This window comes from Umezawaea endophytica (genome assembly GCF_025061645.1).
Taxonomy (GTDB): Bacteria; Actinomycetota; Actinomycetes; order Mycobacteriales; family Pseudonocardiaceae; genus Umezawaea; species Umezawaea endophytica.
On sequence record NZ_JANYMP010000014.1, the window covers coordinates 1 to 54,642 of the forward strand.

Annotated in this window: 62 protein-coding genes (1 of these 62 only partly in view); 25 read left to right on the top strand and 37 right to left on the bottom strand. The window is 72.7% G+C overall.

What is annotated here, in order from left to right:
• Positions 1-57: 57 nt before the first annotated feature.
• Together NZH93_RS26740 and NZH93_RS26745 are read right to left on the bottom strand one after the other, a co-directional pair.
• Entirely contained in the window at positions 58-783 is a 726-nt protein-coding gene (locus NZH93_RS26740) for a dienelactone hydrolase family protein (protein WP_259625966.1), read from the bottom strand.
• A 173-nt stretch (positions 784-956) separates the two neighbouring features.
• A complete protein-coding gene (locus tag NZH93_RS26745) occupies positions 957-1,901 on the bottom strand; it encodes an AraC family transcriptional regulator (RefSeq protein ID WP_259625967.1) in 945 nt (314 codons plus the stop codon).
• Positions 1,902-1,983: 82 nt separating this feature from the next.
• On the opposite strand from NZH93_RS26745, the gene NZH93_RS26750 reads away from it, so the two are divergent.
• The 3 genes from NZH93_RS26750 to NZH93_RS26760 all read left to right on the top strand — a co-directional run bounded on the left by NZH93_RS26750 (position 1,984) and on the right by NZH93_RS26760 (position 4,188).
• Positions 1,984-2,412, top strand: a complete 429-nt coding sequence (locus NZH93_RS26750) for a pyridoxamine 5'-phosphate oxidase family protein (RefSeq protein WP_259625968.1) — start codon at positions 1,984-1,986, stop codon at positions 2,410-2,412.
• Between the two features lie 91 nt (positions 2,413-2,503).
• The gene (locus NZH93_RS26755) at positions 2,504-3,217 is read left to right on the top strand and encodes an NAD-dependent epimerase/dehydratase family protein (RefSeq protein ID WP_259625969.1); all 714 of its coding nucleotides are present in this window, start codon (positions 2,504-2,506) and stop codon (positions 3,215-3,217) included.
• 65 nt (positions 3,218-3,282) lie between these two features.
• A complete protein-coding gene (locus NZH93_RS26760; RefSeq protein WP_259625970.1) occupies positions 3,283-4,188 on the top strand; it encodes a hypothetical protein in 906 nt (301 codons plus the stop codon).
• Positions 4,189-4,197: 9 nt separating this feature from the next.
• Here the strand turns inward: NZH93_RS26760 and NZH93_RS26765 are convergent, their stop codons facing one another.
• A complete protein-coding gene (locus tag NZH93_RS26765; protein WP_259625971.1) occupies positions 4,198-5,247 on the bottom strand; it encodes a hypothetical protein in 1,050 nt (349 codons plus the stop codon).
• Positions 5,248-5,615: 368 nt separating this feature from the next.
• Here NZH93_RS26765 and NZH93_RS26770 point away from each other — a divergent pair, with 368 nt between their 5' ends.
• The gene (locus NZH93_RS26770; protein ID WP_259625972.1) at positions 5,616-6,536 is read left to right on the top strand and encodes a sulfite exporter TauE/SafE family protein; all 921 of its coding nucleotides are present in this window, start codon (positions 5,616-5,618) and stop codon (positions 6,534-6,536) included.
• Between the two features lie 52 nt (positions 6,537-6,588).
• On the opposite strand, the gene NZH93_RS26775 is transcribed toward NZH93_RS26770, so the two are convergent.
• A complete protein-coding gene (locus NZH93_RS26775; RefSeq protein ID WP_259625973.1) occupies positions 6,589-7,512 on the bottom strand; it encodes an NADP-dependent oxidoreductase in 924 nt (307 codons plus the stop codon).
• 72 nt (positions 7,513-7,584) lie between these two features.
• Between NZH93_RS26775 and NZH93_RS26780 the strand changes: the two genes are divergently transcribed.
• Complete coding sequence (locus tag NZH93_RS26780) at positions 7,585-7,965, top strand: winged helix-turn-helix transcriptional regulator (RefSeq protein ID WP_259625974.1); 381 nt, start codon at positions 7,585-7,587, stop codon at positions 7,963-7,965.
• Between the two features lie 45 nt (positions 7,966-8,010).
• Here the strand turns inward: NZH93_RS26780 and mmsB are convergent, their stop codons facing one another.
• The 5 genes from mmsB to NZH93_RS26805 all read right to left on the bottom strand — a co-directional run bounded on the left by mmsB (position 8,011) and on the right by NZH93_RS26805 (position 12,908).
• Positions 8,011-8,928, bottom strand: a complete 918-nt coding sequence (gene mmsB / locus NZH93_RS26785) for a 3-hydroxyisobutyrate dehydrogenase (protein ID WP_259625975.1) — start codon at positions 8,926-8,928, stop codon at positions 8,011-8,013.
• Positions 8,918-9,313, bottom strand: a complete 396-nt coding sequence (locus NZH93_RS26790) for a cupin domain-containing protein (RefSeq protein WP_259625976.1) — start codon at positions 9,311-9,313, stop codon at positions 8,918-8,920. The genes mmsB and NZH93_RS26790 overlap by 11 nt, the downstream gene beginning before the upstream one ends.
• Before the next feature lie 27 nt (positions 9,314-9,340).
• Positions 9,341-10,702, bottom strand: a complete 1,362-nt coding sequence (locus tag NZH93_RS26795; RefSeq protein ID WP_259625977.1) for an FkbM family methyltransferase — start codon at positions 10,700-10,702, stop codon at positions 9,341-9,343.
• Positions 10,699-12,285 (bottom strand): HAD-IIIC family phosphatase, encoded by a 1,587-nt coding sequence (locus NZH93_RS26800; RefSeq protein WP_259625978.1) that lies wholly within the window; start codon positions 12,283-12,285, stop codon positions 10,699-10,701. Before NZH93_RS26800 ends, NZH93_RS26795 begins: the two co-directional genes overlap by 4 nt.
• Before the next feature lie 77 nt (positions 12,286-12,362).
• Positions 12,363-12,908: a carboxymuconolactone decarboxylase family protein gene (locus NZH93_RS26805; RefSeq protein WP_259625979.1), complete on the bottom strand. Its 546-nt coding sequence runs from the start codon at positions 12,906-12,908 to the stop codon at positions 12,363-12,365.
• 228 nt (positions 12,909-13,136) lie between these two features.
• Here NZH93_RS26805 and NZH93_RS26810 point away from each other — a divergent pair, with 228 nt between their 5' ends.
• A complete protein-coding gene (locus NZH93_RS26810) occupies positions 13,137-13,745 on the top strand; it encodes a MarR family winged helix-turn-helix transcriptional regulator (RefSeq protein ID WP_259625980.1) in 609 nt (202 codons plus the stop codon).
• A 7-nt stretch (positions 13,746-13,752) separates the two neighbouring features.
• Here NZH93_RS26810 and NZH93_RS26815 read toward each other — a convergent pair whose 3' ends face one another.
• Positions 13,753-15,219 (bottom strand): catalase, encoded by a 1,467-nt coding sequence (locus NZH93_RS26815; protein WP_259625981.1) that lies wholly within the window; start codon positions 15,217-15,219, stop codon positions 13,753-13,755.
• A 99-nt stretch (positions 15,220-15,318) separates the two neighbouring features.
• On the opposite strand from NZH93_RS26815, the gene NZH93_RS26820 reads away from it, so the two are divergent.
• Genes NZH93_RS26820 through NZH93_RS26840 form a run of 5 tightly spaced genes read left to right on the top strand, consistent with a single transcriptional unit; the run spans position 15,319 to position 19,127 of the window.
• Entirely contained in the window at positions 15,319-15,996 is a 678-nt protein-coding gene (locus tag NZH93_RS26820) for a type 1 glutamine amidotransferase (protein ID WP_259625982.1), read from the top strand.
• The gene (locus NZH93_RS26825; RefSeq protein ID WP_259625983.1) at positions 15,993-16,673 is read left to right on the top strand and encodes an MOSC domain-containing protein; all 681 of its coding nucleotides are present in this window, start codon (positions 15,993-15,995) and stop codon (positions 16,671-16,673) included. The genes NZH93_RS26820 and NZH93_RS26825 overlap by 4 nt, the downstream gene beginning before the upstream one ends.
• 25 nt (positions 16,674-16,698) lie before the next feature.
• A complete protein-coding gene (locus NZH93_RS26830; RefSeq protein WP_259625984.1) occupies positions 16,699-17,289 on the top strand; it encodes a protoglobin domain-containing protein in 591 nt (196 codons plus the stop codon).
• A 25-nt stretch (positions 17,290-17,314) separates the two neighbouring features.
• A complete protein-coding gene (locus NZH93_RS26835) occupies positions 17,315-17,842 on the top strand; it encodes a redoxin domain-containing protein (protein WP_259625985.1) in 528 nt (175 codons plus the stop codon).
• A 49-nt stretch (positions 17,843-17,891) separates the two neighbouring features.
• Positions 17,892-19,127, top strand: a complete 1,236-nt coding sequence (locus NZH93_RS26840; RefSeq protein ID WP_259625986.1) for an MFS transporter — start codon at positions 17,892-17,894, stop codon at positions 19,125-19,127.
• Here the strand turns inward: NZH93_RS26840 and NZH93_RS26845 are convergent.
• Together NZH93_RS26845 and NZH93_RS26850 are read right to left on the bottom strand one after the other, a co-directional pair.
• Positions 19,096-19,698, bottom strand: a complete 603-nt coding sequence (locus NZH93_RS26845) for a MarR family winged helix-turn-helix transcriptional regulator (RefSeq protein WP_259625987.1) — start codon at positions 19,696-19,698, stop codon at positions 19,096-19,098. The two genes, NZH93_RS26840 and NZH93_RS26845, sit on opposite strands and share 32 nt — an antisense overlap.
• Positions 19,699-19,754: 56 nt before the next feature.
• Positions 19,755-20,303 (bottom strand): TetR/AcrR family transcriptional regulator, encoded by a 549-nt coding sequence (locus NZH93_RS26850; RefSeq protein ID WP_259625988.1) that lies wholly within the window; start codon positions 20,301-20,303, stop codon positions 19,755-19,757.
• 124 nt (positions 20,304-20,427) lie between these two features.
• Between NZH93_RS26850 and NZH93_RS26855 the strand changes: the two genes are divergently transcribed.
• Positions 20,428-21,054, top strand: a complete 627-nt coding sequence (locus tag NZH93_RS26855) for an alpha/beta hydrolase (RefSeq protein ID WP_372506879.1) — start codon at positions 20,428-20,430, stop codon at positions 21,052-21,054.
• A gap of 75 nt (positions 21,055-21,129) precedes the next feature.
• Positions 21,130-21,972: a hypothetical protein gene (locus NZH93_RS26860; protein ID WP_259625990.1), complete on the top strand. Its 843-nt coding sequence runs from the start codon at positions 21,130-21,132 to the stop codon at positions 21,970-21,972.
• On the opposite strand, the gene NZH93_RS26865 is transcribed toward NZH93_RS26860, so the two are convergent.
• The 5 genes from NZH93_RS26865 to NZH93_RS26885 all read right to left on the bottom strand — a co-directional run bounded on the left by NZH93_RS26865 (position 21,973) and on the right by NZH93_RS26885 (position 26,766).
• Positions 21,973-23,652, bottom strand: a complete 1,680-nt coding sequence (locus NZH93_RS26865) for a DUF4832 domain-containing protein (protein ID WP_259625991.1) — start codon at positions 23,650-23,652, stop codon at positions 21,973-21,975. It lies immediately after the preceding gene.
• 62 nt (positions 23,653-23,714) lie between these two features.
• The gene (gene surE / locus NZH93_RS26870) at positions 23,715-24,455 is read right to left on the bottom strand and encodes a 5'/3'-nucleotidase SurE (protein WP_259625992.1); all 741 of its coding nucleotides are present in this window, start codon (positions 24,453-24,455) and stop codon (positions 23,715-23,717) included.
• Positions 24,452-25,378 (bottom strand): 1-phosphofructokinase family hexose kinase, encoded by a 927-nt coding sequence (locus tag NZH93_RS26875; protein WP_259625993.1) that lies wholly within the window; start codon positions 25,376-25,378, stop codon positions 24,452-24,454. Before NZH93_RS26875 ends, surE begins: the two co-directional genes overlap by 4 nt.
• Positions 25,379-25,406: 28 nt before the next feature.
• Positions 25,407-25,835 (bottom strand): SRPBCC family protein, encoded by a 429-nt coding sequence (locus NZH93_RS26880; protein WP_259625994.1) that lies wholly within the window; start codon positions 25,833-25,835, stop codon positions 25,407-25,409.
• Positions 25,836-25,929: 94 nt separating this feature from the next.
• Complete coding sequence (locus NZH93_RS26885) at positions 25,930-26,766, bottom strand: DeoR/GlpR family DNA-binding transcription regulator (RefSeq protein ID WP_259625995.1); 837 nt, start codon at positions 26,764-26,766, stop codon at positions 25,930-25,932.
• A gap of 271 nt (positions 26,767-27,037) precedes the next feature.
• Between NZH93_RS26885 and NZH93_RS26890 the strand changes: the two genes are divergently transcribed.
• From NZH93_RS26890 to NZH93_RS26900, 3 genes are read left to right on the top strand one after another with little or no spacing between them, the layout of a single operon-like run.
• Complete coding sequence (locus NZH93_RS26890; RefSeq protein ID WP_259625996.1) at positions 27,038-28,171, top strand: SIS domain-containing protein; 1,134 nt, start codon at positions 27,038-27,040, stop codon at positions 28,169-28,171.
• A gap of 5 nt (positions 28,172-28,176) precedes the next feature.
• Complete coding sequence (locus NZH93_RS26895; protein ID WP_259625997.1) at positions 28,177-29,127, top strand: N-acetylglucosamine kinase; 951 nt, start codon at positions 28,177-28,179, stop codon at positions 29,125-29,127.
• Positions 29,128-29,136: 9 nt separating this feature from the next.
• Positions 29,137-30,075, top strand: a complete 939-nt coding sequence (locus NZH93_RS26900; RefSeq protein WP_259625998.1) for a DMT family transporter — start codon at positions 29,137-29,139, stop codon at positions 30,073-30,075.
• Positions 30,076-30,084: 9 nt separating this feature from the next.
• Here the strand turns inward: NZH93_RS26900 and NZH93_RS26905 are convergent, their stop codons facing one another.
• The 5 genes from NZH93_RS26905 to NZH93_RS26925 form a co-directional block, all read right to left on the bottom strand.
• Entirely contained in the window at positions 30,085-30,621 is a 537-nt protein-coding gene (locus tag NZH93_RS26905; RefSeq protein WP_259625999.1) for a hypothetical protein, read from the bottom strand.
• Between the two features lie 248 nt (positions 30,622-30,869).
• The gene (rox, locus tag NZH93_RS26910) at positions 30,870-32,312 is read right to left on the bottom strand and encodes a rifampin monooxygenase (RefSeq protein ID WP_259626000.1); all 1,443 of its coding nucleotides are present in this window, start codon (positions 32,310-32,312) and stop codon (positions 30,870-30,872) included.
• Between the two features lie 154 nt (positions 32,313-32,466).
• Complete coding sequence (locus NZH93_RS26915) at positions 32,467-33,672, bottom strand: hypothetical protein (RefSeq protein ID WP_259626001.1); 1,206 nt, start codon at positions 33,670-33,672, stop codon at positions 32,467-32,469.
• The gene (locus tag NZH93_RS26920) at positions 33,672-34,592 is read right to left on the bottom strand and encodes a hypothetical protein (RefSeq protein WP_259626002.1); all 921 of its coding nucleotides are present in this window, start codon (positions 34,590-34,592) and stop codon (positions 33,672-33,674) included. Before NZH93_RS26920 ends, NZH93_RS26915 begins: the two co-directional genes overlap by 1 nt.
• A 28-nt stretch (positions 34,593-34,620) precedes the next feature.
• Complete coding sequence (locus NZH93_RS26925; RefSeq protein WP_259626003.1) at positions 34,621-34,962, bottom strand: nuclear transport factor 2 family protein; 342 nt, start codon at positions 34,960-34,962, stop codon at positions 34,621-34,623.
• A 169-nt stretch (positions 34,963-35,131) separates the two neighbouring features.
• Here NZH93_RS26925 and NZH93_RS26930 point away from each other — a divergent pair, with 169 nt between their 5' ends.
• Entirely contained in the window at positions 35,132-35,455 is a 324-nt protein-coding gene (locus tag NZH93_RS26930) for a hypothetical protein (protein ID WP_259626004.1), read from the top strand.
• Between the two features lie 85 nt (positions 35,456-35,540).
• On the opposite strand, the gene NZH93_RS26935 is transcribed toward NZH93_RS26930, so the two are convergent.
• The 3 genes from NZH93_RS26935 to NZH93_RS26945 all read right to left on the bottom strand — a co-directional run bounded on the left by NZH93_RS26935 (position 35,541) and on the right by NZH93_RS26945 (position 37,068).
• Positions 35,541-35,687, bottom strand: coding sequence for a hypothetical protein (locus NZH93_RS26935; RefSeq protein ID WP_259626005.1), 147 nt, complete (start codon positions 35,685-35,687; stop codon positions 35,541-35,543).
• A gap of 70 nt (positions 35,688-35,757) precedes the next feature.
• Positions 35,758-36,381, bottom strand: a complete 624-nt coding sequence (locus NZH93_RS26940) for a hypothetical protein (RefSeq protein WP_259626006.1) — start codon at positions 36,379-36,381, stop codon at positions 35,758-35,760.
• Positions 36,382-36,444: 63 nt separating this feature from the next.
• The gene (locus NZH93_RS26945; RefSeq protein WP_259626007.1) at positions 36,445-37,068 is read right to left on the bottom strand and encodes a class I SAM-dependent methyltransferase; all 624 of its coding nucleotides are present in this window, start codon (positions 37,066-37,068) and stop codon (positions 36,445-36,447) included.
• A 656-nt stretch (positions 37,069-37,724) separates the two neighbouring features.
• Here NZH93_RS26945 and NZH93_RS26950 point away from each other — a divergent pair.
• Complete coding sequence (locus tag NZH93_RS26950) at positions 37,725-38,600, top strand: aldo/keto reductase (RefSeq protein ID WP_259626008.1); 876 nt, start codon at positions 37,725-37,727, stop codon at positions 38,598-38,600.
• A gap of 104 nt (positions 38,601-38,704) precedes the next feature.
• Here NZH93_RS26950 and NZH93_RS26955 read toward each other — a convergent pair whose 3' ends face one another.
• Entirely contained in the window at positions 38,705-39,436 is a 732-nt protein-coding gene (locus NZH93_RS26955) for an SDR family NAD(P)-dependent oxidoreductase (protein ID WP_259626009.1), read from the bottom strand.
• Positions 39,437-39,562: 126 nt separating this feature from the next.
• Between NZH93_RS26955 and NZH93_RS26960 the strand changes: the two genes are divergently transcribed.
• Positions 39,563-40,471, top strand: coding sequence for a ferredoxin family protein (locus NZH93_RS26960; protein ID WP_259626010.1), 909 nt, complete (start codon positions 39,563-39,565; stop codon positions 40,469-40,471).
• Here NZH93_RS26960 and NZH93_RS26965 read toward each other — a convergent pair.
• Entirely contained in the window at positions 40,450-41,070 is a 621-nt protein-coding gene (locus tag NZH93_RS26965; RefSeq protein ID WP_259626011.1) for a TetR/AcrR family transcriptional regulator, read from the bottom strand. The genes NZH93_RS26960 and NZH93_RS26965 overlap by 22 nt on opposite strands.
• 239 nt (positions 41,071-41,309) lie before the next feature.
• Here NZH93_RS26965 and NZH93_RS26970 point away from each other — a divergent pair, with 239 nt between their 5' ends.
• Positions 41,310-41,828 carry a CGNR zinc finger domain-containing protein gene (locus tag NZH93_RS26970; RefSeq protein WP_259626012.1) on the top strand — a complete coding sequence of 173 codons (519 nt, stop codon included), beginning with the start codon at positions 41,310-41,312 and terminating at the stop codon, positions 41,826-41,828.
• Between the two features lie 3 nt (positions 41,829-41,831).
• Here the strand turns inward: NZH93_RS26970 and NZH93_RS26975 are convergent, their stop codons facing one another.
• Together NZH93_RS26975 and NZH93_RS26980 are read right to left on the bottom strand one after the other, a co-directional pair.
• Positions 41,832-42,449: a helix-turn-helix transcriptional regulator gene (locus NZH93_RS26975; protein ID WP_259626013.1), complete on the bottom strand. Its 618-nt coding sequence runs from the start codon at positions 42,447-42,449 to the stop codon at positions 41,832-41,834.
• 34 nt (positions 42,450-42,483) lie between these two features.
• On the bottom strand, positions 42,484-43,386 hold the full coding sequence (locus NZH93_RS26980; protein WP_259626014.1) for a pentapeptide repeat-containing protein: 903 nt from the start codon (positions 43,384-43,386) through the stop codon (positions 42,484-42,486).
• A 133-nt stretch (positions 43,387-43,519) separates the two neighbouring features.
• On the opposite strand from NZH93_RS26980, the gene NZH93_RS26985 reads away from it, so the two are divergent.
• From NZH93_RS26985 to NZH93_RS26995, 3 genes are all read left to right on the top strand, one after another.
• The gene (locus NZH93_RS26985; protein WP_259626015.1) at positions 43,520-43,891 is read left to right on the top strand and encodes a DUF1707 SHOCT-like domain-containing protein; all 372 of its coding nucleotides are present in this window, start codon (positions 43,520-43,522) and stop codon (positions 43,889-43,891) included.
• Between the two features lie 10 nt (positions 43,892-43,901).
• Entirely contained in the window at positions 43,902-45,305 is a 1,404-nt protein-coding gene (locus NZH93_RS26990; RefSeq protein ID WP_259626016.1) for an amidase, read from the top strand.
• Between the two features lie 150 nt (positions 45,306-45,455).
• Complete coding sequence (locus NZH93_RS26995; protein ID WP_259626017.1) at positions 45,456-46,094, top strand: DUF4232 domain-containing protein; 639 nt, start codon at positions 45,456-45,458, stop codon at positions 46,092-46,094.
• Positions 46,095-46,150: 56 nt separating this feature from the next.
• Here the strand turns inward: NZH93_RS26995 and NZH93_RS27000 are convergent, their stop codons facing one another.
• The 8 genes from NZH93_RS27000 to NZH93_RS27035 all read right to left on the bottom strand — a co-directional run bounded on the left by NZH93_RS27000 (position 46,151) and on the right by NZH93_RS27035 (position 52,597).
• Complete coding sequence (locus NZH93_RS27000; RefSeq protein WP_259626018.1) at positions 46,151-46,870, bottom strand: hypothetical protein; 720 nt, start codon at positions 46,868-46,870, stop codon at positions 46,151-46,153.
• Between the two features lie 104 nt (positions 46,871-46,974).
• Complete coding sequence (locus tag NZH93_RS27005) at positions 46,975-48,183, bottom strand: SPFH domain-containing protein (RefSeq protein WP_259626019.1); 1,209 nt, start codon at positions 48,181-48,183, stop codon at positions 46,975-46,977.
• A 15-nt stretch (positions 48,184-48,198) separates the two neighbouring features.
• Positions 48,199-48,624, bottom strand: coding sequence for an NfeD family protein (locus NZH93_RS27010; RefSeq protein ID WP_259626020.1), 426 nt, complete (start codon positions 48,622-48,624; stop codon positions 48,199-48,201).
• A gap of 101 nt (positions 48,625-48,725) precedes the next feature.
• On the bottom strand, positions 48,726-49,538 hold the full coding sequence (locus NZH93_RS27015) for a DUF3097 domain-containing protein (RefSeq protein ID WP_259626021.1): 813 nt from the start codon (positions 49,536-49,538) through the stop codon (positions 48,726-48,728).
• Between the two features lie 11 nt (positions 49,539-49,549).
• Positions 49,550-50,377, bottom strand: a complete 828-nt coding sequence (locus NZH93_RS27020; RefSeq protein ID WP_308214242.1) for an aminoglycoside phosphotransferase family protein — start codon at positions 50,375-50,377, stop codon at positions 49,550-49,552.
• Between the two features lie 90 nt (positions 50,378-50,467).
• Positions 50,468-50,944 carry a GNAT family N-acetyltransferase gene (locus NZH93_RS27025; protein WP_259626022.1) on the bottom strand — a complete coding sequence of 159 codons (477 nt, stop codon included), beginning with the start codon at positions 50,942-50,944 and terminating at the stop codon, positions 50,468-50,470.
• Positions 50,945-51,230: 286 nt separating this feature from the next.
• Positions 51,231-52,022, bottom strand: a complete 792-nt coding sequence (locus tag NZH93_RS27030) for an SCO1664 family protein (protein WP_372506853.1) — start codon at positions 52,020-52,022, stop codon at positions 51,231-51,233.
• Positions 52,023-52,030: 8 nt separating this feature from the next.
• Entirely contained in the window at positions 52,031-52,597 is a 567-nt protein-coding gene (locus NZH93_RS27035) for a DUF3090 domain-containing protein (RefSeq protein WP_259626024.1), read from the bottom strand.
• Positions 52,598-52,694: 97 nt separating this feature from the next.
• Between NZH93_RS27035 and NZH93_RS27040 the strand changes: the two genes are divergently transcribed.
• Positions 52,695-54,614: a dipeptidyl-peptidase 5 gene (locus NZH93_RS27040; protein ID WP_259626025.1), complete on the top strand. Its 1,920-nt coding sequence runs from the start codon at positions 52,695-52,697 to the stop codon at positions 54,612-54,614.
• Positions 54,611-54,642, top strand: the 5' end (the start) of a protein-coding gene (locus NZH93_RS27045) for a S66 peptidase family protein (RefSeq protein WP_259626026.1). Its footprint extends 871 nt past the window's final position; the window shows 32 of its 903 coding nt (coding positions 1-32); the start codon lies at positions 54,611-54,613; its stop codon lies beyond the right edge, outside the window. The genes NZH93_RS27040 and NZH93_RS27045 overlap by 4 nt, the downstream gene beginning before the upstream one ends.

Consider the following 54,642-nt stretch of genomic DNA (forward strand, 5'->3'; position numbering starts at 1 on the left):
CGAGCGCGCCGCCCGTCGAGGACCTCTCCCCGACGGGCGGCCCCTACCCGCCCGGCCTCACCTCAGGTGTCGCGCGAAGAACCGGTTCGCGTCGTCGCCCTCGAACGCCGGGACGCCGGTGTGCCCGCCCGTGTTGGCGTGCAGCGTCTTCTCCTTCGAGCCGAAGGCGTCGAACAGGTCCAGTGCCATCTGCCGGTCGTTGCCCTCGTCGTCCCACTGCAACAGGACCAGCAGCGGGATGGTGACCGCCCTGGCCTCCTCGATGATGCTGCGGGGCACGAAGCTGCCTGCGAACAGGCCAGCGGCCGCGATGCGCGGCTCGACCACCGCCAGCCGGACGCCGATGGAGATCACCCCTCCCGAGAACCCGACCGGGCCGCGGATCCCCGGCAGCGCCAGGAGCGCGTCCAGCGCGGTCCGCCACTCCGGGACCGCCTGGTCGACCAGCGGGAGGACGAGCCGGTCGACGATCTCGTCGCTGACCGGCTCGCCCGCCTCCAGCGCCCGGCGCAGGTCGGCGCGGGCCTGCTCGGCGACGGCGGACCGGGGCCGGTCACCGGCTCCCGGCAGTTCGATGGTGGCCGCGGCGTAGCCCGCCGCGGCGGCGTGCCGGGCGCGGGCCGCCAGGCGGGGGTACATCCTGTCCAGTCCGCCGGGGTGGCCCATCAGGATCAGCGGGGCGGGCGCGGAGGCGGGCGTCCACAGGACGCCGGGGATCTCGCCGAGGGTGAACCGGCGTTCGAGGACGCCGTCGTCGAAGCGCTGTTCGGAGGTGAAGCGCATGGTCGTGCCTTTCGGGAGTGCTCGTGTGCGGCGCTCCCGGACGACCTATCGCCCGACCATGACCCCTGAGGGGAGCACCCTTGTCGCAACGGCGTTCACGGGTACCACCTCCTCGATCTCTCGCACGGTCGCCGGAAAAGTAGCAGTGGTCATCCCGGTCCGCCACCGGGTTTTCACCCCGGCTCCGCCACGACCGCGGTGCGCCGGAACTCGCTCGGGTTGGCGCCCCGGACCCGTTTGAACGCCGCGCTGAACCCGAACGGGTCGGAGTAGCCCACGGTGCGGGCGATGTCCGCGACGGTCGCGGTCTCCCGTTCGACCAGCAGGTCCGCCGCGAGGGTCATGCGCCAGCGGGTGAGGTAGGTCAGGGGTGGTTCGCCGACCAGGTCGGCGAACCGCTTGGCCAGCGTCGACCGGGAGACCCCGCTGTGCTCGGCCAATGAGGCGACCGTCCAGGCCGCCGCCGGTTCGGCGTGCAGCAGGCGCAGCGCGTGCCCGACCACCGGGTCCCGCTGGGCGGCCCACCAGGCCGGGGGTTGGCCGCCGGGCCGGTCGAACCACTCGCGCAGCGTGCACACGAGCATCCAGTCCAGCAGCCGGTCGAGCACCACCTGCTGGCCCGGCGTGTCGGCGGCGACCTCGGCGGCGAGGTGGTCCAGCACCGGGTCCGCCAGGCCCCCGGCGTCCACGCGCAGCACGACGGGCAGCGCGTCGAGCAGTCGGCGGCTGATCTCGCCGCGCACGGGGTAGGCACCGACGATCAGGGTCGTGGCGTCGCGCCCGCGCGCGGCGTTGTCGTTCCAGCCGCGCCGGTACCGGGTGCCGCCCTCCTCGGGCGTCGCGCAGTGCTCGCCGCAGGCGACCGGCTCGGCCGCGGTGCCGACCTCGTCGACGAAGGTGAACGTCGCGGGTCCGCGCACGACGATCGCCTCGCGGGCGCGGAGCGGCTCGGGGCGACCGTGCTCCGGCACGATCCAGCCCGCGCCGGTCAGGACGGTGCACAGGGTCAGCGGCGCGCCGTCGACGAAGTGCAGCGCCCAGGGCGGGGACAGGGTCGAGCTGCTGAACAACGAGCCGTGGGCCCGTACCCCGCGGAGCAGGTCACTGAACGCGTCCACCCCTCGAGGTTAGACGATCGCACAGGAATTCCGGCTTCTCACCCATGGGCACGTCCGATCCGGCCGTGGTCCACTGGACGGCATGAGCACCGACGACGGTTCGCTGACCGCACTCGACCTGGAGTTCCTCGCGCGTCCCCTGATCGGCTTCCTGTCCATCGCCGGGGGCCCGGTCCCGCCGCAGCCCCGGCCGGTCTGGTTCGAGGCCACGGCCGAGGGGACGGTCCAGTTGTTCACCGCCCCGGACTCGCTCAAGGTCAAGCACCTGCGCCGCGACCCCCGCACGTCGATCGTCGTCGCCGCCCCGGTGGGTGAGCGCGAGCGCTGGGTGTCGGTCGCGGGCCGCACCACCGTGGAACCCGACGGGGCGCACGACCTGGCCGCCCGCCTGGCCGCGCGGTACTGGGACCTCGACGACCCGACCCGAGCCGACGACCTCGCCGCGATCCTGGCCGAGGACCAGGTCCGCCTCGTCATCCACCCGGACGCGGTGCGGCGCTTCGCGTACTGACCCGCGAGGTCGGTGCTCCGCCCGTGGACGGGCCGCCGGTCGATGGTCCAGGCTTGACCGCCAGTGGCGGTGGTCGAGGCAGGAGATCCGCATGCTCGTCGTGACCGGTGGTCTGGGCCGAGTGGCAACCGTGCTGAGCCCCGTCCTGCCCCCGGACACCCGCCTGGTGGACCTGAGACCGGGCGGGGAACGCCTGGACCTGTCCGACCCCGGTCAGGCCGCCGAGGCGGTGCGCGACGCCGACGCGGTCCTCCACCTCGCCGCGAACCCCAGTCCGGGGCAGGACTGGGACACCGCGTACCGCCGGAACGTGGTCGCCACCGAGATCTTGCTGCGCGCGTGCGGGGACCGGGTCCCGCGGGTCGTGCTGGCCAGTTCGGTGCACGCCATGGGGCTCTACCACCGCCCCGACCGGGAGTTGATCAGTCCTGAGTGGACTCCCCGGCCGTGCTGCGCCTACGGCAGGAGCAAGGTCGACGTCGAGGAGCTCGGCAGGCGGCACGCCGAGCGGCACGGCGTGTCCGTGGTCTGCCTCCGGCTCGGGTCGACCGGCTACCCGCTCCTGGAACAGCGGTACGCCGACATGCAGTTGTTCGACGACGACGCCCGGCAGCTCGTCCTGGCCGCGCTGACCGCCGACGTGCGGTTCGGCGTCTACTTCGGTGTCTCGGCCAACACCCCGGCCCGCTGGGACATCGCCAACGCCCGCACCGAACTCGGCTATCGGCCCGTCCACGACAGCGCGGTGCTCGACATCCCCGAGGACCAGCCGTACGAGTTCCCGGACTGCCACATGTTCGCGTAAACCGCACGCGTCCGGGGGGTCCGGCTCGGTAGGGTGATCATCCCCCTGGATCCACGGAGGCCGGAGTGCGCGACCGTCCCGACTCGGGAACCCGCCGCCCGTACCGGATGCGGCCCCGGCCGCCCGCCGCACCGCGCACCGCGCCCGCGTGGAAGCGCGCGCTGGGCAAGCCCGCCGTCTGGTTGGTGACGCTGCTGCTCGCGGCCACGGCGGCCTACTTCTCCGACTACCTCAAGACGTTCTTCGGCTCGCTGTTCCCGGTGGACAAGGCCGAGGAGGCGTCCGGACGTCCGCCGTTCGAGGTGCTCGACGTCCACTACCTGCACCTGAACGAAGCGTACTTCCTGAGCAGGCCGCCGTCGGAGCAGGACCTGGCGGGGTGGGACCGGCGGTCCGGCCCGCCGCCCGCCGAGTGGCTCGACCGGCAGGGCGCGGTCCCGCTGGGCGTCGCCAGGTGGGAGATCACCCTGGAGGGCAGGCGCACGGCGGAGGTCGTCGTGACGGACATGAAGCCGAAGCTGGTCGGCCCGTGCGAGCCCGCGCTGGAGGGGAGCCTGGTCGAGACGCCGAGCCAGGGCGGGGGCGACAAGTTCCGCTTCGGCGTCGCCGTCGACAAGCCGAACCCGGTCATGATGACCATCAGCGCGGGCACGGCCCCGTACCCGTACTTCGAGCAGAAGACCATCAAGCTGCCCAAGGGGGAGAAGAACGTCATCGTCGTCGAGGCCTCCACCTCCGGGCCCCACTGCCGGTGGACGATCGAGGTCGACTACCTCGCCGACGGCAAGCGCGGGCAGACGTCCGTCACCGCGCCGGGCGGCAAGCCGTTCGCGGTGACCGGGCGCCTCGACCCGGCGCGGTACTCGTCGGTGTTCCTCGCCGCGCTGCGCAAGTGCCCTGAGCCGTACCGCCGCGTGTCCGGGGCCGAGTACGCCGAGATCCAGGCGGGCACCAAGCCCGAGTGCGGGTGAGGACGCGGGTCACGCCGCCCTCCTCCTGAGCCCGATCACCGCGATCACGGCGGGCAGCCAGCCCCAGAGGACGCCGAACCTCGTCGCGTGCGGGACGGCGAAGCTGGAGAGCGGGAACGCCAGCGCGTCGACGACCCCGCCGACCGTGCTCGCGACCACCACGACACCCCAGACCGCGATCAGCACCGCGGCGGGTCCGGCGGTCGTCCGGACCCCGGCGAGCACCCAGCGCAGCAACACCCACAGGACCACCAGCGACAGGACCGCCACCAGCGATCCCGGCACCCACCGGTCGGCACCGACCACCTCGCCGAACCCGGCCTCGGGGTCGTCCTGCGGCCGGAGCTGCAACCGCGGGTGGAGCACGACGCCCGCGACCTCGTCGGCGAGCCGGACCTCCTGCTCGGACTTGCCCGAGTAGGAGGAGGCGCCGCCCAGCAGCGCCAGCGCCACGACCGGGAGCACGCAGGCCAGCGCCAGGTTGCCGGTCCGGCCAGGGCCGCCGCCGGTCTCCGGCGCGAGCGCGTCCGACCGCCGCCCGGTGGCGGTCCACGACAGCCGGAGCAGGCAGGCCCCGACCACCACGGTCGCGGCGCACAGGAACCCGAAGAACAGCGCGTCGTAGGTCCAGAAGATCCCCGACCGCGCCAGGTCCACCGCGAGGTCGCCCACCGCGTCCGACCGGACGAGCACGACCGCCAGCCCGACGAGGTCGGCCACCCCCGCGGCCAGCAGCACGGCTCCCGCCTGCACCACCACGACCCGCGGCCAGTCGACCGCGCGGGTGGCCAGGTACGTCGCGAAGACCAGCGCCACCAGGAGGACGAGGCGCGGCAACCACTCCCACCCGTGCGACTCCCGGAAGTAGGCCTCGCGCGCCGTCAGGTCGACGAAGTAGACGAGCAGGTGCAGCAGGACGAACGGCGGGTCGCCCCGCTGGTCGAACCGGGCGGCCGACGCGCCCGCCCAGATCGGCAGCGGCACCAGCGCCGCCACGTACAGGCACGCGTACGTCGACGCCGCGAGCAGCGCGGCCGACACCGCCCAGGTACGTCCCATCCCCACCCCAGTCCGCGAAAGCGCTCATTCTGGCCGACCGGAAAGCCTTGCGGGGGTGGATTTTCGAAGATCGACCGCGACACGGGTCACCCGACCAACGCCGTGCGGGAGGACCCGCCGCGGTCATGAACGGGACGCTTCGGGAACGTCCTGGTAGCGGTCGGTCAGCACCTCGATCAGGTGACCGTCCGGGCCGCGGAAGTACAGCCTGCGCCCGGTTCCGTCGCTACGGGCCCTAGCCCCTCGAGGGTCGACAGGCAAGCCTCGACGAGCCGAAAGCCTTGGGAATTCCGACATGTGGACCTGATTGGTTGATCTTGTCGCAATTCGGATGATGTTCACACCTATCCGACGGATTGGACGTGGACATGCGACAACTGATCCTCCTCGCGCTCGTGGGCCTGGGTGCCCAGTTGGTCGACGGCAGCCTCGGCATGGCGTACGGCGTCACGTCCACCTCCCTGCTGCTGGCGATCGGCACGAGCCCCGCGGCGGCGTCCGCGACCGTGCACCTGGCCGAGATCGGCACCACGCTCGCCTCGGGGTTCTCGCACTGGCGGTTCGGCAACGTGGACTGGAAGGTCGTCGCGAAGATCGGCATCCCCGGCGCGGTGGGCGCGTTCGCGGGCGCCACGTTCCTGTCCAGCCTGTCCACCGAGGTGGCGGCACCGGTGATGTCGCTGCTGCTGCTCGTGCTCGGTGTGTACGTGCTGGTCCGGTTCACCACGTTCGGCCTGCCGCGGCACAACCTCGGCAAGCCGCTGCGCAAGCGGTTCCTCGCACCGCTCGGCCTCGTCGCCGGGTTCGTGGACTCGACCGGTGGCGGTGGCTGGGGTCCGGTCGGCACCCCAGCCATCCTCGCCAGCGGCAGGCTCGAACCGCGCAAGACCATCGGGTCGATCGACACCAGCGAGTTCCTCGTCGCCGTCGCGGCCAGCGTCGGCTTCATCGTCGGGATCGGCTCGGAGGGCGTCGACTACTCGTGGGTGCTCGCGCTGCTCGCGGGCGGTCTCGTCGCGGCGCCCATCGCGGCCTGGCTGGTCCGACACATCCCGCCGCGCGTGCTCGGCTCCGCGGTCGGCGGCGTCATCATCCTCACCAACACCCGGACCCTGCTGCGCAGCGACTGGATCGACGCGAGCGACGCGGTGAAGTGGCCGATCTACGGAGCCGTCTACCTGATCTGGGCCGCCGCGTTGGCGTACTCGATCCGGCAGTACCGCGCCAACCGCGAGGAGGAGCGGAAGATCGTGGAGGACAGCGAGAAGAACCAGCGGGCGACCGCCTGAGCGGCCGACCTCACGTTCGGCGCCGAGGACCTGCGGGACCGAGCGGCCGGGCTCAGACGGTCAGGACGACCTTGCCCCGGAGGTGGCCGCCGTCGAGCACCCGGTGGGCGTCGGCGACGCGCTCGAACGGGAACGTCTCCTGCACGTGGACCCGGAGCCGGCCCTGCTCGACGAGGTCGACGAGCCGTCGCAGCGCGACCGGGTCCGGGTCGACGGCGATGCCGCTGAAGCGCAGGCCCGCCGCCTCGCACCTGGCGATGAGGTCCAGGTCCTCCTCCGCGACCGCCGTCACCAGGTGCCCTCCGGGGCGGAGCACCCCGATCGACCGCTCGACGGTGTCGCCGCCGATCGTGTCGAGCACGACGTCGACGTCGCGGACCACCTCGGTGAAGTCGACCGCCGTGTAGTCGATCACCTCGTCGGCGCCGAAACCCTCGACGAACTCCCGATCGCTCGCGGTCGTGATCACGTGCGCGCCGAGCGCCTTCGCGATCTGGATCGCGACGTGGCCGACCCCACCGCCGCCGCCGTGGACCAGGACGCGGTCGCCCGCGGTCACGCCTGCGAGGTCCACGAGGCCCTGCCACGCCGTCAGCCCGACGACCGGCAGCGCCGCGGCCTCGACGTGCGAGAGCGACGCGGGCTTGCGCGCCAGGTGCAGCGCCGGGGCGAGGACGAGTTCGGCGTAGCCGTTGGCGGGCTTCGGGAACAGCGGCATCCCGAACACCTCGTCACCGGGCCGGAACCGCCACGTTCCCGGCGCCTCGTCGACCACGCCGCTGATGTCCCAGCCGAGGGTGAACGGCGGCTCGCCGAGCAGCGGGAACTCGCCCGAGCGCAGTCGCGCCTCCACCGGGTTCAACCCGATCGCCTCGACTCGGACGAGGACCTCGGTCGGCATCGGCCGGGGCGTCGGCGCGTCCACGACGGTGAGCACGTCGGGACCGCCGAACTCCTGCTGGGTGATGATTCGCATGACACTCCTGGCTCTCGGTGGGAGAACACCAGGCTAGGAATCCGACGGGAACCTCCGGGTACCTTTGGCGCCATGAGCGGTTTCGCCCCCGGCGAGTGCTTCCTGGCCGACTGCCCCGGACGGCTGACGGTCGAGCTGATCGCCGACAAGTGGACGGCGGTCGTGCTCTACGGCCTCAGCCGGGGCCCGGTGCGGCACGGCGACCTGGTCGACCTGATCGGCGGCATCTCCCGCAAGGTGCTCACCCAGACGCTCCGACGGCTCGAATCGCACGGACTCGTCCGCCGCCACGCCTATGCCGAGGTGCCGCCCCGCGTCGAGTACGAGCTCACCCCGCTCGGGGCGACGCTGATCGATCCGATCCACGTGCTGACCGAGTGGGCGAGGGAGAACGGCGACGCGGTCCTCGACGCGCTCGACGCCGATCCCGAGTCGGTCGCCCGACACCGCTGAACACGTCGGTGTCCACCCCGTTCGGCACCGACCGACCTCCGCCGGTCAGGTCCCGTCCGATCGGCGCGGCAGCACCTCGATGACCGCGGAGAAGTCCTTGCGTCCCAGGTCCGCCGGGCCCAGGCGGGCGTACAGCTCGCGCGCGGCGGCGGCCAGCGGCAGGGTCAGCCCGACCCCGTCGGCCGCGCTCAGCGCGAGGTCGAGGTCCTTGCGCATGAGGTCGCCCGTGAACCCCGGTCGGAAGTCGTGGTCGGCCGGGCTGTCCGCCAGCACACCCGGTACCGGTGGTCGGGTCCGCAGCGACCAGCTATCGCCGGAACCGGACGTGCTCACGTCGTACAGCAGCCGCGGATCCACGCCGAGTGCCCGTGTGAGCCGGAAACCCTCCGCCGTGGCCACCATCGAGATCCCCGCCATGACCTGGTTGGCCAGTTTGACCGTGGCGCCCATGCCCGACGCCCCGCAGTGGACGATCTTCGTGCCGAGCACGTCCAGCAGCGGGCGGGCGCGGTCCAGCACGTCGGCGTCGCCGCCGACCATGATGGTGAGGGAGCCGTCGGCGGCTCCGGCGCTGGAACCGCTGACCGGGGCGTCGAGCATCGCCACTCCCCTGCGTTCCGCTTCGCGTGCGACGTCCCGGCTCGTCGCCGGGTCGATCGTGCTCAGGTCGACGAGGACGCTCCCGCGTGGTGCGCCGAGCAGCGCGCCGACCGGGCCGGTGGTGGCTTCCCGGACGTGACGGCTGTTCGGCAACGCGGTGACCACGAAGTCGGCCTGCCGGGCCGCGTCGAGCGGTGAGTCCGCGCCGTGCGCCCCGGCGTCCAGCAGCGGGCGCACGGCGGCGGGCGCGATGTCGAACACCGCGAGGTCCCAGCCCGCCGCGAGCAGCCTGCTGGCCATCGGTCGCCCCATGGTGCCCAGACCGATGAACGCCGCGCGCCGACGGCCGGTGTCAGCGGCCATCGTCGTCGACCTGCCCGTCCAACCAGACGATCTTCCCGTAGGTGACCGCGAGGTGGGTCATGCCCGGCCCCTCCGGGGTCGCGCCGTGCCAGTGCTCCTCGTCCGGCGGGCAGGACACCGCGTCGCCCGCGCGGACGAGGACCGGGGCCTCGCCACGCGCTTGGACGTACCCCTCCCCCTCGGTCACGAACAGCAGTTGCCCGCCGGTGTGCAGGTGCCAGCCGTTGCGCGCGCCCGGTTCGAAGCGCACGAGCAGCACGCCCGCGTCGTCCGGCGAGGAGCCCGCGGGCAGCTCCCGCAGGGCGGTCGTGCCGGTGAAGTGCGCGTGGTACCGGTCCGGCAGCGGCGGGATCTCCCGCAGGTCGTCCGAGCTGATGAATTCCACTGTGGACTCTCCTGGTTCTGTTCGGTTCTAAGGGGTTCGGGTGCAGAGCGCCGCCAGCGCCGCGGCGGTCGGCGACCGGAGGAAGTCCTCCAGCCCGAGCACGTAGCCGTGCTCGTGGCGCAGGTACGAGAGCAGGCGCACGGCCAGCAGCGAGGTGCCGCCGTGCTCGAAGAAGTCCGCGGCGCCCACGGGCGGGGCTCCCAGGGTGCGGTGCCACGCGTCCACGACCCCCGGCACCGACTCCGGCGCGACCCGCTCGGCGGGTCCGACCGGCGCTTCGGGTGGAGGTCCTGGACGGACCTCGAGGTCGACGTCCCCGGCACCGGGGAAGCGGTCCAGCGCTTGGCGGAGTCGTTGCCGCGCGGTCAGCGGGGGGATCGGCGCCGGTGCTCGTGGTCCACGTCGGACGGTCGTCCGGGGCGTCGCCGGTCGGGTGGCGTGGAGGTTGGCGAAACCCGTGCCCTCCAACGCTTCGACGTGGGTCACGTCGCAGGTGAACCCGGCGTCCTCCAGCAGTGCCACGAGAACCCGCCGGTCGCCGGTGCTGTGCACCTCCACGACGACGTTGTCGATCCGCGCCCAGTCCTCGGGGCGCAGGTGGAGCAGGATGTCCAGTTCGGCCCCCTCCGCGTCCAGCTTGACCAGGTCGACCCGGTCGACGTCGAGCAGGTCGAGCACGTCGGACAGTCGGCGGACCTCGACCGGCACGTCGATCGCGCCGCCGACCCGGTCCGCGGCGACCTGCTCGACGACGTCGGCGGTGCTGTCGTCGCCGACCGCCGCGCCGATCGCGGCCCGGATCGCCGACCGGTCCGCGTCCGGGTCCGCCTTGAGGCCGGAGAACACGGACGCGTTCGGGTAGACGGTCATGCTGGTGCGCCCCGACTCGGCCCCGAGCGCCCAGGGCAGGCACACCACGGGGAGCGCGAGCGCGTCGACGTTGGCGACCAACGCGGCGTACGCGTCCGGCGCGGGTTCGAAGGCCACCAGCCTGCACCCCGGCAGCCGGCGCGCCAGGAAGAGCGAGAACAGGCCGATGTTCGCGCCGACGTCCAGCACGACGGCGTCCGGCGGCAGGTCGAGGGCACTGGGCAGGTACACCTGGTCCACCATGATCTCCTGGTGGAGGTAGGTCGTCTCGTAGCGGTTCAGCTCGGTGACGACGGTCCCGTCGGGCAGTTCGCCCGTCGCCAGTCCGCTCGGCGTCGGCGCCACCCACACGACCGCCCGCAGCCGACCGGAGGACTCGACCCGCACCTCAACGTGCTCCACGCCCTTGTTCAGAGCCAGGAACCGGCGCACCCGCGTCGCCCGGTCGGCGGACGCCGCTCGACGCCGCTCCACCGCGGCGACCAGCGCGGCGGGACCCACCTCGTGCCACCCGGTCATCCGCCCGCTCCTTCCGCTTCCGCCTCCGCGATGGTCATGAGGAGGTGGCCGTCCGCCTGCGTGGTGATGTCGGTGGCCCGTCGCGCGAAGAAGTCGACCGCGAGCCCGTTGCGACCGGTGGGTCGGACCAGGACCCGCGTCCGGGGATATCCGCCGCCCGCTCGGACCACGGTGGCCAGCAGCGCTTCCGCGACTCCCCGGTCGAGTGCCCGGCAGCTCATCACCAGTGCGTCGACGTGCCAGCAGCCGTCGCTCTCCGCGGCCATCGCCGCGCCCACCACGCCGTAGTCGCCGAACCGGTCGCGCAGCGAGACGACCCATCCGGCCCCGCCGTCGCGCAGCGCCGCGGTCGCCCGTGCCGGCGTCATCGTGGCGCAGGTGAACTGGTTGGTGCGGGCGGTGAGCTGTGCGATCCGCCGCCAGTGCGCGGGCTCCGCCGGGACCACCTCGATGACGGTGCCCAGTCGGGCGTTGAGCTCCTCGGGGCTGCTGGTGGCGCCGACCTCCTGCCGCCGCAACGCGTTGCCGCGGTAGCTCCGATTGCGCAGCCGGTCCTCCCTGGTGACGAAGAACCGGTCGAAGTGGGGACTGCGCCGCAAGCGCGCGAGCGAGTCCTCGCCCACCGGCAGTCGCACCACGCCGACCGAGGGCAGCGCCTCGGCGGTCTGGGCACAGGTCAGCGGGTCGTCGTCGACGAGGACGAAGCTGTCCACGCCGACGTCGAGCTCGGCGGCGAGGGAGCCCAGGTTCCGCCACTTGGGGTCCCAGTTGATCCGACGGCCGACGAAGTGCTCCGGCGTCAGCAGCAGGTCGCGGGCCCGTTCGGCGAAGACGCGGTCCACGCTCGCGGGATCGTTGCGGCTGCACAGCACCAGCAGGAACCCGGCGTCGTGCTGCTCGCGCAGGAACCGCTGCACCTGCCGGTACCCCTCGTCGATCGTCAGGTCGGCCGGGTCGAGGTCACCGCAGGCGCCGCCCCACAGGGTGTGGTCGCAGTCGACGGCGATCACCTTGCGCGGCTTTCCGCGCAGCGCGGCCACCACGCGTTCGATCCCCAGCGCGACCGCCGCGAACGCGTCGTCGGTGAACGGCACGTCGGCGAGCGCCGCCGCGTGGGGGTCGTGGGGGTCGTCGACCCCGTAGGCGCGGAACCAGTCCGCGGCCCTGACGACCGCGATCCCCTCCACCCCGGTCAGGTGGTCGACCACCTCGTCCTCCATGCCGTCGACCACGTCACCCGGCGGTTCCGGGAACACGCACACCAGCAGGTGGTTCGAGTGGCGTGCGACGAGGTCGGCGGCCGCCGCGGTCATCCACCGCAGCGCGTCCAGGGCGTCGTCGGGCGAGGAGCCCTTCGGGACCCAGTCGCCCGGTCTGGTCAGGCACGCGTTCAGGCCGGACGCGTTGTGCGCGAAGGCGCTCGTGGGGCCCAGCAGTTGCTCCGCGACCTGGCCGTAGGGCGCCGCGGTGATGGTCGACGAGAAGCCGCCCCGGTCGTTCAGGTGCTCCAGGAAGGTGATGACGGGCGTGCTCGTGAAGGTGGAGGCCACCACGACGTCGAGTCGGTCCGAGGTCTCGGCCACGGTTCGTCCCCTCTCTCGCGATCGGTGGCCGCGCGGGTCGACCCGGCCGCACCGGGTCGACCCGCCGACCGCGGCGGTCAGTGGCCGATGGTCGTGTCGATCGCGGGAAAGTCGAGCTGGGTCTCGCCGACGGAGTTGAAGTAGTTGGTGAAGGTGTTGAGGGCGACCGCGGCGACGATCTCGCCGATCTCGCCGTCGTCGTACCCGGCGGCGCGGACGGCGGCGAGGTCGTCGTCGCTGACGAAGCCCTTGGTGGAGATGACGGCGAGGGTGAACCGCAGCGCGGCCTCGACCTTCGGGTCGGTGGCGCGAGCGTGGCGGCCCGAGACGAGGTCCTCCTCGCTGAGCCCCGCCCTGGCGCCCAGGACGGTGTGGGCCGCGAGGCAGTAGCCGCACTCGTTGGCCACGGCGGTGACGAGCGCGATCTGCTCCTGGACCGCGGCGGGCAGCCGTCCCTTGGACAGCGCGCCGCTGAAGGACAGGTAGGCGTCGAGCACGGCGGGCGAGCTGGCCATCGCCTTCATCATGTTCGGGGTCACGCCGAGGGCGCGCTCGACCTTGCCGAGCAGCGCGCGGGCCTGGGGCTCGGCGGTGGCGGGGTCGACGACGGTGAGGCGGGGCATGGGGTGTCCTTCCGGTGTTCCAATTTTGTTTGGCAGTGCCAACTATAAGGGTCGGAGCCGGGCCCGCAAGGGCTCGTGCGTCACGTCACAGGGACTGGTCGGGAGTGTGTTCTCCTTTGGGCACAACGACTACACGCACCACGATCAGGTGATTCCCTTGCCGGAGGCCGAGATTCGAGCCGTGGTGCGTACCATAGAAGTAATGAGGAGTCCTACCTGAGGGGTTCGATGACGGGCGACACCACCGGCGAGGCCGACCTGGATCGGCGGTTGGCGGACGCCGTCGAGCGGCTGGGGCACGGTCTGCGCTCGCTGGCCCAGCGCAGCGCCCGCGCGCAGGGCCTGTCCCCGTTGCAGCAGCAGGTGGTGCTGGCGCTGTCCTGGCAGCCCGCGGCCCGCCGTGAGGTCAACGCGCTGGCCGCGGAGTTCGACGTCACCACGCCCACCCTGTCCGACGCGGTCAGGTCGTTGGAGCACAAGGAACTGCTGACGCGGTCGCCCAGTTCCGACGGGCGCCGCAGGCTGCTCACGCTGACCGGGCGCGGGGAGGAGGTCGCCGGTGAACTGTCGACGTGGGACGAGCCCTTGCTGACGGCGCTGGCGAAGCTGCCGGTGGCGGACCGGGCGACCACGTTGGGCAGCCTCCTGCACCTCATCGGGGACCTGCACCGCCGTGGCGTGGTGAGCGTCGTGCGGATGTGCACCACGTGCCGCTTCTTCCGGCCCGACGCGCACGAGGACCCGGCCGCGCCGCACCACTGCGACCTGCTCAGGACGCCGCTGCCGCTCGTGGAGCTGCGGACCGAGTGCCCCGAGCACGAACAGGCCGCCGTCTGACGGGCGGTCAGAGCGCCCCGATCGCCTCGCACGCCTTGCGCACGCCCGCTCCGTAGGCGGGGTCGGCCTGGCCGCAGTGCGCGATGTGCCGTTCGACGGTCTCGGCCCGCGCGCCGTTGATGGACCGCGCGGTGTTGTCGAACAGGACCTGCCGCTGCTGCTCGGTCATGAGCCGGAACAGGTCGCCGGGCTGCTCGAAGTAGTTGTCGTCGTCCTGGCGGAAGTCGAACCGGTCGGCGGTGCCGCCGACGGCTTGGGCCGGGTCGGCGAAGGCGGGCTGGTCGGCCCAGCGGCCGAAGTTGTTGGGCTGCACACCGGGAACCCCGCCCTGGTTGCCGTCCACGCGCATCGCCCCGTCGCGGTGGTAGGTGTTGACCAGCGCCGCGGCGTGCGGGTGGTTGACCGGGATCTGGTGGTGGTTGACGCCCAACCGGTAGCGGGCGGCGTCGCCGTAGGAGAACAGCCTGCCCTGCAACATCTTGTCCGGGCTGACGGAGATGCCGGGGACGAGGTTGGCCGGGGTGAACGCGGCCTGCTCGACGTCGGCGAAGTAGTTCTCCGGGTTGCGGTTCAACTCCAGCACGCCGACCTCGATCAGCGGGTAGTCGGCCTTGCTCCACACCTTCGTCAGGTCGAACGGGTGGAAGCGGTAGTGCTCGGCGTCGGCCTCGGGCATGACCTGGACGTGCAGCGTCCACTTCGGGTGGTCGCCGCGTTCGATGGCGTCGTAGAGGTCGCGCTGGTGGGATTCGCGGTCCCGGCCGATGAGTTCGCCGGACTGCTCGTCGGTGAGGGTCTCGATCCCTTGCTGACTGCGGAAGTGGAACTTCACCCAGTGCCGCTGCCCCTCGGCGTTGATCAGGCTGAAGGTGTGCGACCCGAAGCCGTGCATGTGGCGGTAGGAGCGGGGGATCCCGCGGTCGCTCATCACGATGGTCACCTGGTGCAGCGCTTCGGGCAGGTTCGTCCAGAAGCCCCAGTTGTTCTCCGGGTCGCGCAGGTTCGTCCTGGGGTCGCGCTTCACGGCGCGGGCCAGGTCGGGGAACTTGAGCGGGTCGCGGAAGAAGAAGATCGGGGTGTTGTTGCCGACCAGGTCCCAGTTGCCCTGCTCGGTGTAGAAGCGCACGGCGAAGCCGCGGATGTCGCGTTCGGCGTCGGCCGCGCCCCGTTCACCGGCCACGGTGGAGAAGCGCACGAAGGTCTCGCTCCGCTTGCCGATCTCGCCGAGGAGGGCGGCCTTGGTGTAGCGGGTGATGTCGCCGGTGACGGTGAAGGTGCCGAAGGCGCCGGAGCCCTTGGCGTGCATCCGGCGTTCCGGGACGACCTCGCGGTCGAAGTGGGCGAGTTTCTCCAGCAGCCACAGGTCTTGCAGCAGGACGGGGCCGCGCGGTCCGGCGGTGAGGCTGTTCTGGTTGTCCGCGACCGGGGCTCCGGCGGCCGTGGTCAACGGGTCGGTGTTGTCGTCGAAGGTCATGACCACTCTTCCAAGTAGGTAGGACTCCTACCTAGATTGTGGCATGCTGGCGATGGCGGGCACAACGAGCCCGCCTCGACACCGGAGGAGGAGGGTCCCGTGCGAGCAGTGGTGGTCCAGCACGTCCCGTTCGAAGGTCCCGGCCTGATCGGCCCGGCGCTGTCGGCCGTCGGCGCCGACGTGCGGGTGGTCCGGGTCTACGCGGGGGAACCCCTGCCCGACGCGGAGAAGCTCGACGCGCTCGTCGTCCTGGGTGGTCCCATGGGGGCGTTCGACGACCACGCGCACCCGCACCTCGCGCGGGAACGGGACCTCATCGCCGAGTGCGTCCGCCGCGGCACCCCGGTCCTGGGCGTGTGCCTGGGCTCGCAACTGCTCGCCGCGGCGCTGGGCGCGCAGGTGTGGCGAGGTCCGGACGTGGAGAGCGGCGCGGGCACCGTCACCCTCACGCCCGCGGGCTCCGCCGACCCGGTCCTCGGCCCCTCCGGCCCCCGGCTGCCGGTGGTGCACTGGCACCACGACACGTTCGACCTGCCGGAGCACGGCGTGCAGCTCGCGACCTCGGAGCGGTACGCGCAGCAGGCGTTCCGGGTCGGTGACTCCTACGGCCTCCAGTTCCACGTCGAGTTCGACGCCGTCGCGCTCGACCAGGCCGCACCCCACCTGCCGCCGGACACCACCATCACCCCGGACGAGATCCACGCGGTGGCGGCGGAGGGCGAACGCGTGCTCAAGCGCTGGGCCGAGCACGTCGTGACCGTGGCGGGTGACCGGTGAGCCCTCGCGCACGGGTCCTGGTCGTGTCCACGGGTGCCGTGCGGCCACTGCCCTGGCGTGGGCGCACCGTGGCGACGGGCATCGGGAAGACCCCCGTCCACGGCCCGGTCGACGTCGGCGCCTCCGGTCTGACCGGGGACGAGCAGGCCGACCGGGAGCACCACGGCGGGCCGGGCAAGGCGGTCCTCGTCTACCCCGTCGAGCACTACCGGACGTGGGCCGAGGAGATCGGCGACCTCGTACCGCCCGCGTTCGGCGAGAACCTCACCACCAGCGGTCTCCTGGAGACCGACACCGCGATCGGCTCGGTGTACGCCGCGGGCACCGCCGTGCTCCAGGTCACGTGGCCCCGCCGTCCCTGCTACAAGCTCTCCGCGCACCACGGGATCGCCGACCTGGCCGTCCGCACCCAGCGCACCGGCAGGACCGGTTTCTACTGCCGCGTGCTGCTGCCGGGCCGCCTGGGCGCCGGAAGCGACGTGGAACTCCTGCACCGGCCGGACCACGGGATCACCGTCGCCGAGGTGCACCGGGTGGTCAACGTCGACCGCGCCGACCACGCCGCCGCCCGCCACCTGCTCGACCACCCCGAACTGCTGCCGTCCTCGTGGGTCGGTCTGTTGACCAAGCGCCTGACCGGTCGCCTCGACGACCAGGGCGCACGCCTGCACGGCTGAGTCCCACCACACGAAGGAGCCCGACATGACCACGCCCACCACCACGCCCGGCTACGACCACGACGACCCGGCCCTCGCCCCGTCACCGATCACCCCGGTCGACCTCGACCTGCTCAAGGCCACCGTCCTGTTCGGACCCGACGACGAGGCCGCGCTGCGCACCGCCGCCGAGGTCCTCGACGGACGGATCGAGCAGGTCCTCGACGTCTGGTACGGCTTCGTCGGGTCGCACCCGCACCTGCTGGCCTACTTCTCCACGCCCGACGGCGAACCGATCGGCGACTACCTGGACCGCGTGCGGGCGCGCTTCGCGTTGTGGATCGTGGACACCTGCACCAGGCCCTACGACGAGCGGTGGCTGGCCTACCAGAACGAGATGGCCCTGCGGCACACCGCCGAGAAGAAGAACAAGACCGACGGCGTCGACTCGGTCCCCCACATCCCGTTGCGCTACCTGGTCGCGTTCATCTACCCGATCACCGCGACCATCCGCCCGTTCCTGGCCGCGGGCGGGCACGACGACGAGCAGGTGGAGGCCATGTTCCAGGCCTGGTTCAAGTCGGTCACCATGCAGGTCACGCTGTGGTCGCAGCCCTACGCCGGAACCGCGTGGTGACCGTCCACTGCCGACAGGAGCGACCATGACGACCACCGCGACCACCGCACCCCCGTGGACGACCACCCGCTGGTTCAACGGCGATCCCCTGGAACTGGCCGACCTGCGCGGCCGGGTGGTCGTCCTGGAGGCCTTCCAAATGCTGTGCCCCGGCTGTGTCAGCACCGCCCTGCCCCAGGCCACCCGACTGGCCAGGACCTTCGGCGACGACCTCGCCGTCATCGGGCTGCACAGCGTGTTCGAACACCACGCGGCCATGACGCCGACCAGCCTCGAGGCGTTCCTGCACGAGTACGGGATCGGCTTCCCGGTCGGGGTCGACGCCCACCGGGGTGACGACCCCACGCCCGTCACCTTCGCCCGCTACGGGATGCGGGGCACCCCGACCACGGTGCTGATCGACCGCGACGGCGTCCTGCGCGGCCACCACCTCGGCGCGGCCGACGACATGGCGCTCGCCGCTGCCGTGGCCCGGTTGATCGAGGCGGGCCCCGTCGACTGGCACGCCGAGCGGCCGTCGCCCGTGTGCACCGTGGACGGGAAGTGCGCCTGAGCGTCGGCGACACTGGGGGCTGATCATCGTCGGGGACGGGAGTCGCGTGGTGCGTGGAGTCGAACGGCGATCGGCCTCGGTCTTCCGGAGTCCGGACTTCCTCCGGCTCTGGACGAGCACGACCGCCTCCGGCCTGGCGACGTGGGCGCTGCCGTTCATCCTCGGTCTGGCGGTGCTCGACCGGTCCATGACCGCGGTGGCGCTGGGTGTGGTCCTGGCCGCGCGCACGGTGGGGTTCCTCGTCGCGGTGCCGGTGGCCGGGGTGCTGGCCGACCGGTACCCGCGACGTCGGATCGTGCTGTGGGCGGGACTGCTCGCCGCGGGTGCGTCACCCCTGATCGCGCTGGGCCTCGGGCGGTCGACGGTGGTGATGGCGGTGGCCGCCGCCGTGGCCGGAGCGGGTCAGGGGGCGTGCAGGCCCGCGTTCCAGGCGTTGACGGCCGAGGTCGTCGCGGACGACCGGCGGCAGGAGGCGAACGCGGCCATGACGTTGGCCGTGCGGGTGACCACGCTGGTGGCGCCCGGACTCACCGCCGTGCTCGCGGTCGTCGTCGACACCCCGGCCCTGCTGGTCGCCACCGGCGTCCTCTGGCTGGCCGCCGCGCTCCTCCCGCCGCGCGGCACGGCACGGGTGGCGGTCACGACGGCCCGGCCCCGGTTCGTCGCCGACTTCGTCGCGGGTCTCCGCGAGGCCCGCAGGCACCCCTGGTTCCTGGCCGGTCTCGGCGCGCTGACCGCGGTGATCGCCACCGGCTACTCCGCGACCGGTGTGGCGCTGCCGCTGGTGAGCCGCGACCGCTACGGCACCGAAGCCGTGCTCGCCGCCGCACTGACCGCGTACACCCTGGGCGCGCTCGTCGGAGCGGTCCTCATGGCCCGCTGGCGACCACGCGCCCAGGGGTGGGTGGCGCTCGCGGGTCTCGGCGCCTACGGGGTCGCGCCGGTGAGCCTGCTGCTCTCCGTGCCCGCGCCGGTCGTGGTCGGCGCGTACGTCGTGGCGGGCTTGGGGATCGAGCTGTTCAACGTGCCGTGGTTCACCGGGACCCAGCGGGAGGTCGAGCCGACGATGCTGGCGCGGGTGTCCTCGTTGGACTTCCTGCTGTCCTACGGCCTGGCGCCGGTCGGTCTGGCGCTGATCGCCCCGGCGATCGACCATTTCGGAGCGCGGCCGGTGCTGGCGGTGTGCGCGGTCGTCTGCTTCGCCGCCCCCGCGGCGGCCGCGCTCGTGCCGTCCACTCGCGAGTTCCGGGCGCCTAGTCCCGGTCCTGGTGGTCCGGGCAGGTGACCCGCAGTTCGGCGTCGCCGAAGGGCGCGTCGACGAAGGCGCAGTGGTGGGGGCGGGCCGCGTCGTGCGGATGGGCGTTCGGCCGGAAGAACCGGCAGGTCAGGCACATGCGGGACACCGGGATCGCCTGGCGGTCCTGGAGTCCTTTCATGATCGTGGCGGTGCCGCGGAGCATCGCGGCGAGGTCGGCCTCCGACAGGACCGAGAAGGCCTCGCTCATCACCTGCGACACGTCACCCAGCCTGCGGGCCTCCGCGTCGCCCTCGGGGGTCAGGCGCACGACGGTCGCCCTGCCGTCCTGCGGGTCCCGCACGCTCTCCAGGAGTCCCTTGGCGCGCAACGCCTTCACCGCGTCGGAAACGGTGGGCGGCGTGGACGCAAGCGCTCCCACGACGTCGCCCTGACGGCGTGGACCGGTCTGCTCGGCGAGGAAGGTGACGATGTCGGCCTGCAAGGGCGAGAGGTTGTGCGGCCCGTTGTTGCGCCACGCGTCGATGCGCACGGCCTGACCGAGCCGCGCGAGCCCGACCAGGAGCTGCTGCGCGGGCGGCACCCCCGGTACCTCCGGCATGTGACTCCTCCACCGCGACTCCGCACCCGACGCGCGGCAGTCCCATCGTACTGGGGTCACCCGCGGTCGAGCGTGCCGAGGAAGTGGGCGAACGCCGTGTCGGCGCGGGCGTGGTCGGCGGTGGCGTCGAGGTCGAGGAGGAGACCGCGGATGACCGCCAGGACGAGGGTGGCGAGTTCCGGTCGACCGATGCCGCGCAGGCCCTCTTCGAGCGGGCCGAGCCAGTCGGTCGTCGCGACCCGGCGGAAGTCGGGCAGCAGCCGGTGCGCCGCGCTGTCCCGCGTCTGCCCGAACATCCGCAGGTAGGGCTGTCCTTCCGGGCCGGTGATGGAGGTCCAGGCGTTCGCCAGCGTGACGGTGTAGCGCTCGTCGGGTCGCACGCGGAGCAGGTCGCCGAACGCGGTGAGCTGGCGTTGCCGCGCTCGCTGGAGGACGGCGCGCAGCAGGGCGTCGCGGGTACCGAAGTGGTAGATCAGCATGCGGGTCGAGGTGCCGGTGGCGCGGGCGAGCGGTTCGAGCTTGTCGGGCAGGCCGTGGTGCAGCGCGTGGTCGGTGCAGGCGTCGAGCAGCCGGTCCTTGATCTCGGGTCGGGGGTGTCGTCCCATCGGCGCACTTTTTCACGTAATTGCCGCTACGTCTACCGTTGGTCGGACAGCGGACGGTGGACGTGGAGGTGGCGGTGAGGGTCGTGTTCGTGCACGGGGCGTGCGTGCGGGACGGGTCGTGGTGGTGGCACCGGATGGCCGGGCTCCTGGAGGAGCGGGGGGGGTGTCGAGCGTGGCTCCGGAGCTGCCGAGTTGCGGGCCGGGAGGGTGGGGGCTGGGCGAGGACGTCGCCGCGGTGCGCCGGGTGCTGGAGGTCGGCGACGAGCCGACCGTGGTGGTGGCCCACAGCTATGGCGGCATCGTGACGGCGGAGGCCGCCGCGGGTGTGGCCTCGGTGCGGCACCTGCTGCTGATCTCGAGCTACCTGCCCGAGGTCGGGCAGGGCCTGTCGGACTTCGGTGGCGAGTCCCCCGCCCCGTTCCTCGACGTCGACCTCGACGCCGGGACGTTCGGGGTTCGCCCCGAGTTGCTGGTGGACACGTTCCTGCACGATTGCGACGTCGACGTCCGGGCCGAGGCGGTGGACCACCTCGTCCGGCAGAGCGTGCGGGTCATCGGTCAGCCGGTCGGTGCGGCGGCCTGGCAGGACGTCCCGTCGACGTACCTCGTGTGCTCGCGGGACAGGGGCACGCCCGCCCGGTCGCAGCAGGAGTTCGCCCGCAAGGCGGGTCGTGTCGTCGAACTCGACGCGGGTCACCACCCGTTCCTGTCGCGGCCCGTCGAGGTCCGCGACCTGCTGCTGGACCTGTAGGACGTCGCCCCCCGAGTCGTCGAATCGCGCCCGCGCGCCGGTAGGCCGGCGCTACGGTGTGGTCGGGGGGTAGGCGTGGTGGAAACAGAGGGTGACTGGGGTCTGGGCACGGCGACGCACCGGGAAGCCGTGGCGGCTCGCGAGTGGCTGGTGAGACGGGGTGCCCTGGTCCACATCCCGAGGCCGTTGCTGACGGTCCGGCTGGGCCAGCGGAACCGACGGCGCGTCTGGTTCGGGTACTACGCGGTGTTCGTGGTGCTGGCCTTCGCCTGCTACGCGTTCGTCCACTGGCTGGTGCCGGACCTGCCGGACGTGCGCGACGAGGACATGACCGAAGGCCTCGTCCTCACCTCCGTCTACTGCGCGCTCCAGCTCGCGACGTGGCGCACGTGGTCGCGCGTCGACCGCGGGCTCGCCTCCCACGAGGCCCTGAACGACCCGAGCCTGCCCCGCCCGCCGTGGCGGACGGTGCTCGGCGGCTGGTTCACCGCCTCGACGGCGGTCACCTTCGTCGGTGGGGCGGGGCTGGGCGTCGCCATGGTCGTGACGACGCCCGCCCGGACCTACGCGTCGAGCTGGCTGGGGTTGCTCGCGATCGGTGCCCTGTCCACCGCGGTCGTCCTGACCGGCGTGCTGCGCGCGCCGGTCATCGCGGACGACGAGGCCACCCGCGCCGTGGACGACCTGGTCCGCACCGAGAACGCGAACCACGCCCTGCCCGCGATGTTCGCCGTTCCGGTGGTGTTCGACCTGTTCGAGGGCAAGCAGCCGTCGGCGTTCACCGGGGTGCTGATCGGCTACGTGGTGCTGTCCGTCGGGCTCCAGCTAGTCGCCGTGGTCGTCCACTCGCGCCAGGTGCTGCCACCGGGTGACTACGGTCCTCCCTCCGCGGAGCCCGTGGGCTCCGCGGAGGCCTGACTACGACACGGTCACCGAGTGCCGGAGGTCGTTGAGCCCGGTGGCCGCCTCCCACAGGCCGGTGTTGGCGGTCCGCACGGAGTACTCGGGCCTGCCGGGCAGCAGCGGATCGGCCAGTTCCAGCAGCAGCGCGTACGTGCCGGGGGTGAGCGAGGACGGCACGGTCACGGTCTGCGCCACGGTGTGCGCGCCCGGCAGCCACGCGCGGGGGTCGGCGGCGAGCGGGAGTCGCGTCTCCGCGCGGGTCGTGGTGTTGCGCAGCACCAGCGCCACCGTGCGCGGGTTGATCGTCGCGGCGTAGCCGTCGTTGGTGAGCCCGATCCGGACGGCGAGGCCCGAGCCGCGCGCGGCCGTGGCCGGGAAGGTGCCGTCGCGCAGCGTGAACCGGTAGCCGAGGCGGTTGGTCACGTCCGCCAGGCAGCCCCCGGCGGCCCACGACTGGAGGACGCCCTGGTGGTAGTCGGTGTTCAGGTACGTCCAGTGGAACCGCGACAGCTCACCGGTGGCCGTGGGGCAGTCCGAGCGGGGCGGGTTCGGCGCGCACGTCTCGCCGCCCATCGGCACCGTGCGGGTCTCGGCCTCCAGGTACGGGTACTCCACCGCGGTGTTCTCGTAGGTGCCGAAGTCGTCCGGGCTGGCCAGGAAGCAGTCGTTGTGGTGCCCGAGCCTGCCGCCGGCCGCGTACAGGGTGCGCTTGATCTTCGGCGTCCGGAGCTGCACGGCCCGCGTGGCGGGCAGGACGCTCAACAGCTTGTCCACCACCGCTTTGCGGTTCGCCCAGTCCGCCGAGGTGACCGTGCCCGCGTTGCCGAAGTTGCGGGTGTAGTACCACTCGCCCCACGCGCCGACGAAGCCCGCCTGCACCACGGCGATCACGTCCGCGTTGGCCGTGAAGTACGGAGCGAGCTGGTCCAGGTGCCCCAGCACCCGGTCCTTCGGGGCGTCGTCACCGGCGTCGGACGCCGTGTAGGCGAAGCGCAGCACCAGTTTCACGCCCGCCGCGCGGGCCGCGGCGAACTGGCGGCCCAACCGGTCCAGCGCGGTCTGGGCGATCGGCGAGGCCTTGTACTCCGCGAGGTAGAACACGCACATCACCAGCGTGACGCCCTGCGACGTCCGGTACTGGCGCAGCGCGTCGGCGGAGAAGTCGGCCTTGTCGCAGTCCTGGGTGTGGTGGTAGAGCCCGCGTTCCGGGTTGGCGATCACCTCGGTCGACGGCGGGTAGACCGGGCCGCTCGCGCCGCCGGCGTAGGTGTGGGTGACCTTGGCGGAGGTCTCGACCGGTGCCTCCACCTGGAACACCACGTCGGCGTCGTTCGGGCTGGCCGACTCCCCGATGTCGGCCCGCTCGACCGTCCACCGGGCCGTCCCGCCCGAGGAGGTGAACGGGACCGCCTTGACCGCCGTCCACGCCCAGCCGCCGCCACCGTGCCGGTACAGGGTTCCGTTCTCCAGCAGGAAGTCCGCGCCGACCGCGCCCTGGGCGAACCCCGTGGCCGCGGCGCGGTCGACGTCCAGGTAGACCCGCGCGAACGCGGGTGTTCCCGTGTACCCGACCTGGTAGGTGACGGTCGTGGCGGTGCTGCTCACCGTCGGCCCGGTGATGGCGGCGCCCGCGGGTGTGGCGACGACGCTGGTGAGGGCGAGCGCCATCACCAGGACTCGCACGATCTTCGGCACGCGATTCCTCCGTTTCCCCGCGGCGCTGCCATTAACCCACAGGGCGGATCACCGTCGCGGCCTCAGACCTCCACGTCGGGGTCTTCCGACACCGACCGCAGCGGCGTGAGCGTCGGGTGGCCCTCGGCCAGCAGGGCGGCGTCGCTGCCGGGGCGCGGCTCCTCGTCCACCGACACCGCGGCGAGGCTGATCGTGCCGTCGTCGGTGTCGTGCAGTTTGCTGCGCACGGCGCCGAAGTCGGCCAGGCCCGCTCTCCGGGGCGGGCCCACCTCGGGGCGGTTGGGCACGTTGAGGTTGAGGACGCTGCCCGGTGGCAGCGCGGCGAGCCGGTCGAACAGCCCGGACGCCACTGCGGCGGCCGTGGCCCAGTGGTGCTCGACGTCGGGGTCCAGTCCGACGTCCAGGGACACCGCCATGGCGCGCGCGCCGTTGATGGACGCCGTCAGCGCCGCGCCGACGGTGCCGGAGTGCAGGACGGCGCGGCCGACGTTCGCGCCGCGGTTGATCCCCGACAGCACGACCTCCGGCGGGTCGCCGAACGCTCCCTGGGACGCCACCAGCGCGATGAGGCCGGGGTGGGCGGCGACCGCGAAGCAGGGCACGTCCGGCAGGTCGGGCAGGTCCCGCCGGGCGACCTCGATCCGCCGGTCGTCCTGGGCGGCGGTCAGGCCCGCGCTGGTGCCGCTGGCCTCCGCGGCGGGCGCGGCGACCACCGCGGTCCACCCGTGCCGGACCGCCGCGCGCGCCAACGCCGCCAGCCCCGGTGAGTCGATGCCGTCGTCGTTGGTGATCAGCACCCTCACGCGGCCTCCTCCCACGGCGTGAGGACGACCCGGTCGACCATCTCGCGCACCACGTCGCCGCTGCCGGACCCGAGTCCGTGCCGGGTGACGTTGAGCGCGCCCGCCGCGGCGCCCAGCCTGAGCGACTCCTCCAGCGACAGCCCCTGCGCGAGCCCCGCGGCCAGGCCGGCGGTCATCGAGTCACCGCCGCCACGGGTGTCCACCGGGCTCAGCGCGGGTGACTCCACCAGGTACAGCCGGTCCTCGACCAGCGCCAACGTGGCCTCGGCCGCGCGTGACACGACGACGGCGCTCGCGCCGCAGGTGGCCACCTCGCGGCACCCGGCCACCAGGTCGGGCAGCGAATCGGACTTCGCCAGCCCGTCGGACACCAGTTCCTCGTGGCTGACCTTCACCACGTGGGGGCCGCCCGCGAGCGCCGCCGCGAGCCGGTCGCCGGACAGGTCCACCACGACGCGGCAGCCGTGGGCGCCGAGGTCCTTCGCGAGCCGCTCGTACACCGAGTCGGGCACCGGCTCGTCCTCCTCCGCAGGGCCGCTGAGCACCGCCACGCCCGCGCCGAGCGCTTCGACCAGGGTCAGCTCGTACAGGTCGTCCAGTTCGTGGCGCGACAGCACGTCCGCGGGCATCCGGATCACCTGGTCGCGGTTCCCGTCGCGCCGGTCGTGCACGTACGCGCCGTTGCGCGCCGCGACCTCCCGCACCCGCAGTTCCACCCCGATCAGGTGCCGCAGCACCTGCCCAGTCTCGCCGCCCAGCGCCGAGCACAGCACCACCTCGACGCCCAGCGACTCGATCATCCGCGACTGCCACACCCCCTGGCCGCCCGCGTGCACGTGGACGTCCGGCGTCCCGTCCAGGTCTTCCACCGTCACCGTCAGCAGCGGGGACGGCGCGAACACAGCTACTCGACCGTTCGTCATACCGGGCTATTACCCGTTTTGTCCGAATTCAACCCGTGGAGGGGTGATCGCTCTCGATGTAGGACTTGAACCCCTTGAGGTAGCTCTGCAAGCGCGCGCCGACGACGCCGAGCGCCGACCCGACCGCCTCCAGCGCGCCGTCCGGCTCGTAGTCCATGTGCAGGCTGACGCGCGAACGCCCCTCCCCCACCTCGGCGAACGTCACCGAACCGCTGTGCCGCGCCCCGGAGGTCGCCCGCCAGGTGATGCGCTCGTCCGGCAGCCGTTCGACGATCTCCACGTCGAACTCGCGCTGGACACCGGCGAACCCGGTCATCCAGTGGCTGTGGTCGTGGTCGCGCTCCGTCACGTGCTCCACACCGGACATGAACCGCGAGAACGACTCGGGGGTGTCCCACTGGCGGTAGGCGACGGACGCCGGGACGGCGACCTCGATCGCCTTGTCGTAGATCGGCACGGCGACCTCCTGATCGATGGCGTGGTCGGTCCAACGTCCCACGCGCCACGCCGGGGCGCTGGACGAAACCGGCCGGGGTCGACCGCGTGCGAGGTCAGTCCTTCGTGGACTTCGGTTCGACGACGGTGACCCGGACCCCGGCGGCGCGGATGGCCGACACGACCGCGGTGTCGGCGGACCGGTCGGTGATCACCTCGTGGACCTCGTGGACGTCGGCGATGCGGGCCAGCGCGACCTGGCCGAGCTTGCTGCCGTCGGCCACGACGATGACCCGCTGGGCGCGGCCGATCATGGCGCGGTTGGTGCGGGCCTCGTTCTCGTCGTGGGTGGTGAGGCCAGCGGTCACGTCCAGGCCGTCCACGCCGACCAGCGCGGTGCCGATGCTGATCGACGCCAGGACGTGCTCCGCCCACGGGCCGACCAGTTCGTAGGAGCGCGGTCGGGCCACCCCGCCGACGACGACGAGTTTCAGCCGGGGTCGCGGTGCGAGGTCCGCCGCGATGTTCAGCGCGTTCGTGACCACCGTCAGGTCGGGGCGGCCGGGGAGTTCCTTCGCGATCTCGCTGGTGGTGGAGCCGCCGGTCAGGGCGATCACGTGCGGTCCGACCGGGAGCCTGCGGACGGCCTCGCGGGCGATGGCGCGCTTGGCGTCGCGCGAGCGGTTCTCCCGGTAGCGCACCGGCAGCTCGGTGGCCAGGCCCTGGGGCAGCGCGCCGCCGTGGGTCCTGGTCAGCAGCCGCTGCTCCTCCAGCAGGGCGAGGTCGCGCCGCAGGGTGGCGGCGGAGGCACCGAAGCGCGCGGACAGGTCGCCGACGTCGAGCGATCCGGTTTCCGCCAGCACCTGGAGTATCTCGGGCAAACGTTCCGAACGGGGCGTGCGCCTTTTCCGCGGGCGGTGTTCGGAAACACCGGAATCCGTCGAGTCGACCATGGCGCGCAAGCCTACGGCAGCTTTCCGCGACCCCGCCCCGCCAAGCCGAACACCGGCCTCCCGTACCCCATGGCCAGGGGAAACCACGGCAAACGCGCATCCCGGATGTTCACTTGGCCACCGAACCTTGCGACTCGCGCACCGGCGGACGTAGGAATGCCGAACCCGGCGAAAAGGCGTTGACACGGGTCCGACGGAGCACCACCCCATTCGGGGGAAACGACCTGGTGCCGATTCGAACGCGTCCCGGAAAAGGCGAAGGGCAACACGCATGACCGTGAGCGAACAGCGTCTCGGCGCAGGCTGGACCGCGCGGGAGATCCGCCAGCAACCGGCCACCTGGCCACTGGTGGCCGACGCGGTGGCACGGGCCCGCACGGACGTCGAGGCTCTACTGCGGGACGCGCTCGCCGAACCGCGGACCCGGATCGTGCTGACCGGCGCGGGGACGTCGGCGTTCGTCGGCGAGCTGGTGTCCCGCGACCTGGCGCACCACCTCGGCAGGCCGGTGGAGGCCATCCCCACCACGGAGATCGTCGCCGATCCGCGCGGGTCGGTGGTGGACGACCGGCCGGTGCTGCTGGTGTCCTTCGCCCGCAGCGGGAACAGCCCGGAGTCCGTGGCCGCGGCCGACCTGCTGCGGCGCCTGACGCCGCGCCTGCGCCACCTGGTGATCACCTGCGACCCGGCGGGCGCGCTGGCGCGGCGGTGGTCCGGTGACGAGGACGCCGTCGTGGTCGCGCTGCCCGACGAGGTGAACGACCGCGGGTTCGCCATGACGTCGTCGTTCACCGGCATGGCGCTGGCGGCGCTGCTCGCGTTCGGGATCGACGTCGACGTGCGGGAGTTGGCGCGGGCGGGGTCGTCGGTGCTCGACGACGTCGAGCGGCGGGCGTTCGGGATCGCCGACGCCGCGCCCGCCCGGCTGGTGTTCCTGGGGTCCGGTCCGCTGCTGGGGCTGGCGCGCGAAGCGGCCCTCAAGTGCCTGGAGCTGACCGGGGGCGAGGTGGTGGGGGTCGCCGAGTCGTCGCTGGCGTTCCGGCACGGCCCCAAGTCGGTGGTGCGCGACGGGACGGTCGTCGTCGTCTTCCTGTCCCCCGACGCGCACACCCGCCGCTACGACGAGGACATCGTCCGCGAACTGGTGGCGGATCTGGGCCCGGACCGGGTGGTCGTGGTGGGACCGGCCGACGGCGGCGCGCGGTCGTGGCCCGTTCCGTGCGCGCCCGGCTGGTCGCCCGCGGTGTGGTCGCTGGTCGCGGTGATCACCGCGCAGGCCACCGCGCTCGCGTGCTCGCTCGCGCTGGGGCTGGAGCCGGACGACCCGTTCCCCGGCGGCGAGGTGAACCGCGTGGTGCGGGGCGTGGTCGTCCACGAGTTCGACGAGTTCGACGGGAAGGGGTGAGCCCGGTGTTCCTCGGAGTCGACGGTGGTGGCACCAAGACGGCGTTCTGCCTGGTGGACGTGGACGGGCGGATCGCCGCGGAGGCCAGGACCGAGAGCGTGTACTACCTGGGCGAGGGCCTGCGGATCGTGGAACCGCTGCTGCGCGCCGGGATCGCGGAGGTCTGCCGGATCGCGGGCGTCACGGTCGCGGACATCGCCTACTCGTTCTTCGGCCTGCCGTCCTACGGCGAGATCAGCGCGGACGTGCCGCTGCTCGACGCGCTGCCCGCGACGATCCTCGGGTCCTCGAACTACCGGTGCGGCAACGACATGGTGTGCGGGTGGGCGGCGTCGCTGGGGGGCGTCGACGGCATCAACGTCGTCGCGGGCACCGGCTCCATCGCCTACGGCGAGCACCTCGGCGCGCAGTGGCGCGGCGGCGGCTGGAGCGAGCTGTTCGGCGACGAGGGGTCCGGGTACTGGATCGCGATCAGGGGCCTCAACGCGTTCAGCCGCATGGTCGACGGGCGGCTGCCGGTCGGCGCGCTGGTCGCGGAGATGAGGCGCGCGCTCGACCTGTCCGCGGACTTCGACGCCATCGACGTCGTGATCAACCGGTGGCAGGGCGACCGCGGCAGGATCGCGACCCTCGCCAAGGTCGTCGTCGTGGCCGCGCAGGCAGGCGACGCCGCCGCCGTCGACATCCTGCGGGAGGCGGGGCGGGAGTTGGCCCTGCTCGTGGAGGTCGGTCGCGGCGCGCTCGGCTTCGACCCCTCCCAGCGGGTGCCGGTGTCCTACTCCGGTGGCGTGTTCGGCTCGGAGCACGTGCTGGCGTCGTTCCGGGAGTCGCTCACCCACGAGATCGACCTGCGGGACCCGTTGCTGGAACCGCACATCGGTGCCGCCGTCTACGCGGCACGCCTGCACGGACACCCGTTGCGGGCGCAGGACATCCACGCAGTTGCCGCCCGTTGAGGAGTCGACATGGCCACGTCGAACGCGCCCGCCCCGCTGTCCCGGATGACCGGCTGGATCCCCTACGCCGGTCTGCTCGTGCTGTTCTGGGGCGTGTGGGGGGCCTTCTCCAGCCTGCCCACCAAGTGGTACGGCTACCCGGACCCGATGGTCTACGTCGTGTGGGCGTTGACCATGATCCTGCCCGCCTGGATCTCGTTGCGGGGCAAGAGGTTCGACCGCGGTCGGGTCGCCGCGGGCTACGGCCTGCTGATCGGCCTGACCGGCGCGGGCGGGCAGCTCCTGCTGTTCAAGGCCCTCACGATCGGCCCGGCGTACATCATCTTCCCGATCATCGCGCTGTCCCCGGCGATCACGGTGCTGCTGGCGTTCGGCGCGCTGCGTGAACGGCTGGGCGCGCTGTCGTGGACCGGTGTGGTGCTGGCGCTGGCCGCCGTGGTGCTGTTTTCGGTCTCCCCCGGTGACGGGGGCGACGCCGGGTGGCTCTACCTGGTGCTCGCGGTGCTGGTGTGCGTGGCGTGGGGTGTGCAGGCGTTCTTCATGCGCAAGGCCGCCGTCGCGGGGGTGGCGGACGAGACGACGTTCGGCTGGATGACGATCAGCGGCCTGCTGCTCATCCCGGTCGCGATCGTGATGATGGGCGGCCTGCCGCTGGACTTCCCGTGGCAGGCGCCCGCGCTCACCGCGGTCACGCAGCTCCTCAACGCGGTCGGCGCGCTGTTCCTGGTGATGGCGATGAGCCGCGGGAAGGCGTCGATCGTGGCGCCGGTGACCAACGCCCTGGCGCCGGTGCTGACGATCGTGCTGTCCCTGGTCGTGTTCGGCGCCTCCCCCACCGGGTTCCAGCTCGCGGGCATCGTGCTGGCGCTGGTCGGTTCGACGCTCATGGTCTACCGCAGCGAGAAGAGCGCGGAGGCGGAGGGGGTCGACGTGGCCAGGGCGGACTGACGCGCGGGATCACCCGCTCTGGCCCTGGTGGGTGCGGGACGCGGCGTAGTAGGCGTCGACGGTGTCGCCGTCGACGCCGACGAAGCCCTCCACCCGTGCCGCGGCCGCGCGGATGAGGACGATGAGGATGTCCAGTCCGTGCGGGCCGCCCAGTGCGTGCAGGACGGGGGTGGCCAGTTCGTCGTCGCCTGAGGCGATGGCGGTGATCAGGTCGGTGGCGTGGTGCGCGGCGCGCAGGCTTTGCGTGTCACCCGGTGGGGTGGAGATTCCGAGGGGGACGCGCGCGCCGCGGCGGAGGCTTCCCTGGGGGATGCCGGTGAGCAGGATTCCGCTGAGGACCTCGACCGCGGCCATGGTGGAGTCCTGGTCGGTCAGGACGCGTTGGGCCGCGGCGACGGCGAAGCGCAGGTCGCGGCGGTTGAGGGCGCCGACCGCGGCCATCACCCAGTGCCGGGGGCCGTCGGGAGGGGCGAACGGCGTGGTGGGGGCGTCGTCGGGCGCGGCGGGGGTGGTGGGGCGGCCGTCGTCCTCGGCCGTGCTGCTCATGGAGAACGTGCTCACTCTCGCCGGTTTTCACGGTGTCTTTCGCGCTGGTTCACGGAAAATACCGGCGCCCCGACGCGGCCGCATGATGAAATTGGGGAAAGCAACACTATTGTGAATACCCCGATAAATGCGGAAAGATCGAATGCCGTTATCCCTCGTGGCGGGTGCTAGCGCATTCCCGGCGCGGCGGAAAGGGGCCATCCGGGGAGAGACCGGCTTTTCGGGCGACGACGGGACGTCGGACTCGTTCAGGGGGTGGTCGTGGGTGTGCCGAACCACCGGGGCAGGTGGTCGAGGAGGTCCCGCTGGTCCGCGCCCGCCCACGCGACGTGGCCGTCCGGTCGCAGCAGCACCGCGGGCACGTCGAGGCCTTCGGCGACGTCGACGACGTCGACGACGTGGTCGACGCGATCCGCCCAGCCCGTCACCGAGAGGCCGCCGGTCTGGTCGAGCAGCAGGCCGCGGCCGTCGTGCATCAGCTCGTAGAGGCGGCTCCCCTCCAGGGTCAGGTCCCGCATGCGCCTGCCGAGCAGGTCGTGGCCGTCGCCGAAGTCGTAGCGGACGCCGATCGCGGTGATCTTCTCGATCAGGTGCCGGTTGACCTCCTCGAAGTCCATCAGCTCCGCCAGCAGCGCGCGCACCGACCGGGGGCCGGGTTCGGGGGACATCAGCAGCATCTGGGCGCGGGTGTTGTCCAGCACGGCGGAGGCGACCGGGCGCCGTTCGGCCCCGTAGCTGTCCAGCAGTCCCTCCGGGGCCCAGCCGCGGACCTGCGCGGCCAGTTTCCAGCCGAGGTTGACCGCGTCCTGGATGCCGAGGTTGAGGCCCTGGCCGCCGGTCGGTGGGTGGACGTGCGCGGCGTCGCCCGCGAGCAGGACCCGACCGGCGCGGTAGCGCTCGGCCAGCCTGGTGGCGTCGCCGAAGCGGGAGAGCCAGCGGGGTGAGTGCGCGCCGAAGTCGGTGCCCGCGACCGCGCGCAGCCGCTGCCCGACCTCGTCGAGGGTCGGTGGTGTGGTGCGGTCCTCGGCCACGCCGTCGGCGGGCACGACGAAGCGGTAGAGGCCTTCCCCGGAGGGCGCGACGCCGAACCGGAGCTGGGTCTTGCGGACCTCGGCGACGACGGAGGCGACGGTGTCCGGTGACGCGGTCAGCTCCACCTCGCCCAGCAGCGTCTCGACGGTGCTGGGTTCGCCGGGGAAGTCGATGCCCGCCAGCGCGCGCACGGTGCTGCGGCCGCCGTCGCAGCCGACGAGGTAGCGCGACCGCAGCCGGGTGCCGTCGGCCAGGTCGACGTCCACCCCGTCGTCGTCCTGGCCCAGCCCGACCACCTCGTGGCCGCGGCGGATCCCGACGCCGAGCGCGCGGGCGTGCTCGACCAGCAGCCGCTCGGTGGTGGGCTGCGGCAGGGACAGGACGAACGGGAACGTGGTGTCGAGCCCGTCCGGTGGCGGCTTGGTGATGCCGGCGAAGTACCCGCCCAACGGGCTCCGCCTGCCCAGCGCGAGCATCGGCTCCAGCAGGCCGCGCTGGTCGAGCACCTCCATGCTGCGGGCGTGCAGGCCGCGCGCGCGGACGACCTCCGTCGGCTCGGCGTCCCTTTCCAGCACGAGCACGTCCACGCCGTGCGGTGCCAGTTCGGTGGCCAGCACCACGCCGGTCGGTCCGCCACCGACGACTATCACGTCGATCATCGAGCCCCCTGTTCGACGAAGTCCGGTCGGTCGCGGAATTCCGGGTTTTTCCGCGGGTGCCGGCTTCGGCCGCGGATTCTGCGGCACGACCCCGGTCTTGCCGCAAGCCCCCCTTCGCGCTATATCTTGGAATTGTCGGGGAGAGGTCTTCTCCTCACGCGGGTGGTCGCAGCGCGATCAGGCTGGCGACCGGGCGGCCGTGGTCGGGGGTCCAGGTGTAGCCCGTCTCGCCCGGTGGGGGCCAGCGCAGGTAGTGGCGGTTGCCGTGGCTCGTGAGCAGTCCGTCGCGCAGCACCGTGAGCTTGCTGGTGTTGCCGGAGTCCAGCAGGCAGCCCGACACGACGTCGCCGGCCGCGCGCACGGCCGTGAGGGTCTGCTCGAGGGTGAGGCCGGGGAACGTGGTGCTGCCGGGTCGGCCGTCGAACAGCCGCAGGTGCCTGGCGCCGTCGCCGGTCTCGTAGAAGACGAGCCGGGTGGACGCCCGGTCGCGCAGCAGCGGGTAGCTGCCCAGGGAGCGGTCGTCGTTCAGCGGGTGGGTGACCGGATCGGGGTGGGCCAGTGACGGTCCGACGGAGATGGCGCCCTGCTGGTCGCCGGGGGTGAGCGGGCCGATGGTGTGCACGTCCAAGCGGGTGCCCGCGGCGGAGCGGGGGCAGCGCACGACGACGTCGTGGGCGAAGACGTCGACGCGGCCGGTGTCCTCGCGGGTGACGGCGGCGAAGCGGCCGTCGGGGGTCGCGTGGAAGCCGAGGTCGGTCCAGCGGTCATCGGTGATGGGCGGGGTGAGGCGGGACTCCTCCTGGAAGACGCGGACCTTGCCGGTGCGCTCGTCGGGCTGGTGCTGGATGGCGCAGTTGGCGTTGCCGTAGACCAGGCAGTCGGCGTCGAACGCGGTCCGCGACCCGGCCCACCGCAGCCGTTGCCCGGACAGCGACAACTCGCCGCGCGCGGGCACCTCGACGACGGACAGGACGCCGTCACGGCTGACGAGCGCGTCCTGGGTGGCAACCGGGACGCTCAGGACGCGGCCGGCGCGGATCGCGAGGTTGAGGCTCAGCGTCCGGGGGCGGTGGCGGCAGCGGTCGGCGAGGAAGAAGAAGCCCGCGGTGGTGGTGACGACGTCGCCGGTGCGGCGGGCGTGGTCCGCGGTGCTGACCGGGGGTTCGGTGACGAGGACGTCGGCTCGGGCGGGGGCGTGCCAGGTGGCGGTGTAGGAGTTGGTGAACGTGGACCCCAGCGCCAGCGACTCCGCGTGGAACGTGATGCCGGGCGCGAGGGTGGCGCTGGTGGTGGGCACCGGCCGGTCCAGCAGCGGGCCCAGGTGCGCGGCGGCGTCGGCGGGGGTGTCGAACCGGCGCATCAGTGCGCTCCGAAGACCAGCGGCGCGGTGGCGAGCAGGGCGTCGAGCAGGGCGGACCGGCCGCAGAGGGTCTCGGCGCGCAGGCGGGCGAGGTCGGTGGGGCTCGCGTCGGCGGGGGTGGGCACGGCGGCGCGCAGGGCGGTGGGGGTGGTGGCCGCGATCCGGGCTTGCAGGGACGCCGAGACGGGGGTGAGCGCGTCGAGTTCGGCCAGCATGGCGAGTTCCTCGGCCCAGTGCCGGTCGCCGAGGACCTTGAGGAGGTCCCGGTGCAGGTCCGGCGGGTCGTCCACGACCGGGGTCGGCGGTCGTCTGCGGCGGTAGCCGTCGGCGAGGTCCTCGGGCAGGCGCAGCAGGTCGGCCTTGCCGAGGGTGCGGACGATGCGGAACGCGTTGCGCGTGAAGCAGCGCTCGACCTCGGCCCAGTGCACGATCCGCGGTGACCGGTCGCGCCACGCCCGGTAGCCGTCGTGGGGGTCCAGCACCGCGCACGGGGTGCGCGGCCGGGCGTTGTCGACGTCGAGCAGGATCGTGTCGACGTCGAACAGGCCGTTGAGGGCCAGGTCGGCGGCGTGGTGCAGGACGCCGACGCTGAGGATGGGCCTGCCGCGGCGGTACACGTGGACCCCGGCGCCGACCACGCGGACCCCCGACGGTCCGGCTCGCAGCTTCTCGCGCGGCGGGCCGACCTCTCCCAGCGCGCGCAGGTCGGCGCGCAGCGCGTGGACGTCCGCCGCGCGCACGGTGGCGTGCTTGAGGACGTACAGGTCCACGTCGCGCGGCGACAGGGCGGTGCCGAAGCGGAGGTGGTCGAGGATCTCGCGCGCGCCGCTGCCGCCGAGGTAGGACCGCCGGTACCCGTGGCGCAGCAGGACCTCCCGCAGCGGGGCGAGCCACCGCGAGAGTTCCCGCGCCTCGTGCACCGCGCCCGCTACCGGCAGGCCGCGGCGGTCACACCACGAACCAGACGCGTTCGATCTTCTCCTTGCCCACCTCGTACATCGCGACCGCGGCCCTCGACTCGCCCGCCCCGATGCCGGTCACCAGCTCGTGGTCGATCACGATGCGGCCGTGCACGACCCGCGTGACGAGCTTGGCGTGCAGCGCGGGGTAGGAGTCGAACAGCTCCTGGTAGCGCCGGCGGAACAGCGGCCCGGAGCGGTCCTCCAGCACCTCCCCGGCGGGGAACGTCGCCACCGGCACGTCCTCGACGTAGAAACCGAGGAACCGTTCGAGGTCGCGGGCGTTGTAGGCGGCCAGTTGGCCGGCGACGATCTCCTCAGGAGACAACAAGGACCCCTCTCCTCGAAGCCCGCGGGCACGGGACCTCCGAAATTTTCCCCGTGATCATGCCGGCGCGGGGGCCTGTTTCGGGCGCCTGGTGGCACCGGGTTGCCGGGGCTTCGGAGGTGACGCTGCGATCCGATGTCGATCGCGCTGGGTGATGTGCGATCTTGACGACATGAGCAGTACTCCGGCCAGACCGTCCGCACGGCACTCCCCCGACCCGACGAGGCAGGTGGAGGCCCCGCAGCACGGCGGCGAACCGTACCGGGCCGGTGCGACCGGGTGGGTGGTGCACGCCGTCCAGGCGATGGGCGGTCCGTCGTTCTGGTGCGGCCCCGACTACGGGGACGGCACCGCGGCGGGCCCGTTGGAGAGCGCGCTGTACTGGCCCGACCGCCGGTCGACCTACCGGGCGCTGATGCTGGCGTTCGGGTCGGTCGCGGTGGCCAGTTCCAAGGGCTTCTCCCCCATCGAGCTGCCCGACCAGTCCGGCCGCTGATCCCGGCGGTCCGCCCGCCCCGCCCGCCGCGGTGTCGTCGCGCCTCGACGGCGTGGCGGGCGGGGGCGTGCCGTCGGTGGCGGGGCTAGCGGATGAACCGGCCGTCGACGACCGCGTCCACGCCGGGTGGGTCGGCGACGGCGGCGCGGGGGTCCAACGCGCCGAGCAGGTGCAGGAGCACGACGAGCGCCGCCGCGGCGGCGGTGCCCGCGATGGCGCGGTGGGGCTGCATGGTGGTGACGGTAGAGGGGCGGCCGTGGGCGCGGTGTGTCCGCCGTGGACTTCCGGGGCCCCTGTTCCCGTTATAGGGGCCCGTTGTAGAGGACGGTGCCCGCGGCGTCGGTGACCCTGGTGGTGAGGCCGGTGATCTTGTCGCGGGCCAGCGGGACGAAGTAGGCGAAGGTCTCGGAGCCCGCGTCGGCGAGGACGGGTTTGCCGCCGGGGAGGAAGATCTCGACCTTGGCGACCTGCGGGAGGGTGCGGCCGTAGCCGAGGAAGCCGGTGTCGGCGTCGATCCCACCCGCCTTGGCCAGGGCGCGGTTGGCGTTGCGGAGGCTGGACTCGGTCATGGGGCCGACACCGGAGCCGCTGCCGAGCGGGTGCACGCCGCACATGGCGATGGTGCGGGGGGTGCTGCCGACGACGATCTTGTGGCCCTGGCCGTCGTCGATGAGGGCGCCGAGGGTGAAGTTGGCGGGGTCGAGTTCGGCGTTGCCGCAGGAGCGCAGGAGTTCGGCCTTGACCGCCTGGAGGTCCTTGGGCTTCTGCTCCTTCTGGGGTTCGCTGGTGGGCGCCGCGGGTGCCGAGGGGGTCTCGGCGGCGGCGGGCTGGTCCCGTGGTTCCCACAGGGCATTGCTGATCACCGCGAGCAGCAGCGCGACAGCGGCGGCCACAACAGCGGTGGCACGCATGGATCCGATCGGCACCGTCTTCCCTTCACTCTCGGGTGAAAGTGTGGCACGAACGGGTGAGGAAGATCGACACCAGCCTCACTTTGGGCGCAGGACGGTGGTGCGTTTGACTTCCGCGCTCTCCAACGCGCCGTGCACGGGCACGGCGTAGGAGGCGAGCACGGTGAACTCCGCGTGCGGCAGGTGCGCCCGCTGCGGGTCCCCCACCAGCACCGCGGCGCCCCGGTCGGCGGCGGCGCGCAGGAACGGCAGCACGCGCTCGGCCATGCCCCGGTCGTAGAACACGTCCCCGGCGAGCACGACGTCGTACCCATCGGGGGCGCCGCCGAGCAGGTCGCCGCCCTCCACGGTGACCGCGACGCCGTTGAGGTCGGCGTTGACGGCGATGGCGGCGGTCGACAGCGCGTCGACGTCGTTCGCCGTCACGTCGGCCGCGCCCGCCAGCCGCGCGGCGATGGCGACGAGCCCGGACCCGGCGGCGAGGTCGAGGACGCGGCGGCCGGTGACGACCTCGGGGTGGTCGAGCACGTAGCGGGCCAGCGCTTGGCCGCCGGCCCACGGGAACGCCCAGAACGGCGGCGAGTCCTCCTCCGTGGCCTCCCACAGGGCGATGACGTCGTCGGCTCCGCGCAGGACCACCTCCGGTACCAGCGGCACGAGGTGGGGGCGGGTGTTGGCCAGCACGAACGCGGTGCGGTCCACCTACGCGGTGCGGGGTTCGCCGGCGCGAGCCGTCGGGGTGGGGGCGGCGTGGTCGATCGCGCGCGGGTTCTCGGTGCGGGCACGGCGCTCGGGCCGGGTGAGCGGACGGACCATGCGGTGATGGTAGTACCGGCCGACAGGCCCGTGATCCGCCGCCGGGGCGGTTCTCGCGTTCAAGCACGCGGGTCACGCGGTGCGCGTGGTTGAAGCGGCGCGGGTCGGGGCGGCCGATCGCGCGGGACGAGTCGGGACGCTTGGTCGGGACGCGGGTCGGGGGGCGCGCAGGCGAGCGGAGCGGCGCGGGGTGGGACGTGCGGTCGGCCGCGCCGGCACGCGGTGCGCGTGGTCGGACGCGTGGTCGAGGCGGTGCGGGTCGGGTCGATCGCACGGGTCGGGACGCGGGTCGGGGGCGCGCGGTCGGGTCGGTCGACGACGCGGGGTGGTCGGCGGCAGCGTGAGTCGAGGTCGCGACGGTGCGGTCAAGGTCGGGGCGGTCGGCGGCAGCGCGGGGCGGGGGTGCTCCGGTGTGGTGGCTCCCCCGAGATCAGACGGTACCGGTGGGGTACGACAATCGCGGTCGCGCCCTATGCGGAGCGCCCTCCGGTTCTGCTACGGTGAAACGGAGGGCACTCCACCTAGGCGGAAGGGGTTTTCGCGTGGCTGACGAGGCACCTGGCGGGGTCGTTCGGTTCGGCGGACGGGACGTGGCCCGGATCGGGTTCGGGGCGATGCAGCTCGTGGAGGGGGCGGTCGAGCGGCGGGTCGCGGTCGACGTGCTGCGGCGGGCGGTCGAGGTGGGTGTGGGACACGTGGACACGGCCGGGTTCTACGGGGCCGGGGCGTGCAACGCGTTGATCCGCGAGGCGCTGTCGCCCTACCCGGACGGGCTGGTGCTGGTGAGCAAGGTCGGGGCCGAGCACGCCGGGGAGGCGGGGCTGGTGCCCGCGCAGCGGCCGGAGCAGTTGCGGGCCGGGGTGGAGGCCGATCTGGTGAGCCTGGGCGTGGAGCGGGTGGACGTGGTGAACCTGCGGCGGCTCGACGCGCCGCCCGGTCTGCTGGCGGAGGGCGCGCAGCGGGTCGACCTGGACAGCCAGGTGGCGGAGCTGGTGGCGTTGCGACAGGAGGGCAAGATCGGCGCGATCGGGTTGAGCAACGTCGACGCCGAGCAGGTCCGTCGCGCGGCGCCCGCGGGAGTGGAGTGCGTGCAGAACGGCTACAACCTGCTCGACCGGTCCCACGAGGCGACGCTGGGGGTGTGCCGGGAGCACGGGATCGCGTGGGTGCCGTTCTTCCCGCTCGGGTCGGCGTTTCCCGGACTTCCCAGGGTGACGGGCAATCCCGAGGTCGTCGCGGTCGCGCGGGCGCTGGGGGTGACGCCCGCGCAGGTCGGGCTGGCGTGGCTGCTGACCCGCTCGCCGCGCACGCTGCTCATCCCCGGCACGGCCGACCGCGCGCACCTGGAGCAGAACGTCGGCGCCGGGGCCGTGCGCCTGGACGCCGACGCGCTCGCCGTCCTGGACGCCGTGGCCTAGCCGCCCGCTCGGGACCACCTGGGCCAGCGGAGGTTCGTGGACGCCGTGGCTTAGCCGCCTGCTCGGGACCACCCGCACGGCGACGGTTTCGTGGACGCCGTGCCCTAGAGGCCCCCGGCGACGCGCAGGACGGCGCCGGTGGTGAACGCGGCCTCCGGGCCGAGCAGCCACGCGATGGCCGAGGCGATGTCGTCGACCTCGCCCGCCCGCCGCAGCGGGATGATCTCGGCCATGCGGTCGGGGCGGTCGGGGTTGCCCGAGACGGCGTGGATGTCGGTGCGGATGGTGCCCGGCGCGACGCAGTTGACGCGGATGCCGCGCGGGCCCAGTTCCTTGGCCAGGCCGACGGTGAGGGCGTCGACGCCGGCTTTCGCGGCGGCGTAGTGGACGTACTCGCCGGGGCTGCCCAGGGTCGCCGCGGCCGAGGACACGTTGACGATGGCGCCGCCCTCGGTGAGGTCGCGGGCGGCGCGGCGCGCGCACAGCAGCGCGCCGAGGAGGTTGACGTCCAGGACGTGGCGCAGGTCCTCGACGCGCAGGTCGGCCAGCGGCCCGGCGGGGCTGGTGACGCCCGCGTTGTTGACCAGGCCGGTGATCGGGCCCAGGACGCTCGCGGCGGTGTCGAACAGCTCGTCGACGTCGCTCGGCGAGGTGGTGTCGACCCGGACGGCGACGGCCTGGCCGCCGTCGGCGCGGATGTCGCGGGCCAGCGCGTCGGCCTCGTGCAGGGCGCGGCGGTAGCCGATGGCGACGTGGTGGCCGCGGGCGGCGAGGGCGCGGACGGTGGCGGCGCCGATGCCGCGGCTGCCGCCGGTCACCACGGTGACGGGACTCATGCGACGAGCCTAGAGATCGGCGGCGTGGAATCGCACGGGAGTGGGGTACCCGCAGCGCATGCGGCACCCCAGTGGAGATCCGGACCCGGCTTCACCCGTTCAGCCCTGTTGGGGCAGTCTGTGGCCGTGATCGAGCCGCGCTGCTCCGCGTTCTCCGCGGCCCTCGCCGAGCCCCAGTCCGGGACGGCCGCGACCGCGAGGGCGTGGGTGTGCCTGGAGCAGCCCGGCCCGTGGGGTCGCGACGCGCTGCTGGAGAGCCACCTCGACCCGGAGCTGGGCGCGGAGCTGGTCCGCCGCTCGTCCGGGACCGGGGTGCGGGTGCTGCTGATCCGCCGTCCGGGGACGCACCCCGACCGGCACGTCCCGCAACGCCGCCGCGTCTACCTGGCGAGCTGCGCGCCCGGCGCCTCGTGGCTGGAACGGGCGGACCTCACCGATCCCGAGGAGCTGCTCGAACTGGACTTCACCGCGCTCGGCCAGGGCCGGTCGACGGGCTTCGGCACGCCGGAGACCGGTCCGCTGCTGCTGGTGTGCACCAACGGCAAGCGCGACGTGTGCTGCGCGCTGGCCGGGCGGCCGATCGTCGCGGACCTGGCCGCGCGGCACGGCGACGCGGTGTGGGAGTGCACCCACACCGGCGGGCACCGGTTCTCCCCCACCGGGGTGCTGCTGCCCTCCGGGTACCTCTACGGGCGGCTGGACACCGGGTTCGCCGAGGAGCTGCTGGCGGCCCGCGCCGTGGTCGTGGACCGCTGCCGGGGCCGCTCGTACTGGTCGAAGGCGGGTCAGGTCGCGGAGGTCGCGGTGCGGGCCCGGCTGGGGGAACGCGGTGACGCGCTGGTGGTGGAGCCGGAACGGCGGCACGACGCGACCACGTGGACGGTGCTGGTGCGCCACGCCGACGGCCGGGAGTGGCAGGTGTCGGTGACCGAGCGGGCCCTGCCGCCCGCGCGGCCGACCGGGTGCGGCAAGGAGCCCGCCATCCCGACCGCGCTGGTCGTGACGGCGGTGGATCAGCTCGTGCCGGTGGCCTGAACGTCCGACCGGCCGGGGACCGCGCGCGGCACGGCGGCGGAGAACAGGCCCAGGCCCAGCGCGTACGGGTCGTCCAGGCCGACCTCGCGCAGCGCGTCACCCGGCAGCGCGAGCAGCGAGATCGCGACCCCGAGGAAGTAGGCGTCGAGCAGGCCCGCGTCACGGGCCGTGCTCGGCAGCCCGGCGGTGCGGTGCAGCTCCGCGCCCGCCTCGGCGTTGGCCACGGCCATCCGGCTCAGCGCCTCCCGCACACCGGGCCTGCGCACGGCCTCCAGGTACAGCTCCAGCATCGCGAGCACGTGCGTCGGGTCGTCGGCGACCGCGCGCCGCAGCAGCGCCGGGTACAGCTCGGCGACGTCGGTGGCGGTCACGTCGGCGGGGGTGGTGTCGCGCAGCCTGCGCACGGCGGCGACGTGCAGCTCGGTCATCCGGTTCGCGGCGGCCTGGAGCAGCGTTTCCCTGGTGGGGAAGTAGTTCTTGGTCGTGCCCAGCGGCACCTCGGCGCGGCGGTCGACCGCTCGGTGGGTGAGGCCCCGGCCGCCGTCGGTGGCCAGCACCGAGATGGCCGTATCGCACAGCAGTTCACGACGGAGCGTCACAATTTCGGACGATACTGGTTCCTTCGGGTGAGCGCAGCGCCGGGGTGGATCTTGACGCGCCCACGGCGGTCACCAACCGCCCCCCTTGCAGCACGAGCCAGCCGCCGCACACGCACCGCTGGTAGCGCACCTGCCCCGCGCCGCTGCGGTGCGCGGAGGCGGGGGTGGTGGGGTCGTCGACGGGCCAGCCGCAGGAGGGGCAGTTGGTGTTCACGCCCCCAGCGTGCTGTCATGGTTCAGTGCACTTCAACCCTTACGGCGGGCTGGCGGCGGAACTCGCCGTGATGCTCGTCAACGCCGGACCCGACCTGACCCCGGACCGGCTGCTCGACCTGCTGCGCGACCGCGACTACCGGCCCGCCGGGACGTGCAGCGACGCGGAACTGGCCGAGCTCACGGCGTGGGCGCGCCGGTTGGAGGAGGTGTTCGCCGGGACCGTGGACCGGGTGCCCGCGCTCAACGCCCTGCTGGCGGAGTCCGCGACGCAGCCCTACATCTCCGAGCACCACGGGCGCGCGCCGCACCTGCACTTCGCCCGCGAGGACGGCCCGATGGTGGCCCGGCTCAAGGCCTACACCGCCTCCGGGCTCGCGCACGCGTTCTGCCAGGACCCCGACCGGGTCGGCCGCTGCGACCGCGAGGGCTGCGGGGTCGTCTACGTCGACACCTCCCGCAACGGCCGCCGCCGCTTCTGCTCCACCCGCTGCTCCAACCGCGTGCACGTGGCCGAGCACCGGCGGACCCGCGCGCTCGTGTGAGCCTCAGCCCTTCGCGCGCAGTTCGGTGAGCAGCCCGTACACCGTGGAGCGCGACACCCGCAGCGCTTGGGCGACGACGGGGGCGGCGCGGCGGACGGCGAACACCCGCGCCTCGTCCAGCGCGCGCAGGACGGCGAGCCGGTCCTGGCGGGTCATCCGGTCCACCGACCGTCCGGTGGACCGCACGTGGGTGCCGATCACGTGGTCGACGCGCTGCGACCAGTCGGCCTCGAACAGCGGCTCGGGCGGCGGGGTGGTGGGGGCGCCGAACGCGGACAGGACGGCGGCGGCCCGTTCCAGGGGGGTGCGGTCGAGGTTGACGCACAGCACCACCGACGGCGTGCCGTCGTCGTCGCGCAGCACGGCGCTGACCGAGGACAGGCGGCGGCCGTCGGCGAGCAGCTTCTCGTAGGGGCCGTAGACGTCGCGGTCGGTCGGGTCGAGCCGGTCCAGGTCGCCCAGCGCCGACGGGTCGCCGGGGCCGCGCGCGGTCAGCGGGTTCCAGACCTCCAGCACCCGGTCGGTGGCCGGGTCGTGCAGGACGACCTCGGCGTACGGGCCGAGCAGCAGGGTCACGGCCCGGCACACCGGTTCCCACCTGAGCACACGCGGATCTCGCATGCCCGGACTTTACGTCCAGGCTGGACGAAAAGTCCTAGGCGGGGCCGGGTTCGGCCGCCAGCGGCGGCACCCGGCGGCCGAACAGGGTGCCGTCGAAGCTGGCGTCGTCGGCGTACAGGGCGTCGTTGACGTCGGTGCGGCCCCGGAACCAGGTGTGGTCGAAGTGGGCGTCCTTGCCGAACACCGTGCCGGTGAAGTAGGCGCGGCCACCGAAGCGGACCCGGCGGAACCCGGCGCTGTCGGCGAACTCCGCCCGGCTGAACACCGCCCGCCCGGAGAACCGGGAGTGGCTGAACGTGGCCTCGGCGGTCACGCGCATCCCGTCGAAGGTGGCGTTGCCGGTGAAGCGGGCGCCGCGGAAGGACGCGGACCGGGCGAACAGGGCGTCGTCGAAGCGGACCAGCCGCCCGAAGCGGGCCCCGTCGAACTCGGCGTCGCCGGTGACCGTGACGGCGTCGAACCGGCTCGTGCCGAGCAGTTCGGCGCGCGCGAACCCCGCCGCGCGCACCCGGCAGCCGCGCAGGTCGAGGTCGACCAGGGTCGCGTCGTCGAACCGCAGGCTCATCCCGGCCCAGAAGTCCGGGCCCGGCCGCAGGTGCCGCACGAGCGCGTCCTGGAGGGTGTGCCGCCACTGCTCGTCCACGCCGAGCTCCACCCCGCCGCGCAGGCCAGCGCAGATGGAGGTCACGATGTCCTGCCGCAGCCGCGACTTCTCCTGGCCCATCGCCTCCAGCGCCCGCAGCCCCTCCACGTCGCCGTCGCGGAGCCTGCGGTGCGCCTCCCGCCACGCCGACAGGTGCCGGTCGGCCTCGCCGCCGGTGCGCCTGCGGGCGTGGTCGTCGAGCAGGGTGTCGGCCTTGCCCTGGCGGTAGTGGCGGACGGCGATCACGAGCGCCACCACGCCGAAGAACAGCGCGGTGAGCCAGGTCGAGGACATGCCTCGCATCATCCACGATCCGCGGCCCTACGTCGTGGGGTGTACCCGTGATCACCGCTTCCCGCCCGACGCGGCGGACGCCCGCCGCGGTGAGGATGGAGCGGGTACACGCCGGTCGTCGCGGGAGGAAGCCATGGGTGTCGAACCGAGTCCGGTGCGGGCGTCGGACGCCGACCGGGAGGCGGTGGTCGCGCGGCTGACGGCGGCCGTGGGCGAGGGCACGCTCACGCTGGCCGAGGTCGAGGAGCGGCAGGTGACCGCCTACGCCGCCCGGTTCCGCCACGAACTGCCGCCGCTGACCGCGGACCTGCCCGCCCCGCCCGCGCCGGTCGCCCGCCGGGAGCGGGCCCCGGTGCGGGCGTTCGTGCCCGCCGCGGCGCTGCTGCTGGTGGTGCTGTGGATCATCTCCCCGGTCCCGTTCTTCTGGCCGGTGTTCCCGCTGGCGTTCATCGCGGTGCGGGTGTCCGCAGCGAGCCGACACCGGAGATGGCGCACGGGCACCTAGGGTTCGGGGCATGGACCTGACCGAGGTGTGCTTCGCCGGGGCGGCGCGCCAAGCCGAACTGCTGCGTTCGGGCGAGCTGACCTCCCGCGAGCTCGTCGCCGAGTGCCTGCGCCGCATCCACCGGCACGACCGGGAGGTCAACGCGTTCCGGGCGGTGTTCGACACCGCCGCGCTCGCCGAGGCCGACGCCGCCGACGCGCGCCGCGCCGCGGGCGGGGACGCGGCGCTGCTGGGGGTGCCGATCGCGGTCAAGGAGGAGTTCGCCATCGCCGGGGTCCCCACCACGAAGGGCACCGACGCCGTCGACACCCCCGCCGCGCGCGACAGCGAGGTCGTGGCCCGGCTGCGCGCGGCGGGCGCGGTGATCGTGGGCAGCACCCGCATGCCGGAACTGGGGTTGTGGCCGTACACGGAGAGCTCGTGGGCCGGGGTGACCCGCAACCCGTGGTCGCACGACCACTCCCCCGGCGGCTCCAGCGGCGGGTCGGCCGCCGCGGTGGCGGCCGGGTTCGTCGGCGGCGCCATCGCCTCTGACGGCGCCGGGTCCATCCGCATCCCGGCCGCGTGCACGGGCCTCTACGGCCTCAAACCGCAACGCGGCCGCGTCTCGCTCGCCCCGGAGGACCAGGTGTGGACGGGTCTGGTCGCCGCGGGCCCGATCACCCGGCACGTGCGCGACTGGGCGTTGATCGCCGACCAGATCAGCGACTCCAACGGCCCCGCCCACCCGCCGCGCAGCAGCTTCACCGCCGCGGCCGCCGCCGATCCCGGCAGGCTGCGGATCGCGGTGTCGCTGCGCCCCTGGGGGCCGGGCATCCCCCTGACCCAGGAGGTCCGCGACGTCGTCCTGGACACCGCCAGCCTGCTCGGCGACCTCGGCCACGACGTGGTGCGGATGGACCCGGAGTTCAACGACGTCGCCGGGTCGACCGCGTTCGCCGCCCGCTACCTGCACTGCGCCGCGATCAGCCGCGCCGGCGTGGAACACCCCTCGCGCCTGGACCACCGCACCCGGCAGGTCGCCGCGCTCGGCCGCAGGCTCCCGGCGGGGCTGGTGCGCAAGGTCATCGACCAGGGCGAACGGCTCACCACCCACGCCAACCGGATCTTCACCGGCTGCGACCTGCTCCTGACCCCGGCGCTGACCCGCCCGCCGCTGCGGATCGGCGAGTGGTCGCGCTGGTCCACCATCCGCGCGCTGCTCGCGGCCTCGCGGATGACGACGTTCCTGCCGCTGTGGAACATCACCGGCAACCCGGCCGCCGCCGTCCCCGCGGGCCACACCCGCGACGGGCTGCCGCTGGCCGTGCAGCTCGTCGGCCGCCCCCACGACGAGTGCACCGTGCTGTCGGTGTCGGGCCAACTGGAACGCGCCCGCCCGTGGGCCGACCGCAGACCACCCGCGTTCGCCTGACACCCGGTCGCCGCCGGCCGAGCAAACCCGGCACGTGATCGATCAAGTTGCTTCTCGCCACACCACGACCGAGTGCCGTTGACGAGCAACGCGTGATCCTCGGGCGCGTCCTGGGTAACAGGGGGGAAGAACCCAGAGGGAGGGTCCAGGATGCGCACACTGATCACCACCGCCGTCACAGCCTGTGCCGGGGTCGCGCTGCTCGCCGCGTGCGGCTCCGCACCGGAGTCCTCGGCGGGGGCCCCGACGCCGTCCAACGCCGCCATCACCCCGTCGACCGGCGCGAGCACACCCGCTGCCACCGGCACGAGCACCAGCGGCACGGCACCGAGCACCCAGGGCGCGGAGAAGGACGCCGGCGCGTGCACGTCGGCCGAACTCGCCGTGACCCTCGGCCCCAGCCAGGGCCAGAACGGCATGCAGAAGGCCGACACCACGTTCACGCTCACCAACAAGGGCACCCGCTCCTGCACGCTCGACGGGTTCCCCGGCGTGTCGTTCGTGACCGGCGACAACGGCACCCAGGTCGGCGAGCCCGCGCGCCGCAACGAAGCGCCCACCCAGCTCGTGACGCTCGCACCCGGCGCGGGCGCCGCCACGTTCCTGCTGGTCACCAACGCCGGCGCCTACTCCGAGGCCGAGTGCGCGCCGGTCGACGTCCGCGGCCTGCGGATCTACCCGCCCGGCGAGACCGCCGCGCTGTTCCTGGAGGACGCGACCCGCACGTGCAGCACCGCGCCGCAGGGCAGCAGCCTGCTCACGGTGGGACCGGTCGGCGTCCTGCCGTAACCCCGGCCGTGGCGAGAGGGGTCTGCCGGAGCGATCCGACGGGCCCCTCGCCGCGGTCAGCGGACCGGGTCGGTCGCCCGCCGCAACTCCGCCGCCTCCGCGGGCCTGCCGAGCCGCACGTACTCCGCGGCCCCCAGGTCCACCAGCCGCGCCGCCGCGCCCCGCCCACCGGTCGCGGCCAGACCGCGGTGCACCCACTCGATCGCGTCCTCCGACCGACCCGCCTCCTGCAGGACGGTCGCGACCTGGAGGTAGTGCCACCCCGACGACAGGTCCTTCTCCAGCACCAGCACCTGGAGGTCCACGTCCTGGGTGAACTCGGCCAACTCCTCCATGATCCGCAGCAGCGCCCACCGCGCCCGGTCGTACCGGCCGGTCTCGCCGAACCCGATCACCGGCAACGCGCCGAACTTCGCCACCGCCCGCTCCCGGTACAGACCCAGCCCGCGCTCACCCAGCGCCCCGGCGTACACCGCCAGCCGCACCTCCGGAGCCTCCGGGAAGTCCAACTGCAACCACAACAACCACGCCACCAGCGCGTCCGGGTCCGGCGGCCACGCCGCGCACGCCACCGCGTGCGTACCCAACGCCCCGTCGGCGAGGCTCGCGTGCGCGGGCGTGGACAACACCTCCACCACCCGAGCCGCCGCACCCACGTGCTCGGCCGTCGGGCACGCGCGGACCTCCCGGTCGAAGTCGGCGACCGCCGACACCACGTCGTCCCACCGGGAGGGAGCGGTCAGTGCGGACACGACCGCGGCCGGGAGGGAATCCATCCGGCCATTCTCCCAAACCCCACCGGGCCGAGCCCCGTGGGCAAGACCACACGGGGCCGCGCCACACCGGTGCTAAGGCGACCCCACGACACCGGCGCGCCCGCTCACTCCTGCGGCTGCTGCAACGACCGCGGCGTCGTCGGCGCCCGCTCGCCACCGATCTCCGCCCGCGGCTCCGACCCCGCCACCGCCGCCGACCGGCTCGTGCTCAACGGACCCGGCACCTCCTGACGCGCCACCGCCTCCGCCGCCCGCACTGCCTCCAGCACGTGCGGGTCCGGCGCCGTGTCGAACCACGCCGCGATCGACTCGTCGTTTTCCTCCGGCTTCGCCGACGGCGCCTCGTCGGCGGGCGGCTCGTACCGGAACACCCCGTCGTCGCCCTGCTTGCCCAACGTCCGCGCGAACCCCTCCAGCGCCTTGCCGAAGTCCGACGGGATCATCCACACCTTGTTCGCGTCGCCCTGCGCCATCTGCGGCAGCGTCTGCAAGTACTGGTAGGCCAACACCTCCGGCGTCGGCTTCCCGGCCTTGATCGCGGCGAACACCTTCTCGATCGCCTTCGCCTGGCCCTGCGCCTGCAGGTACCGCGCCGCGCGCTCACCCTGCGCCCGCAGGATCGCCGACTGCCGCTCCGCCTCCGCGTTGAGGATCGCCGCCTGCTTGCCACCCTCCGCCGACAGGATCGCCGCCTGCTTCTGCCCCTCCGCGGACTTGATCGCCGCTTCCCGCTGCCCCTCGGCGGTGAGGATCATGGCGCGCTTCTCCCGGTCCGCGCGCATCTGCTTCTCCATCGAGTCCTGGATGGACGGCGGCGGGTCGATCGCCTTCAACTCCACCCGCGCCACCCGGATCCCCCACCGACCGGTCGCCTCGTCCAGCACACCCCGCAACTGGTTGTTGATCGAGTCACGCGACGTGAGCGTCTCCTCCAGGCTCATGCCACCGACCACGTTGCGCAGCGTCGTCGTCGCCAACTGCTCCACACCGACGATGTAGTTGGAGATCTCGTAGACCGCGGCGCGCGGCTCGGTCACCTGGAAGTAGACGACGGTGTCGATGGACACCGTCAGGTTGTCCTGGGTGATCACCGGCTGCGGCGGGAACGACACGACCTGCTCGCGCAGGTCGATCCGGGCGCGCACCCGGTCGATGAACGGCACCAGGATGTTCAGGCCCGGCGCCGCGGTGTTGCGGTAGCGGCCGAGTCGCTCGATGACCGCCGCGGTCGCCTGGGGGATCACCAGGACGGACTTCACGGCGACGATCAGCACGAACAGCACGACGACGGCGATGACGATTAGCGTGGTCAACTCTCCAGCCTCCACTCAGGACTCGGCGAGTACCACAGCGGTCGCGCCCGAGATCTCGAAAACCGTGACTTCCGTGCCCGGTTCCAGCACGCGGTGGTCCAGCGACCGCGCGGACCAGATCTCCCCGTGCAGCTTCACCCGACCACCATGACCGTCGACCCGGTCCACCACGACGGCCCGGATGCCGATCAACGCCTCCACGTTGCTCTTGAGGCCCTGCCCGATCTCCAACCGCCTCTTGAGCATCGGCCGGGCACCGACGATCAAACCGATCGACGCGACGGCGAACACCACGACACTGATCACCGCACCCGCGCCCAACGCCGCCGCTCCCGCTCCGCCGAGGGCCGCGAGACCCAGCATGAGCAGCACGAAGTCGCCCGAGAGTACTTCGGCGCCGACCAGCAGAACACCGATGATCAGCCAGATGAGGGCGGCCATGGCCACATGCTTACACCAAAGAGCGAATGGTGACGGTGATGTCGACGGCGATTCACCGTCCCGCAGCAGCGCGGATCACCCCGTCGTGCCACCGACCGGACTCACCCCTCCTCGGAGGTCACGAAGTCGATCAGCCTCTCCACCGCGCCGATCAGCGGCGTCTCCAGGTCCCGGAACCCCTTCACCCCGGCGAGCACCCGCGCCCACCCCTCGTAGGACTCGCCCCACCCCAGCGCCGCGCACACCCCCTCCTTCCACGGCACCCCCCTCGGCACCACCGGCCACGCCGCGATCCCCACCGACGACGGCTTCACCGCCTGCCACACGTCCACGTACGGATGCCCGGTGACCAGCACGTTCCGATCCCGCACCGCCGACACCAGCCGGGTCTCCTTGCTGCCGGGCACCAGGTGGTCCACCAGCACCCCCAACCGCCGGTGCGGGGCGGTCCCGAACTCCGCGATCCGCTCCGACAGCACGTCCACGCCGTCCAACGGCTCCACCACCACCCCCTCCACCCGCAGGTCGTGCCCCCACACCCGCTCCACCAGCTCCGCGTCGTGCACACCCTCGACCCAGATCCGGCTGTCACGGGCGGTCCGCGCCCGCAGCCCCTCGACCCTCACCGACCCCGACGCCGACCGCACCGGCGCCTTCGCCGTCGTGGGCGGCAGCGGCCTGGTCAACGTCACCGGCTTCCCGTCGACGAGGAACCCCGCCGGGCGCAGCGCGAACAGCTTCTCCCGCCCGTGCCGGTCCTCCAGCACCACGTTCCCGTACTCGAACCGCACCACCGCCCCGCAGAACCCCGTCACGGGATCCTCCACCACCAGACCCGGATCGGCGGTCAGCTCGGGAACGGTCTTCCGCCTGCGGTTGGCCAGCACGTCACGGCCGTAGTCCTCGGAGCGCACGGCCGACGACGCTAGCGCTCACCCGGATGGATGACGCGTTGCCACGCCGGGGAGAACACCGACAGCACCCGGCACCACGCCAACACCCGCTCCGGGTCCACCGCCCCCGCCAACTCCCCCACCCGCGCCCGCGGATCACCCCCGTCGAACGCGAAGTCCACCGCGTCGAACGCCGCATCCCCGACGCACGACCGCGGATCGATCACCACCAACCCGCGCGGCCCCGCGTCCAGCACGTTCTCCGCGTGCAGATCACCGTGCAGCAACACCGACGGCACCGGGTCCTCCGCCAACGCCAACGCCGCGGCGTGCGCCCGGTCGTAGTAGCCGGGACGACGCCGCCGCAACAACGCGAACATCAGGTCCACCCGCTCCGCCAACGGCCGGAACCCCTCCGGCGCGGGCCGGTGCAACCCCGCCAACAACTCCACCACCCGCTCACCGCTCACCCCGCGCGCCGCCGTCCCCGGCACCAGCCCCTCCAGCAGCAGCGCCCCCTCCGCGAGGTCCGCCTCCACCACCCGCACCACCACCGGCGACCCCGCCCACGCCGTCAACGCCGCCAACTCCTCGGCCACCAACTCCCGCTCAGGCACCAGCTTCAACACCACCGGCACCCCACCCCGCCGATGGCAGTACAGGGTGTGCGAGGTGTTCCCACCCAACGGCCGCACCACCGTCAACCCCCACCGACGGCACACCCGCTCCACCCGCGCGGGCAGCTCGTCCACCCACGCCAGGACACCCGCGCCGAACCTCGACACCAACCGGTCCGTGCTCAGCGGACCACCCTCACCCCGAACACCGCCGTCCGCCACCACGACAGCGGGACCACCCACGCCCCCGACAGGTCTCCGAGGCCGATCACGTCGCGCCACCCCAAACCCCCCAGCGATCCCGACACCACCCCACCCAGGATGGCACCCGGCTCACTCCAACCGGAGGATGTACTCCTCGACCTCTTCGCCACGCCCCTCGGCGAACCCCTGATCCTCACCGACCACCACGAACCCGCACTTCTCCAACACCCGCAACGACCCGAAGTTGTCCTTCACCGCCCGCGCGTACAACGGCCGCGTCAACACCTCGTCGAGGAACAACCGCAACGCCGCCGACGCCAACCCCATCCCCCAGTAGCGCGGGTCGATCCAGTACGACACCTCCGGCGCCCCGAACTCCACGAACGCCAGCACGTGCCCCACCACGTACCCGTTGAACAGCACCGTCCGCGCCACACTCGTGTCGTCGGTCAGGATCCGCGTCCACTTCAGCAGGAACGCCACCCTGTCCGTGGGGTCCTCGGCGGTGAACGCGGCCATCCAGGTCGACTCGGGGTCACGTTGGTGCTCGAAGAACGCGAGTACATCCGACTCGGTCACCTCGCGCAGCTCGACGACGTCGTTCACGGCGCAAGTAGACCGCGAAAAGGGGCGTCAAAGCCACCGGTGATCCGACACGACCACGTAAACGCCACGTAAGCCACTCCAGCCACACGAGCCGACAGGAAGACGGTTTCCGCAGGTCGACACGCCGTAACCACAGGTCGCGCCGACACCACCGCGGAAGTGGACCAGACCTCACACGGCCGGCCGAAGATCAAACGATCGAACGCGGCAGTCGCGCGTGGACGGACACCCACCACCACCGACCACCACGAAAACGGACGAACCGGCCACCACGGACCGGACAGGCTCAGAACGCGGGCCACGGAATCGACGGCCAATCCGACGACGGCGCCGGGTACACACCCGCCACGATCAACTTCTCCGTGCGCTCCACCAGAGCCCGCACCTCACCACGCGTCAAGTGCTCGTGCAAACCCTCACCCACCGACCCGTCCAGAGCCGACCTCAACCGCCGCAACCCCTCCACCGCCGCCCCCGGCAACGGCTCCCCGGACCAGCCCCACAGGACCGTCCGCAACTTGTCCTCCACGTGCAAGCAGATCCCGTGATCCACCCCGAACACCGACCCGTCCACCGCGTGCAACACATGACCACCCTTGCGGTCCGCGTTGTTCACCACCACGTCGAACGCCGACATCAACGCCACCCGCTCATGATCCGAGTGCACCAACACCGCCGGATCCCCGAAACGATCATGAGCGTGCAACACCGCCCGCCACCCCGACGGCACATCCCCCTCCGCCACGATGTCCACCAGGTCCTGCTCCGCGGTCTCCACCCACAACTGCACCATGCCACTGCCGAACGGACCCGCCCGCAACACCGTCGGCGGCACCACACCCAACCCCGACGCCTCCGAGATCAGATAAGCCGACACCTCACGACCCGCGAGCGTCCCATCCGGGAAATCCCACAACGGCCGCTCACCCCGCACCGGCTTGTACACGCACTTCGCCGACACACCGTCCAACGAGATCCCGCAGAACAACGTCGCGTTCGACGCGTCCACCAACCGACCCTCGACCTCGATCCGACCCCGGACCAACAGGTCCAACACCCCGTCGTCACCCGGCAACACGACGGCGCTCAGCTCTCCTCGGTACGCCGGTAGCCGTTCTGCCGCGGACACACGTGCCCGTCCGGGTCCAACGGCTCCGAACACAACGGACAAGGCTTCCGCCCCGCGTTCACCACCCGATCAGCCCGCTCCGCGAACGCCCGCGCCTCCGACGGCGACAAGAACACCCGAACCGCGTCCGGGCCCTCCTCCGTGTCATCCAGCACCACGGCCTCGTCGACCTCGTCCTCGGTGATCGCCAACAACTCGATGACGACCGCACTGGACTCCGCGTCCCAGCCCAACCCCATCGTCCCGACCTTGAACTCCTCCTCCACCGGCGCCGTCAGCGGTTCGGTGTCCCGAAGATCCGGCGGAGTGTCCTCGGGGACGTCCGCGCCGAACCGGCGGTGCACCTCCTCCAACAACGACGAGATGCGCTCGGCGAGGACCGAGACCTGTTGCTTCTCCAGCGCGACGCTCACCATGCGGGCATCCTCGGAAGCCTGCAAGTAGAACATGCGGTCGCCTGGCTGCCCGACTGTGCCGGCGACGAACCGGTCGGGCTGACGGAATACGTGAATGACGCGTGCCATGACATCCCAACCCTAAGCCACACCGACACCACGGGCGCGCCTGACCCGCCGATGTCGTTATCGCTGCGAACGGCCTTCCGCGTATAGGGTCCCAGCCGTGGCGAAGATCGCAGCGTGCGGAACCTGGACGTCCCCCATCAGCTCAGCCCACGTCGCACGAGCAGGCGGCGGCCTCCAATGGGTCGACACCCACCGCGACCAGGTCTGGTGGGCCACCAACCGCCCCACCGAAGGCGGCCGAACAGGCCTCCACCGCGACGGCGTCGACCTCCTCCCCGCACCCTGGAACCTCCGCAACCGCGTCCACGAATACGGCGGCCGCCCCTTCGTCGTCCTCACCACCCCCGACGGCGACCGCGTCGCCTTCACCCACTGGGACGACCAACGCGTCTACCTCTTCGACCCCGACAACCCCGACCCCCAACCACTCACCCCCGAACCCGAACGCCACCACGGCCTCCGCTACTCCGACCTCACCGCCGGACCCGACGACACCGAAGTCTGGGCCGTCCGCGAAACCATCACCGGCGACACCCCCACCGACGTCCACCGCGACCTCGTCGCCATCCCCCTCGACGGCACCCCCGTCCGCACCCTCACCGCCAGCCACCACTTCATGACCGGCCCCCGCCTCAGCCCCGACGGCCGCCACTACGCCTGGATCGGCTGGAACCACCCCGCCATGCCCTGGGACGGCACCGAACTCTGCCTCGCCCCCACCGGCACCAGCGACCACGTCGTACTCGCGGGCGGCCCCCACGAAGCCGTCTGCCAAATCGAATGGGACACCGACAACTCCCTCCTCGCCCTCACCGACCCCGACGGCTGGTGGAACCTCCACCGCATCGGCATCGACGGCACCCGCAAGAACCTCGCCCCCATCACCGACGAACTCGGCGGCCCCATGTGGCGCCTGGGCCACCGCTACTTCGCCACCATCAACCCCGGCCGCTACGCCGTCCTCCGCGGCACCCACCTCGCCATCCTCGACGAACGCACCGGCACCATCACCGACGTCGACACCGACCTCCCCGTCTGGACCTCCCAGCTCAACGTCCACAACGGCGTCGTCCACAACGGCGCCTCCGGCCCCCACGACGAAACCACCCTCGTCTCCCTCGACCTCTCCAACGGCACCCTCACCCACCTCACGACCAACAACCACACCATCGACCCCGCCTACCTCCCCACCCCCCACGAACGCCACTTCACCACCACCGACGGCCACCACATCCCCGCCTACGTCTACCCACCCCACAACCCCGACCACACCATCCCCGACGACGAGAAACCCCCCTACGTCATCCACGTCCACGGCGGCCCCACCAGCCGAGCCGTCCCCGACCTCGACCTCGCCTTCGCCTACCTCACCAGCCGCGGCATCGGCGTCGTCTCCGTCAACTACGGCGGATCCACCGGCTACGGCCGCGCCTTCCGCGAACGCCTCCGCGAACAATGGGGCGTCGTCGACGTCAACGACTGCGCCACCGTCGCCCGAGCACTCGCCGACGAAGGCACCGCCGACCCCACGCGCCTCGCCATCCGCGGCGGCAGCGCCGGAGGCTGGACCGCAGCCGCCTCCATGACCACCGTGACCACCTACCGGTGCGCCATGATCGCCTTCCCCATCCTCGACCTCCAAGGCTGGACCGACCACGGCGGCGAAACCCACGACTTCGAATCCCGCTACGTCGAAGGCCTCGTCGGCCAACTCCCCCACGCCACCCAGCGCTACACCGACCGCTCACCCGCCAACCACGTCGACCGCCTCGCCGGACCCGTCCTCCTCCTCCAAGGCCTCGAAGACGAGATCTGCCCACCCGCACAAGCCGACCGCTTCACCGCCGCACTCGACGGCACCGGCATCCCCCACGCCTACCTCACCTTCGAAGGCGAACAACACGGCTTCCGCAAAGCCGAGACCATCACCGCCGCCACCGAAGCCGAACTCTCCTTCTACGGCCAGGTCTTCGGCTTCACACCCCCCGACACCCCCGTCCTGGACCTCCGCACGTGACCCACCCCCGACACCGCCCACCACCACT

Excerpts from the sequence above, each read along its gene's own strand:
- NZH93_RS26875 (WP_259625993.1), bottom strand. The coding sequence starts at position 25,378 with ATGACGAACGGTCGAGTAGCTGTGTTCGCGCCGTCCCCGCTGCTGACG.
- NZH93_RS27000 (WP_259626018.1), bottom strand. The coding sequence starts at position 46,870 with ATGGATTCCCTCCCGGCCGCGGTCGTGTCCGCACTGACCGCTCCCTCC.
- NZH93_RS27010 (WP_259626020.1), bottom strand. The coding sequence starts at position 48,624 with ATGGCCGCCCTCATCTGGCTGATCATCGGTGTTCTGCTGGTCGGCGCC.
- NZH93_RS26830 (WP_259625984.1), top strand. The coding sequence starts at position 16,699 with ATGACCACGCCCACCACCACGCCCGGCTACGACCACGACGACCCGGCC.
- NZH93_RS26740 (WP_259625966.1), bottom strand. The coding sequence starts at position 783 with ATGCGCTTCACCTCCGAACAGCGCTTCGACGACGGCGTCCTCGAACGC.
- NZH93_RS26775 (WP_259625973.1), bottom strand. The coding sequence starts at position 7,512 with ATGCGAATCATCACCCAGCAGGAGTTCGGCGGTCCCGACGTGCTCACC.
- NZH93_RS26780 (WP_259625974.1), top strand. The coding sequence starts at position 7,585 with ATGAGCGGTTTCGCCCCCGGCGAGTGCTTCCTGGCCGACTGCCCCGGA.
- NZH93_RS26995 (WP_259626017.1), top strand. The coding sequence starts at position 45,456 with ATGCGCACACTGATCACCACCGCCGTCACAGCCTGTGCCGGGGTCGCG.
- NZH93_RS26985 (WP_259626015.1), top strand. The coding sequence starts at position 43,520 with ATGGGTGTCGAACCGAGTCCGGTGCGGGCGTCGGACGCCGACCGGGAG.
- NZH93_RS26850 (WP_259625988.1), bottom strand. The coding sequence starts at position 20,303 with ATGGGACGACACCCCCGACCCGAGATCAAGGACCGGCTGCTCGACGCC.
- NZH93_RS26835 (WP_259625985.1), top strand. The coding sequence starts at position 17,315 with ATGACGACCACCGCGACCACCGCACCCCCGTGGACGACCACCCGCTGG.
- NZH93_RS26975 (WP_259626013.1), bottom strand. The coding sequence starts at position 42,449 with ATGCGAGATCCGCGTGTGCTCAGGTGGGAACCGGTGTGCCGGGCCGTG.
- NZH93_RS26885 (WP_259625995.1), bottom strand. The coding sequence starts at position 26,766 with ATGGTCGACTCGACGGATTCCGGTGTTTCCGAACACCGCCCGCGGAAA.
- NZH93_RS26845 (WP_259625987.1), bottom strand. The coding sequence starts at position 19,698 with ATGCCGGAGGTACCGGGGGTGCCGCCCGCGCAGCAGCTCCTGGTCGGG.
- NZH93_RS26990 (WP_259626016.1), top strand. The coding sequence starts at position 43,902 with ATGGACCTGACCGAGGTGTGCTTCGCCGGGGCGGCGCGCCAAGCCGAA.
- NZH93_RS26915 (WP_259626001.1), bottom strand. The coding sequence starts at position 33,672 with ATGCGCCGGTTCGACACCCCCGCCGACGCCGCCGCGCACCTGGGCCCG.
- NZH93_RS26815 (WP_259625981.1), bottom strand. The coding sequence starts at position 15,219 with ATGACCTTCGACGACAACACCGACCCGTTGACCACGGCCGCCGGAGCC.
- rox (WP_259626000.1), bottom strand. The coding sequence starts at position 32,312 with ATGATCGACGTGATAGTCGTCGGTGGCGGACCGACCGGCGTGGTGCTG.
- NZH93_RS26795 (WP_259625977.1), bottom strand. The coding sequence starts at position 10,702 with ATGACCGGGTGGCACGAGGTGGGTCCCGCCGCGCTGGTCGCCGCGGTG.
- NZH93_RS26805 (WP_259625979.1), bottom strand. The coding sequence starts at position 12,908 with ATGCCCCGCCTCACCGTCGTCGACCCCGCCACCGCCGAGCCCCAGGCC.
- NZH93_RS26765 (WP_259625971.1), bottom strand. The coding sequence starts at position 5,247 with ATGGGACGTACCTGGGCGGTGTCGGCCGCGCTGCTCGCGGCGTCGACG.
- NZH93_RS26980 (WP_259626014.1), bottom strand. The coding sequence starts at position 43,386 with ATGTCCTCGACCTGGCTCACCGCGCTGTTCTTCGGCGTGGTGGCGCTC.
- NZH93_RS27035 (WP_259626024.1), bottom strand. The coding sequence starts at position 52,597 with ATGGCACGCGTCATTCACGTATTCCGTCAGCCCGACCGGTTCGTCGCC.
- NZH93_RS26770 (WP_259625972.1), top strand. The coding sequence starts at position 5,616 with ATGCGACAACTGATCCTCCTCGCGCTCGTGGGCCTGGGTGCCCAGTTG.
- NZH93_RS26810 (WP_259625980.1), top strand. The coding sequence starts at position 13,137 with ATGACGGGCGACACCACCGGCGAGGCCGACCTGGATCGGCGGTTGGCG.
- NZH93_RS26750 (WP_259625968.1), top strand. The coding sequence starts at position 1,984 with ATGAGCACCGACGACGGTTCGCTGACCGCACTCGACCTGGAGTTCCTC.
- NZH93_RS26935 (WP_259626005.1), bottom strand. The coding sequence starts at position 35,687 with ATGCAGCCCCACCGCGCCATCGCGGGCACCGCCGCCGCGGCGGCGCTC.
- NZH93_RS26900 (WP_259625998.1), top strand. The coding sequence starts at position 29,137 with ATGGCCACGTCGAACGCGCCCGCCCCGCTGTCCCGGATGACCGGCTGG.
- NZH93_RS26955 (WP_259626009.1), bottom strand. The coding sequence starts at position 39,436 with ATGAGTCCCGTCACCGTGGTGACCGGCGGCAGCCGCGGCATCGGCGCC.
- mmsB (WP_259625975.1), bottom strand. The coding sequence starts at position 8,928 with ATGGCCGCTGACACCGGCCGTCGGCGCGCGGCGTTCATCGGTCTGGGC.
- NZH93_RS26930 (WP_259626004.1), top strand. The coding sequence starts at position 35,132 with ATGAGCAGTACTCCGGCCAGACCGTCCGCACGGCACTCCCCCGACCCG.
- NZH93_RS26890 (WP_259625996.1), top strand. The coding sequence starts at position 27,038 with ATGACCGTGAGCGAACAGCGTCTCGGCGCAGGCTGGACCGCGCGGGAG.
- NZH93_RS26905 (WP_259625999.1), bottom strand. The coding sequence starts at position 30,621 with ATGAGCAGCACGGCCGAGGACGACGGCCGCCCCACCACCCCCGCCGCG.
- NZH93_RS26755 (WP_259625969.1), top strand. The coding sequence starts at position 2,504 with ATGCTCGTCGTGACCGGTGGTCTGGGCCGAGTGGCAACCGTGCTGAGC.